The sequence below is a fragment of the Jiangella asiatica genome (assembly GCF_004349065.1).
GTDB classification, from domain to species: domain Bacteria; phylum Actinomycetota; class Actinomycetes; order Jiangellales; family Jiangellaceae; genus Jiangella; species Jiangella asiatica.
In genome coordinates, this window is sequence record NZ_SMKZ01000039.1 from 1 (window position 1) to 57,671 (window position 57,671).

43 protein-coding genes (1 of these 43 running past the window's edge) are annotated in these 57,671 nt (G+C 72.2%); 32 read left to right on the forward strand and 11 right to left on the reverse strand.

Annotation, left to right across the window (positions count from 1 at the left end; translation table 11 throughout):
• Nucleotides 1–1,172 (reverse strand): glycosyltransferase family 4 protein (locus E1269_RS22515; protein ID WP_131898746.1); only part of this gene is annotated, 1,172 nt, incomplete at its 3' end.
• A 240-nt stretch (nucleotides 1,173–1,412) separates the two neighbouring features.
• Between E1269_RS22515 and E1269_RS22520 the strand changes: the two genes are divergently transcribed.
• The 4 genes from E1269_RS22520 to mnmA all read left to right on the forward strand — a co-directional run bounded on the left by E1269_RS22520 (nucleotide 1,413) and on the right by mnmA (nucleotide 5,635).
• A complete protein-coding gene (locus tag E1269_RS22520; RefSeq protein WP_131898748.1) occupies nucleotides 1,413–2,207 on the forward strand; it encodes an electron transfer flavoprotein subunit beta/FixA family protein in 795 nt (264 codons plus the stop codon).
• 13 nt (nucleotides 2,208–2,220) lie between these two features.
• Entirely contained in the window at nucleotides 2,221–3,171 is a 951-nt protein-coding gene (locus E1269_RS22525; RefSeq protein WP_131898750.1) for an electron transfer flavoprotein subunit alpha/FixB family protein, read from the forward strand.
• A gap of 135 nt (nucleotides 3,172–3,306) precedes the next feature.
• Nucleotides 3,307–4,503 carry a cysteine desulfurase family protein gene (locus tag E1269_RS22530; RefSeq protein ID WP_131898752.1) on the forward strand — a complete coding sequence of 399 codons (1,197 nt, stop codon included), beginning with the start codon at nucleotides 3,307–3,309 and terminating at the stop codon, nucleotides 4,501–4,503.
• A gap of 4 nt (nucleotides 4,504–4,507) precedes the next feature.
• Complete coding sequence (mnmA, locus tag E1269_RS22535) at nucleotides 4,508–5,635, forward strand: tRNA 2-thiouridine(34) synthase MnmA (protein WP_131898754.1); 1,128 nt, start codon at nucleotides 4,508–4,510, stop codon at nucleotides 5,633–5,635.
• Here the strand turns inward: mnmA and E1269_RS22540 are convergent.
• Nucleotides 5,620–6,522 (reverse strand): alpha/beta fold hydrolase, encoded by a 903-nt coding sequence (locus tag E1269_RS22540; RefSeq protein WP_131898756.1) that lies wholly within the window; start codon nucleotides 6,520–6,522, stop codon nucleotides 5,620–5,622. The two genes, mnmA and E1269_RS22540, sit on opposite strands and share 16 nt — an antisense overlap.
• A gap of 35 nt (nucleotides 6,523–6,557) precedes the next feature.
• Nucleotides 6,558–7,199 carry a TetR/AcrR family transcriptional regulator gene (locus E1269_RS22545; protein WP_131898758.1) on the reverse strand — a complete coding sequence of 214 codons (642 nt, stop codon included), beginning with the start codon at nucleotides 7,197–7,199 and terminating at the stop codon, nucleotides 6,558–6,560.
• A 374-nt stretch (nucleotides 7,200–7,573) separates the two neighbouring features.
• Between E1269_RS22545 and E1269_RS22550 the strand changes: the two genes are divergently transcribed.
• Complete coding sequence (locus tag E1269_RS22550) at nucleotides 7,574–8,002, forward strand: hypothetical protein (RefSeq protein ID WP_203433985.1); 429 nt, start codon at nucleotides 7,574–7,576, stop codon at nucleotides 8,000–8,002.
• A 253-nt stretch (nucleotides 8,003–8,255) separates the two neighbouring features.
• On the opposite strand, the gene E1269_RS22555 is transcribed toward E1269_RS22550, so the two are convergent.
• Nucleotides 8,256–8,984, reverse strand: coding sequence for a VIT1/CCC1 transporter family protein (locus E1269_RS22555; RefSeq protein ID WP_131898760.1), 729 nt, complete (start codon nucleotides 8,982–8,984; stop codon nucleotides 8,256–8,258).
• A gap of 151 nt (nucleotides 8,985–9,135) precedes the next feature.
• Here E1269_RS22555 and E1269_RS22560 point away from each other — a divergent pair, with 151 nt between their 5' ends.
• The 6 genes from E1269_RS22560 (at nucleotide 9,136) to E1269_RS32455 (ending at nucleotide 14,887) form a co-directional block, all read left to right on the forward strand.
• A complete protein-coding gene (locus E1269_RS22560) occupies nucleotides 9,136–10,146 on the forward strand; it encodes a DUF6454 family protein (RefSeq protein WP_131898762.1) in 1,011 nt (336 codons plus the stop codon).
• Nucleotides 10,147–10,174: 28 nt separating this feature from the next.
• Nucleotides 10,175–11,185 carry a uroporphyrinogen decarboxylase/cobalamine-independent methonine synthase family protein gene (locus tag E1269_RS22565; protein WP_131898764.1) on the forward strand — a complete coding sequence of 337 codons (1,011 nt, stop codon included), beginning with the start codon at nucleotides 10,175–10,177 and terminating at the stop codon, nucleotides 11,183–11,185.
• A gap of 87 nt (nucleotides 11,186–11,272) precedes the next feature.
• The gene (locus E1269_RS22570; RefSeq protein WP_203433986.1) at nucleotides 11,273–11,506 is read left to right on the forward strand and encodes a DUF433 domain-containing protein; all 234 of its coding nucleotides are present in this window, start codon (nucleotides 11,273–11,275) and stop codon (nucleotides 11,504–11,506) included.
• Nucleotides 11,503–11,898, forward strand: a complete 396-nt coding sequence (locus E1269_RS22575; RefSeq protein ID WP_131898777.1) for a DUF5615 family PIN-like protein — start codon at nucleotides 11,503–11,505, stop codon at nucleotides 11,896–11,898. The genes E1269_RS22570 and E1269_RS22575 overlap by 4 nt, the downstream gene beginning before the upstream one ends.
• A 66-nt stretch (nucleotides 11,899–11,964) precedes the next feature.
• Complete coding sequence (gene ligA, locus E1269_RS22580; protein WP_239000997.1) at nucleotides 11,965–14,199, forward strand: NAD-dependent DNA ligase LigA; 2,235 nt, start codon at nucleotides 11,965–11,967, stop codon at nucleotides 14,197–14,199.
• Nucleotides 14,200–14,677: 478 nt separating this feature from the next.
• A complete protein-coding gene (locus E1269_RS32455; RefSeq protein ID WP_162606571.1) occupies nucleotides 14,678–14,887 on the forward strand; it encodes a hypothetical protein in 210 nt (69 codons plus the stop codon).
• A 4-nt stretch (nucleotides 14,888–14,891) separates the two neighbouring features.
• Here the strand turns inward: E1269_RS32455 and E1269_RS22585 are convergent, their stop codons facing one another.
• Nucleotides 14,892–17,750: an ATP-binding protein gene (locus E1269_RS22585; RefSeq protein WP_162606572.1), complete on the reverse strand. Its 2,859-nt coding sequence runs from the start codon at nucleotides 17,748–17,750 to the stop codon at nucleotides 14,892–14,894.
• A 235-nt stretch (nucleotides 17,751–17,985) separates the two neighbouring features.
• Between E1269_RS22585 and E1269_RS22590 the strand changes: the two genes are divergently transcribed.
• Together E1269_RS22590 and E1269_RS22595 are read left to right on the forward strand one after the other, a co-directional pair.
• Nucleotides 17,986–21,777, forward strand: a complete 3,792-nt coding sequence (locus E1269_RS22590; protein WP_162606573.1) for a S8 family serine peptidase — start codon at nucleotides 17,986–17,988, stop codon at nucleotides 21,775–21,777.
• A gap of 105 nt (nucleotides 21,778–21,882) precedes the next feature.
• Nucleotides 21,883–23,994 carry a RecQ family ATP-dependent DNA helicase gene (locus tag E1269_RS22595; RefSeq protein ID WP_131898785.1) on the forward strand — a complete coding sequence of 704 codons (2,112 nt, stop codon included), beginning with the start codon at nucleotides 21,883–21,885 and terminating at the stop codon, nucleotides 23,992–23,994.
• 10 nt (nucleotides 23,995–24,004) lie between these two features.
• On the opposite strand, the gene E1269_RS22600 is transcribed toward E1269_RS22595, so the two are convergent.
• The 4 genes from E1269_RS22600 to E1269_RS22615 all read right to left on the reverse strand — a co-directional run bounded on the left by E1269_RS22600 (nucleotide 24,005) and on the right by E1269_RS22615 (nucleotide 27,798).
• On the reverse strand, nucleotides 24,005–24,667 hold the full coding sequence (locus tag E1269_RS22600; RefSeq protein WP_131898787.1) for an ACT domain-containing protein: 663 nt from the start codon (nucleotides 24,665–24,667) through the stop codon (nucleotides 24,005–24,007).
• Nucleotides 24,668–24,722: 55 nt separating this feature from the next.
• Nucleotides 24,723–25,370 (reverse strand): response regulator transcription factor, encoded by a 648-nt coding sequence (locus E1269_RS22605; RefSeq protein ID WP_131898789.1) that lies wholly within the window; start codon nucleotides 25,368–25,370, stop codon nucleotides 24,723–24,725.
• Nucleotides 25,371–25,389: 19 nt separating this feature from the next.
• On the reverse strand, nucleotides 25,390–27,087 hold the full coding sequence (locus E1269_RS22610) for an ABC transporter substrate-binding protein (protein WP_131898791.1): 1,698 nt from the start codon (nucleotides 27,085–27,087) through the stop codon (nucleotides 25,390–25,392).
• A gap of 108 nt (nucleotides 27,088–27,195) precedes the next feature.
• Nucleotides 27,196–27,798, reverse strand: coding sequence for a PadR family transcriptional regulator (locus tag E1269_RS22615; RefSeq protein ID WP_162606574.1), 603 nt, complete (start codon nucleotides 27,796–27,798; stop codon nucleotides 27,196–27,198).
• A 113-nt stretch (nucleotides 27,799–27,911) separates the two neighbouring features.
• Here E1269_RS22615 and E1269_RS22620 point away from each other — a divergent pair, with 113 nt between their 5' ends.
• Entirely contained in the window at nucleotides 27,912–28,928 is a 1,017-nt protein-coding gene (locus E1269_RS22620) for a TrmB family transcriptional regulator (protein ID WP_131898795.1), read from the forward strand.
• Here the strand turns inward: E1269_RS22620 and E1269_RS22625 are convergent.
• Entirely contained in the window at nucleotides 28,897–32,715 is a 3,819-nt protein-coding gene (locus E1269_RS22625) for a S8 family peptidase (RefSeq protein WP_131898797.1), read from the reverse strand. The genes E1269_RS22620 and E1269_RS22625 overlap by 32 nt on opposite strands.
• A 371-nt stretch (nucleotides 32,716–33,086) precedes the next feature.
• Here E1269_RS22625 and E1269_RS22630 point away from each other — a divergent pair, with 371 nt between their 5' ends.
• The 6 genes from E1269_RS22630 (at nucleotide 33,087) to E1269_RS22655 (ending at nucleotide 41,816) form a co-directional block, all read left to right on the forward strand.
• Nucleotides 33,087–33,746, forward strand: coding sequence for an ABC transporter ATP-binding protein (locus E1269_RS22630; protein ID WP_420810662.1), 660 nt, complete (start codon nucleotides 33,087–33,089; stop codon nucleotides 33,744–33,746).
• Nucleotides 33,747–33,876: 130 nt separating this feature from the next.
• Nucleotides 33,877–34,065, forward strand: coding sequence for a hypothetical protein (locus tag E1269_RS22635; RefSeq protein ID WP_131898801.1), 189 nt, complete (start codon nucleotides 33,877–33,879; stop codon nucleotides 34,063–34,065).
• A 27-nt stretch (nucleotides 34,066–34,092) separates the two neighbouring features.
• Nucleotides 34,093–34,980, forward strand: coding sequence for a MauE/DoxX family redox-associated membrane protein (locus tag E1269_RS22640; RefSeq protein ID WP_131898803.1), 888 nt, complete (start codon nucleotides 34,093–34,095; stop codon nucleotides 34,978–34,980).
• Entirely contained in the window at nucleotides 34,977–36,785 is a 1,809-nt protein-coding gene (locus E1269_RS22645; protein ID WP_131898805.1) for an ABC transporter ATP-binding protein, read from the forward strand. Before E1269_RS22640 ends, E1269_RS22645 begins: the two co-directional genes overlap by 4 nt.
• Nucleotides 36,769–39,543, forward strand: coding sequence for an ABC transporter permease (locus E1269_RS22650; RefSeq protein WP_131898807.1), 2,775 nt, complete (start codon nucleotides 36,769–36,771; stop codon nucleotides 39,541–39,543). The genes E1269_RS22645 and E1269_RS22650 overlap by 17 nt, the downstream gene beginning before the upstream one ends.
• A gap of 380 nt (nucleotides 39,544–39,923) precedes the next feature.
• Entirely contained in the window at nucleotides 39,924–41,816 is a 1,893-nt protein-coding gene (locus E1269_RS22655) for a LamG-like jellyroll fold domain-containing protein (protein WP_131898809.1), read from the forward strand.
• A 180-nt stretch (nucleotides 41,817–41,996) separates the two neighbouring features.
• On the opposite strand, the gene E1269_RS22660 is transcribed toward E1269_RS22655, so the two are convergent.
• Complete coding sequence (locus tag E1269_RS22660; protein ID WP_131898811.1) at nucleotides 41,997–42,284, reverse strand: hypothetical protein; 288 nt, start codon at nucleotides 42,282–42,284, stop codon at nucleotides 41,997–41,999.
• Between the two features lie 140 nt (nucleotides 42,285–42,424).
• On the opposite strand from E1269_RS22660, the gene E1269_RS22665 reads away from it, so the two are divergent.
• The 12 genes from E1269_RS22665 to pknB form a co-directional block, all read left to right on the forward strand.
• Nucleotides 42,425–43,282 (forward strand): glycerophosphodiester phosphodiesterase, encoded by an 858-nt coding sequence (locus tag E1269_RS22665; protein WP_131898813.1) that lies wholly within the window; start codon nucleotides 42,425–42,427, stop codon nucleotides 43,280–43,282.
• A gap of 227 nt (nucleotides 43,283–43,509) precedes the next feature.
• Entirely contained in the window at nucleotides 43,510–44,535 is a 1,026-nt protein-coding gene (pstC, locus tag E1269_RS22670; protein WP_131898815.1) for a phosphate ABC transporter permease subunit PstC, read from the forward strand.
• A 9-nt stretch (nucleotides 44,536–44,544) separates the two neighbouring features.
• The gene (gene pstA, locus E1269_RS22675) at nucleotides 44,545–45,798 is read left to right on the forward strand and encodes a phosphate ABC transporter permease PstA (protein ID WP_203433987.1); all 1,254 of its coding nucleotides are present in this window, start codon (nucleotides 44,545–44,547) and stop codon (nucleotides 45,796–45,798) included.
• Nucleotides 45,795–47,630, forward strand: coding sequence for a phosphate ABC transporter substrate-binding protein PstS (pstS, locus tag E1269_RS22680; protein ID WP_131898817.1), 1,836 nt, complete (start codon nucleotides 45,795–45,797; stop codon nucleotides 47,628–47,630). Before pstA ends, pstS begins: the two co-directional genes overlap by 4 nt.
• Nucleotides 47,627–50,302 carry a hypothetical protein gene (locus tag E1269_RS32460; protein WP_162606575.1) on the forward strand — a complete coding sequence of 892 codons (2,676 nt, stop codon included), beginning with the start codon at nucleotides 47,627–47,629 and terminating at the stop codon, nucleotides 50,300–50,302. Before pstS ends, E1269_RS32460 begins: the two co-directional genes overlap by 4 nt.
• A 153-nt stretch (nucleotides 50,303–50,455) precedes the next feature.
• On the forward strand, nucleotides 50,456–51,598 hold the full coding sequence (locus tag E1269_RS22690; RefSeq protein WP_131898818.1) for a type 2 periplasmic-binding domain-containing protein: 1,143 nt from the start codon (nucleotides 50,456–50,458) through the stop codon (nucleotides 51,596–51,598).
• 112 nt (nucleotides 51,599–51,710) lie between these two features.
• Nucleotides 51,711–53,429: an Ig-like domain-containing protein gene (locus E1269_RS22695; protein WP_162606576.1), complete on the forward strand. Its 1,719-nt coding sequence runs from the start codon at nucleotides 51,711–51,713 to the stop codon at nucleotides 53,427–53,429.
• A gap of 19 nt (nucleotides 53,430–53,448) precedes the next feature.
• The gene (locus E1269_RS22700) at nucleotides 53,449–53,655 is read left to right on the forward strand and encodes a hypothetical protein (RefSeq protein ID WP_131898822.1); all 207 of its coding nucleotides are present in this window, start codon (nucleotides 53,449–53,451) and stop codon (nucleotides 53,653–53,655) included.
• 29 nt (nucleotides 53,656–53,684) lie between these two features.
• Nucleotides 53,685–54,797 carry a sortase gene (locus E1269_RS22705; RefSeq protein ID WP_203433988.1) on the forward strand — a complete coding sequence of 371 codons (1,113 nt, stop codon included), beginning with the start codon at nucleotides 53,685–53,687 and terminating at the stop codon, nucleotides 54,795–54,797.
• 26 nt (nucleotides 54,798–54,823) lie between these two features.
• On the forward strand, nucleotides 54,824–55,681 hold the full coding sequence (locus E1269_RS22710) for a phosphate ABC transporter ATP-binding protein (RefSeq protein WP_131898824.1): 858 nt from the start codon (nucleotides 54,824–54,826) through the stop codon (nucleotides 55,679–55,681).
• Nucleotides 55,678–56,391, forward strand: a complete 714-nt coding sequence (locus E1269_RS22715) for a lytic transglycosylase domain-containing protein (protein WP_203433989.1) — start codon at nucleotides 55,678–55,680, stop codon at nucleotides 56,389–56,391. Before E1269_RS22710 ends, E1269_RS22715 begins: the two co-directional genes overlap by 4 nt.
• Before the next feature lie 5 nt (nucleotides 56,392–56,396).
• Nucleotides 56,397–57,671: the 5' portion of a Stk1 family PASTA domain-containing Ser/Thr kinase gene (pknB, locus tag E1269_RS22720; protein ID WP_162606577.1), read on the forward strand. 666 nt of this gene lie beyond the right edge of the window; only the first 1,275 of its 1,941 coding nucleotides appear in the window; the start codon lies at nucleotides 56,397–56,399; its stop codon lies beyond the right edge, outside the window.

Sequence of the window (57,671 nt, forward strand, 5' to 3'; positions counted from 1 at the left end):
GCGGCGGTGTAGACCTTCTCGGTCTCGCGGGCGACGGCGGTCCACACGAACTCGCGCGAGATGCGCTGGTGGGCGGCCCGGACCAGGCGCTGTGACAGGCCGGGCTCGTCGAGGATGCGCATGGCCGCCGCCGCGAGGTCGCCGGGGTCGCGGGGCGGCACCAGCAGGCCGGTGACGTCGTGCTCGATGACTTCGCGCAGGCCGCCGCTGTCGCCGGCGATGACGGGGGTGCCTGCGGCGCACGCCTCCAGCGCGACGATGCCGAACGGCTCGTAGGAGCTGGGTACCAGGGCGATGTCGGCGGTGCCGAACAGCGACGCGAGCTCGGACTGGTCGAGGCGGCCGGCGAACTGCACGACGTGGTCGATCTGCAGGCGCTGGGCCAACCGTCGCAGGTTGACCTCCTGGCTGCCGGCGCCGGCGAGGACCAGGCGGGCGTCGTGGTGGCGCTGCCGTACCAGCGCGAGCGCCTCGATGCAGACGTCGACGCCCTTCTCCCACTCCAGGCGCCCGCCGAAGACAAGGAGGGGCGTCTTGGGCGGGATGCCGAACCGCTCGCGGGTGGCCCGGCGGGCCTCGGCGGTGGTGCGCCAGGCCGGCTGGTCGACAGCGTTGAGGATGACCGTGAGGTCCTCCGGCGGCACGTCGAAGGCGGCGGCGGCCTCGACCCGCATAGCCTCGGAGCAGACGATGGTGCGGGTCGCCTCGGCGACCAGCCAGGCCTCGATGTCGTGGCGGGCGCGCGACAGCGGCGTCGACAGCCAGCCGTCCCACAGGCCGGCCTCGGTGGCGTGCACGGTGGCCACCAGCGGTGCGTCGATGGCTCTGGCGACGTTGATGCCGGCGTGCGCGTCGACCCAGTCGTGCGCGTGCACGACGTCGGGCGCCCATGCGCGGGTGAGCCGGTGCGCGGCACGCATCATGCTGGTGTTGAGCGACAGCACCCACGGCACGAGGTCCTCACCCCGTTCGCCGGCGGGCGGATCGGGCTGTGCGCGCAGCACCGTGACGCCCTTGTCGTCGTGCTCCTCGGGCATGTCGGGATGCGACTGGGTGACGACGGCGACGTCGTGGCCATCGGCCACCAGACCCTCGGTCAGACGGTGGACGTGACGCCCCAAACCGCCGTAGATCACTGGCGGGTACTCCCACGACACCACAAGTATCCGCATCGCGTGATGATCTCACAGGAGCCCCCTTGATCGGGACCGCGTGAAGAACCGGGAACGGGGTACGTCCCGCGGTTCGGCGCTGTGACGTGTCGCACTCCCGGGCCCCCTTGGCGAGGCCGGTTACCAGTGGGTAACATCAGCGGCAACGAGGGGCGGCACCCTGGTGTCGGCTAGCCTCGCGACGGGTGCCACGCTGTCACCGTCGATCCGTGCCCCGCAGGAGGAGGTCGTGACCCGACCATGAAGATCGTCGTTCTGGTGAAGCACGTCCCGGATGCTACCGCGGACCGGACGTTCGACCCGTCGGACAACACCACTGACCGGACCGGTGTGGACGGACTGCTGTCGGAGTTGGACGAGTACGCCGTGGAGGAAGCTCTCAAAATTGTCGACGCGGGCCATGATTCCGGTGGCGTGGAGGTGATCGCCATGACGATGGGCCCGGACGGTGCCTCGGACGCGGTGAAGAAAGCGTTGCAGATGGGGGCCGATTCCGGCGTCCACGTCCTCGACGATGCACTGCACGGCTCGGACGCGCTGGCCACGGCGCGGGTGCTGGCGGCCGCGGTGGGCACGGTCGGCGAGGTCGACCTGGTGCTGACCGGGATGGCCTCCACCGACGGCAGCATGAGTGTGGTGCCGGCGATGCTGGCGGAGTACCTCGACCTGCCCCACGTCGGCTTCGTCGGCGAGCTGACGGTGTCGGAGTCGTCGGTGACCTGCCGGCGCGACGGTGACGTCGCGAGCCAGACCGTGGAGGCGGCGCTGCCGGCCATCGTGTCGGTGACCGACCAGATCAACGAGCCGCGGTACCCGTCGTTCAAGGGGATCATGGCGGCGAAGAAGAAGCCTGTCCAAACGTGGTCGCTGGCCGACCTCGGTGTCGACGCCGGCGCCGTCGGGCTCGATGCCGCCCTGTCGGTGGTGCGTGAGGTGGTCAAGCGCCCCGAGCGCAGCCAGGGTGAGGTCGTCACCGACGAAGGTGACGGCGGCGTGCGGCTCGCCGAGTTCCTGGCCGCGCGGAAGTTCGTCTGAAGGGGCGTTGACCATGGGTGAGATTCTCGTTCTCGTCGACCATGTCGACGGTGTGGTGCGCAAGACGACCACCGAACTGCTGACCATCGCGCGGCGGGCCGGCGACCCGGTCGCGGTGTTCCTCGGGTCCGGTTACGACGACGCCGCCCGTCAGGTGCTGGCGTCCTACGGCGCGACGAAGGTGTACGTGGCCGACGCGCCGGAGCTGGAGGAGTTCCTGGTGGCGCCGAAGGCCGAGGCGCTGGCCCAGGCCGCGACGGCCTGCGGTGCGGTCGCCGTCCTGGTCACGGCCAGCGCTGAGGGCAAGGAGATCGCGGCCCGGCTGGCGGTCAAGCTCGGCTCCGGGGTGATCACCGACGCCACTGATGTGGCAGCCGACCTGACCACCACCCAGTCGGTGTTCGCCGGCGGGTACACGGTCGCCGCGCAGGTGCCCTCGGGCGTCGCGGTCATCGCGGTCAAGCCCAACGCCGCCACGCCCGAGCCGTCGCCGTCGTCGCCGGCGGAGGAGAAGCTGGCGGTCACCATCTCCGACTCCGCGCGCCGTGCGCGCATCGTCGCGCGGGCCCCGCGCGCGGCCACCGGCCGGCCGGAGCTCACCGAGGCCGCCATCGTGGTGTCCGGCGGGCGCGGCACCGGCGGCGACTTCGGCCCAGTCGAGGAGCTGGCCGATGCCCTGGGCGGTGCCGTGGGCGCGTCCCGGGCGGCCGTCGACTCCGGCTGGTACCCCCACGCCTACCAGGTCGGGCAGACCGGTAAGACGGTGTCGCCGCAGCTCTACCTGGCCGCGGGCATCTCCGGGGCCATCCAGCACCGCGCCGGCATGCAAACCTCCAAGACCATCGTCGCGGTCAACAAGGACCCGGAGGCGCCCATCTTCGCCATGGCCGACTTCGGCGTCGTCGGCGACCTGCACACCATCCTGCCGCAGGTCACCGCCGAGGTGCGCAAGCGCAAAGCCTGAGCCCGCACCGTCCTTCCCGTTGATCTTGGAGTTGCTCGGCTATTGCCGGCCGGAATATCCGGTTGATTCCCGAACAGCTCCAAGATCAACGCGGATGGGGTGGGTCGTGTGGGTTCGACGTAGACTGGTGCGGTCATGTCCGAGCGCCGGGTCTACCTCGACCACGCGGCGACGACCCCCGTCCTTCCAAAAGTGATCGACGTCGTCGCCGCGACCATGGCAACCCTCGGCAACCCGTCGTCGCTGCACGCGTCCGGGCGGCGGGCCCGCAAGCTGGTCGAGGAGGCGCGCGAGTCCGTCGCCGCCAGCCTCGGTGCCCGGCCCAGCGAGGTCGTCTTCACCTCCGGCGGCACCGAGGCCGACAACCTCGCGGTCAAGGGCATCTACTGGGCCCGTCGCGCCGCCGACCCGCGCCGCACCCGCATCCTCGCCTCCGCCGTCGAGCACCACGCGGTCATGGACCCCGTCCACTGGCTCGCCGCCGAGCAGGGCGCCAAGGTCGAGTGGCTCCCCGTCGACCACAGCGGCCGCCTCGACACCGCGGCACTGCGCCGCGTCCTCGACCACGACCCGGATTCCGTCGCGCTCGTCACCGTCATGTGGGCCAACAACGAGGTCGGCACGGTGCAGCCCGTCGGTGAGGTCGTCGGCATCGCGCGCCAGCACGGCATCCCGGTGCACTCCGACGCCGTGCAGGCGGTCGGGCAGGTGCCGGTCCACTTCGGCGACTCCGGCCTGGACGCGATGACGGTGTCCGGCCACAAGGCCGGCGGGCCGGTCGGCGTCGGTGCGCTGCTGGCCAGGCGCGAGCTCGACCTCGTCCCGGTGACGCACGGCGGCGGCCAGGAGCGCGACGTACGGTCCGGCACGCTCGACGCGCCCGCGGTCGCCGGGCTTGCCGCGGCACTGCGCGCTGCCGTCGCCGACGTGTCCGGCCACGCCGCCGCACTGGCCGGGCTGCGCGACCGCCTTGTCGACGGCGTCACCCGTGAGGTCCCGGACGCCATCCGCAACGGCGACCCCGCGCACGTCCTGCCTGGCCACGCCCACTTCTCCTTCCTCGGGTGCGAGGGCGACTCCCTGCTGCTCCTGCTCGACGCGGCCGGCATCGACTGCTCGACCGGCAGCGCGTGCACCGCCGGCGTCCCGGAGCCCTCGCACGTCCTGCTCGCGATGGGTGCGGACCCGGCGCTGGCTCGCGGCTCGCTGCGGTTCACCCTCGGCGGCACCACCACGGCCGACGACGTCGACGTGCTCGTGCGGGCCATCGGCCCGGTGGTGGAGCGGGCCCGCGCCGCCGGCGTCGTCAACGTCTCCAATGGGGGGAAGTAGAACCATGCGTGTGCTCGCGGCGATGTCCGGGGGAGTGGACTCCGCGGTGGCGGCCGCTCGCCTGGTCGAGGCCGGCCACGACGTCACCGGGGTGCACCTGGCGCTGTCGTCGAACCCGCAGTCGTTCCGCAGCGGCGCCCGCGGCTGCTGCACCATCGAGGACTCCCGCGACGCCCGCCGCGCCGCCGACGTGCTCGGCATCCCGTTCTACGTCTGGGACCTCGCGGAGCGGTTCCGCGCCGACGTCGTCGAGGACTTCGTCGCCGAGTACGCCGCCGGCCGCACGCCGAACCCGTGCCTGCGCTGCAACGAGAAGATCAAGTTCGCCGCGGTGCTCGACCGAGCGCTGGCGCTGGGCTTCGACGCGGTCGGCACCGGCCACTACGCGCGCGTCGTCGACGGGCCGGGCGGCCGCGAGCTCCACCGTGCAATCGACCCCGCCAAGGACCAGTCCTACGTGCTCGGCGTGCTCACCGAGCGGCAGCTCGCGCACGCGATCTTCCCGCTCGGCGACACCGTCAAGACCGGGGTCCGCGACGAGGCGGCGCGCCGCGGCCTCGCCGTCGCGCGCAAGCCCGACAGTCACGACATCTGCTTCATCGCCGACGGCGACACCGCCGGCTTCCTGCGCGGCCAGCTCGGCGACGCCCCGGGCGAGGTCGTGGACGTCGACGGCGCCGTCGTCGGGTCGCACGAGGGCACCTACGGCTACACCATCGGGCAGCGCAAGGGGCTGCGCATCGGGCACCCGGCGCCGGACGGCAAGCCGCGCTACGTCCTCGACATATCCCCGGTCGACCGCCGCGTCACCGTCGGACCGCGGGAGGCGCTCGCCGTCGGCGCGCTGACCGGGGTGTCGCCGCGCTGGTGCGGCCCGGCCCCGGCCGGCGAGCTGCGCTGCGAGGCGCAGTTCCGGGCGCATGGAGAGCCGGTCGCCGCGACGGTGACGGTGTCCGGCGACAGCAGCGCCCTAAAGGTGAGGTTCAACCGGCCTCAGGAGGGCGTCGCGCCTGGTCAGGCCGTCGTGCTCTACGACGACACCCGGGTCGTCGGCTCGGCCACCATCGACGCCACGCGGCCGGCGGTTGCCAGCCCGGCCGGAGATCGGCTCGTCGGTCAGCGCGTGACGTAGGTGACGACGGTTGCCACCACGTCCGGATCACGCAGGATCCGCTGGTGGCCGAGGCCCTCGGTGGTGGCGAGCTCCGCCTCGGGCCAGGTGGCCGCGAGCTGCGCGCCGTCGTCGTACGGGACCTCCTTGTCGGCACGATCGTGGACGACGAGGGTGGGCGGCAGCTCGGTGCGCCGGCCCAGCCCGAGGATGTCGAAGTCGGCGACCGGCCGCCGAGCCAGCCGCCGCAGCCCGGTCATCATCACCGAGCGGGTGCGCTCGCCGAAGCCCAGCGTCCGGCTCAGCCCTGCGATCGCGCCGGTCAGGTCGGTGCTGGGGGCGATCATGGCGATCCGCCTGACCGGCACCCCGTCCAGGACGGCGACCGCCGCCGCGGCACTGCCGAAGGAATGGGCGATGACGGCGTCGGGCTTGCCGTGCTTGCCCACCGCGGCGGTGAGTGCCTCGACGAACTCGGCGCCCGTGGCGCGCTTCGGCCCGAGCAGGCCGGGTCCGGAGTCGCCGTGGCTGGGTGCGTCGACGGCGATGACCCGCCGGCCCGCGGCGGTGAGCGGCGCGACGAACGCGCCGAGCTGGCCGCGCCAGCCGCCCCATCCGTGCATGAGGTACACCGGCGGGCCGAAGCCCCAGGTCTCGACCGCGATCCGGCGGCCGTCGTCCAGCGTCACCGTCGACCGCTCGCCCGGCTCCGGCCGCTCGTCCCGTCGCCGGCCGGCGCCCTGGGGGAGCGTGCACCAGATCCGTGCCGCCCAGCGTGCGCCGACGCGAGGCGCGACCCGGTCCAGCGCCCGGAACGACGTGCGGACGAGCGTGCGGCGGGCGGCCTGCTTCCGGCTGAGCTTACTAGCACGAACGGTCGTGCGATTCTGCGGCGAGGTCGTGGCCATGGTGGTGTCCTCCGTGATGGCTGGCCTGGGTGTACTCAGGGGTGCGCCGGAATGGCGCTGATGCGGTCGGGGGCAGCTGGGGTGTCGTCGTCGGCTCGGGCGGCGTCGATGAGCGCCTCGAACGCCCGCCTCGCGCGGGTCTCGGCCAACTCGTCCTCGAGCAGCCGGTGCGCGTGGTAGTACGCGAGCATGACGCCGTCGAGGTCCGCAGCGAACTGGACCGGATCCGCGTCGGCGCGGAAGTGCCCCTCCGCGATGCCGGTGCCGAACATCCGGGCGATGGAGTCGTAGAGGTCGCGGTGGTCGCGAACCAACTGGTCGCGGACGGGACCGTCCTGCTCGTCCAGCTCCGTCGCTGCCTTGACGAACAGACAGCCTCCAGGCTGGCGGGTCTTGCCGCAGACGACCCACCGCTCGAACAGCTCACGCACCCGCGGCTCACCGCGCGGCGCGGCGACGGCCGGGCGGATGACGCTGTCGATGAAGTCGGCCCGCGCCTGCCGCAGCACCTCCACCTGCAGCAACTCCTTGGACCGGAAGTGGGCGAACAGTCCGCTCTTGGACATGCCGGTGGCCGCGGCCAGATGGCCGATGGTCAGCCCACCCAGGCCGAGCCGGTAGGCCGCCTCCACCCCGTGGCGGAGGATGGCCTGCCTCGTCTCGGCCCCCTTGGTCATGCCGGCAAAAATAGCACGACCGTTCGTGCGACCGCAAGGATGGCCGGGTCCGTGTCGAAGCACGCTCGCGTTGCAGGTTCCGATCTGGTGGTCCTAATGTGCTCCGGCATGGTTGAGATGATCTGAGGTGGGGAACGCACTTCGGTGGCAGAGATCCATATGTACGCCGACGAGACCGGCAATCTGGACTACGACTCGACGAGCGGCAAGCAGGGCGCATCAAGGTACTTCGGCTTCGGAACCGCTGTCTTCGACCGCGCGCACGGTGAAGAACTTCGGGAGGGCTGGCTCTGCGGACACGGCTGGAGAGTCGTGGGGTAAACCTCCCGCGGGGCTTTCATGCGAAGAATGACACCCCGGCGACCAAGACGGAGATGTTCGATCTCATCAAGACGCAGCAGCCACGTTTCGACTTGACGTTCCTGTTGAAGGAGCACGCCTACCCAGCAGTGCGTGCTCGAGGCGAGATGGAGTTGTACAGGATGGCCTGGTACCTCCACTTCAAGGAGATCGCCAAGCAGGTTGCAGAAGCGGAGGACACGCTCTACGCGATCGTGAGCTCCTTCGGCACGCGCGCACGAGCAACAGCAGCGCGCGATGCGGTGCGCGAGGTCTGCGGTCTAGTCAACCGCCGGATCGTGCTCTGCGTGTGGGACTGTGCGACGTCGTGGGGACTGCAGGTGGCTGACTACGGACTCTGGGCTGCGCAGCGTGTGCTCGAAGGCAAACGATGCAGCTGGTGGGACCCAAGCGTGAGGCCAACTGTGCAGTCGTTCTTCCTGCCGTGGGGCAAGGCAGAGTAAGAGACCGGCTATCCCTCCTGGGGAAGAGGCCCCCTGGGCCTCTTTTCACCGGTCTCCGATACAACGAGCGTAGCGACCTATGGGGGCAGCGTCCAGCAAGTGCACCAGCGCCGCGGCGCTCACGTGGGATCTGCGGGTTGTCCCGGTCTGCTGCTGGATGGAGCGCGATCGACCCTTCTCGTCCAGGTGCAGCGGCCGTGAGCAGCAGCGCCGCCGGCGAGCGAGGGGCGGGCGACGGTGTGGGGTGACGAGGTCAGAACACGCTTACGCCGAGGGCGGAGCCGACGCCGTAGGTGACGGCCATGGTGAGCAGCCCGACGACGACGGCGCGGGCGGCGGCGCGGGTGCGGTGGGCGCCGCCGAGCCGGGCGCCGACGTAACCGGTCAGGGCCAGCGCTACCACGACGGTGACCATGGTGACAGGCACCCGCGCCGTGGGCGGCGGCAGGACGATGGCCAGCAGCGGCAGTGCGGCACCGAGCGCGAACGACACGAACGACGACACGGCGGCCTGCCATGGGTTGGTCTGTTCGTCCGCGTCGATGCCGAGCTCGACCTCGGCGTGCGCGGCCAGCGCGTCCTCGCGGGTCAGCTGGTCGGCGACCTGGGCGGCCAGGTCGGGCGACAGGCCCTTCTCCACGTAGAAGTGGGTGAGCTCGGCGAGCTCCTGGGACGGCAGGTGCTCCAGCTCCCAGCGCTCCTTGGCCAGCGCCGCCTGCTCGGTGTCGCGCTGGGCGCTGACCGACGTGTACTCGCCGCCGGCCATGGAGAACGCGCCCGCGACCATGCCGGCCAGGCCGGTGACGAGCAGCCAGTTGCGGTCGGTCGTGGCGCCGGCGACGCCGACCACGAGGCCGGCGGTGGAGATGATGCCGTCGTTGGCGCCGAGGATGCCCGCGCGCAGCCAGTTGAGCTTGTTGGCCAGCCGCTGGTCGTGCTGCTCACCGGCGTGCGGGGTGTCGGTCTCCGGCGCGTCGCTCATGACGGCAGCGTAGTGTGCGCCGCCGACAAGAGTTGCCCGTCGGCCAGCCGTGCCTTCACCGCGACGTCGCCAGGCGGCAACCTGGTGGAGCAACGGTCGTCCAGCAGCGCCGGCGCACCAGCCGGCCACGTCCTGAGCCGAGGAGATTCCCATGCCCCTGGTGACACCGATCCGGAGTCGAGGCGCCCGGCGTGCCGCCGTCGCCGTCTCCGCCGTCGCCTTGGCCGCCGGTCCGGCCTGGCTGGCGGCCGGGCCGTCCGCGCCCGGTACGAAATCCGAGATCGCGGCCGTCTCCGACGACGGCGACACGGCGAGCCCGGTGCTGGAGGCGGTGGAGAACCTCGACCGGTCCGCCGCGTGGGCCGTCGTCGACCAGCTGCCGCTGGCGTTTGAGACCTACCACCCGCAGGGCCTGGCCCGCGTCGGCGACAAGCTGTACCTTTCCAGCGTCGAGGTCATCGAGCCGCCGGTGCGCTATCCCGAGCCCATCGACGGCTACGATCGCAGCCCCGGCCGCGGTGTGGGGCACCTGTTCGAGCTCGACCTGACCGGGCGGCTGCTGCGCCACATCACGCTCGGCGAGGGCACCATGTACCACCCGGGCGGCATCGACTTCGACGGCCGCGACCTGTGGGTCCCGGTCGCGGAGTACCGGCCGGACTCGCAGTCCCTCGTCTACAAGATCGACCCCCGCACGCTGACCGCACGCAAGGCGTTCCATGTCGACGACCACGTCGGCGGCGTCGTGCGCGACACCGACTCCGGTCTCGTGCACGGCGTGTCCTGGGGCTCGCGCACGTTCTACACCTGGACCGCCCGCGGCGTGCTTCGTGACGGTGTCGCCAACGAGAGCCACTACGTCGACTACCAGGACTGTGCCGCCGTCGGCACCGGCAGCGCCGTCTGCACCGGGCTGGTGGAGTACCGCAATCCCGACGGAGCCCGCTTCGACCTCGGCGGCATCGCCGTGGTCGACCTCGACGAAGGCACCGTCGGCCACGAGGTCCCGGTGACGCCGGTGTCGCCGAACCAGCACGTGGTCACCCGCAACCCCGTCCACCTCGAGGTCGACGGCGACGTCCTGCGCATGTGGGCCGCGCCCGACGACGGTGAGGAGCCCGGCGGGACGACGCTCATCGTGCTCGAGACCGCGGCGAGCTGAGCGTAGTCGATCCCCTAGAGTCGGCGGCGTGGCATTTCCTTGGGCACCGGCGACGGCGACGGGTGTCGGCTCACTGCCGTACGAGGACCGCGACGAGGCCGCCCGCGTGGTCGTCGGCGAGCTGCCGGACCTTCCGCACCTGCCGGAGCTGCCGGCCCGCGGCGCCGGCGCCGACCTCGTCGGCCGGGCCGCGACGCTGCTGGTCGACCTGCACGTCGACCTGCAGCCGTCCGGCTGGCGGCTGGTCGACCGGCCCGGCGGTGACGAGCGCCGGGCCCGGTCCGTGCTCGGCGCCGACCTCGACGCCCTCGAGGTCGCCGCGTACGGATACGAGGGACCGCTGAAGGTGCAGGTGACGGGGCCGCTGACGCTGGCGGCCACGGTGCAGCTGAACCGCGGCGACCGCGCCGTCGCCGACCACGGTGCCCGCCGCGACTTGGCGTCGTCGCTGGCCGAAGGGGTGCGCGCGCACGTCGCGGACGTGGCGAGGCGGGTGCCGGGCGCCACCGTCGTCCTCCAGCTCGACGAGCCGGGGCTGCCGGCCGTGCTGGCCGGATCGATCCCGACCATCAGCGGCATCGGCCGGCTGCGCTCGGTGGATGCCAGCGAGACCGAGGGGTTGCTGGCGACGGTGATCGCCGCGGCCGAGGTGCCCGTCGTCGTGCACAGCTGTGCCGCCGACGTCCCCGTGGAGCTGCTGCGCCGCGCCGGCGCCGTCGCCGCCTCCCTCGACGTGTCTCAGCTGGAGGGTGCCGTCCTCGACGAGCTCGCCGCGGCCGTGGACGCCGGGCTGGCGCTGTGGCCCGGGGTGGTTCCGGCACTGCGCCCGTCCACGCCGCCGTCGGACCGCGAGCTCGCCCAACGCATCGTCGGCCTGTGGCGGCGTCTGGACCAGGACCCGTCCGCCATGGCGCCGCGCACCGTCGTCACGCCGTCCTGCGGCCTCGCCGGCACCGACCCGGACTGGGCTCGGCGCGCGTACGCCCTGGCCCGCGCCACCGCGCACGCCTTCGCCGACGTCACCGCCGAGTCCGGCTGAAGCACTGGCATGACGCAGTGAGCGACGGAGAAGACGTCACGGTCGCTGGACCGCATGTGTGTGTGCCATCCGTGGCACACTGAAGGTGTGAACGGCTTCGATCGAATCACCATCGAGCCAGGCAAGATGGGTGGCCAGCCCTGCATCCGCGGGCATCGCCTCACCGTCGAGCACCTGCTTCGGCTGATTGGCGCGGGCTGGTCGCTGGAGCAGGTCCAAGAGGAATTCCCGTTCATCGAGGCGGCCGACCTCCAGCAAGCCATCGCCTACGCCTCGTTCTCCGTGCGTGAGTTCCACTTGCCGGTGAAACAGTCTGCATGAAGTTCCTGCTGGACGAGAACATCTCGCATCGGCTCTGCCCCTCCTTGAAAGCCGCGGGCCATGACGCCGTTCACGTCAGCGAGATCGGGCTGGCCAGCACGGACGACAGCGTCATCGTCGCTCGTGCATTGGCAGATGGCAGTGTCGTCGTGTCATGTGATCATGACTTCGTCCAGTTGCTTTATGCGTCCGGGGCAAGCATGCCGTCACTTCTGTTGACGCGCGAGGTGGACACCTTGACCTCGACGGAGCTCGCCGAGCTCATCTGTCCGCGTTGTCGCGCGAGCTCACGGAATTCCTGGATGCCGGGGCCGATCGCGACGCTCACTCCGGACCGCGTTCGAGTTCGTCCACTTCCGCTCAGACCGATCACGAGCGGAACGACACGGTGACACCACCACGGCAACGCGGGACAGGGATCCGGCACATCGTCGGTGGTGGGCAGTACCGTCTGTGCTGTGACCGAGCAAGCCGACATCAACGACGTCCCGGCGGACATCCGCGAGCGCCACGCCACGCTCTCGCAGGAGATCGAGGAGCACCGCCAGCGGTACTACTTCGCCTCGCCCACCATCAGCGACGCCCAGTTCGACGAGCTGATGCACGAGCTGGAGGGCATCGAAGAGCAGTACACGTCGCTGCGCACACCGGAGTCGCCCACCCAGCAGGTCGGCGCGCCGGTGGCGGAGCCGGGCGCGGGGGCCGAGGCGTCCTGGCCGCCGGTCGAGCACCTCGAGCGCATGCTCAGCCTCGACAACGCGTTCACCGCTGACGACATCGCCGAGTGGGCCAACCGGGTCGAGCGTGAGGTCGGCACCGGGGCGCGGTACCTGTGCGAGCCGAAGGTCGACGGCCTGGCGGTCGACATCGTCTACCGCGACGGCAAGCTGGCCACGCTCGCCACCCGCGGCGACGGCCGCACCGGCGAGGACATCACGTACAACGCCCAGTACGTCGACGCCATCCCGGACCGGCTCACCGGCACCGACGAGTACCCCGTGCCGGCGGTCGTGGAGATCCGCGGCGAGGCCGTCTTCCCGACCGAGGAGTTCGAGGCCATCAACGCCGAGCGCGGCGACCTCGGGCTGCCGCTGTTCGCCAACGCCCGCAACTCCGGCGCCGGTGTGCTGCGTCAGCGCATGGACCGCCGCAAGGACAAGCTCGACGCGGCGAAGTCCAAGGCCGACGCCGCCGGCAACGAAGGCCGCGCCCAGGCCACCTACGAGCGGGTCCTGGAGGAGTACGAGCGGGCCCGGCGCAACCTCAACCGTCTCACCTTGGTCTGCCACGGCATCGGCCGCCGCGACGGGTTCGACATCCGGTTGCAGTCGCAGGGCTACGAGGCGCTCAAGGCCTGGGGCCTGCCGGTCAGCGACCGCCCGACGGTGGTGCCCGACCTCGACGCCGTCCGCACCTACATCGACCACTACGGCGAGCACCGGCACGACATCGGGTTCGAGATCGACGGCGTCGTGGTCAAGGTCGACCAGGTCGACCTCCAGCGCCAGCTCGGCTCCACCTCCCGCGCGCCCCGCTGGGCCATCGCGTTCAAGTACCCGCCCGAAGAGGTCACCACCAAGCTCATCGACATCCGGGTCAACGTCGGGCGCACCGGCCGGGTCACTCCGTACGGCGTGATGGAGCCGGTGAAGGTGGCCGGCTCGACGGTCGAGAACGCCACCCTGCACAACGCGTCCGAGGTCAAGCGCAAGGGTGTGCTCATCGGCGACACCGTCGTGCTGCGCAAGGCCGGCGACGTCATCCCCGAGATCCTCGGCCCGGTGCTCGAGCTGCGCGATGGCACCGAGCGCGAGTTCGTCATGCCCGCCGAGTGCCCGGCCTGCGGCACGCCGCTCGCCCCGGCCAAGGAGGGCGATGTCGACATCCGCTGCCCCAACACTCGCTCCTGCCCGTCGCAGCTGCGGGAGCGGCTGTTCTACCTGGCCGGGCGGAGCGGCTTCGACATCGAGGCGATGGGCTGGGAGGCCGGCATCGCACTGGTCGAGGCGGGCGTCGTCGTCGACGAGGGCGACGTGTTCTCGCTCGACGCCGAGCGGCTGAAGCGGGTCCCGCTGTTCACCAACGCCGAGGGCGAGCTCACCGTCAACGGCCGCCGGCTGCTCGACAACCTCGAGAAGGCCAAGCAGCAGCCCCTGTGGCGGGTCCTGGTGTCGCTGTCCATCCGCCACGTCGGTCCGACCGCGGCCCGGGCGCTGGCCGGTGCGCTGGGGTCCATGGACGCCATCGTCGAGGCCAGCGAGGAGCAGCTGGCCGACACCGACGGCGTCGGGCCCACCATCGCCGCGTCGGTGACGGAGTGGTTCGCCGTCGACTGGCACCAGGAGATCGTGCGCAAGTGGCGCGAGGCCGGCGTGCGCATGCGCGACGAGACGGATACATCGATGCCGCGCACGCTGGAGGGCTTGACCGTCGTGGTCACCGGGTCGCTGCAGGACTTCTCCCGCGACGACGCCAAGGAGGCGATCCTCGCCCGCGGCGGCAAAGCGTCGGGCTCGGTGTCCAAGAAGACGTCCTTCGTGGTGGTCGGTGAGAACGCCGGCTCCAAGCACGACAAGGCCCTCGAGCTCAAGGTGCCGGTGCTCGACGAGGCCGGCTTCAAGGTGTTGCTCGACTCCGGCCCTGGCGAGGCCGCGAAGGTCGCCCAGGTCCGGAGCGCGGAGCCGGCGGAGTGAACCCCCAGTCGACCGGCCGGTGGCCGGGGTACGGTCCCGCCACATCACCAGGCGTTCCCGCCGTCCACCAGGCCTGCAACCATGGTGAAGCGCACACGATCCTCGTGATGAGCGTGTGCTGACATGCGCGAAGGGTCCGGCATGATGCCGAACCCTTCGTGTCCAGAAGACTCGTCGCCGCCCGGTGGGCGGCTGGCGAGCTGCTTGCTGGAAACCGGAGACCGGAGGCGCCAGCGGACCGCCGCGGGCTTCAGGCCCGGGGCGAGAACCGACCGGCGATGGCCGCGTGCGCCTGGACTCGCAGCCTTGCGAGGTACCAGCCGGCGCGCAGCCGATTGAGGTATCTCCGACCGTGATCACGACTCATGAGGGTCCTCTTTCGCTACTTCGAGGTTCCGACGAGCCGTCTCACGACCACTCGGGAACCAGACGACGTGCCGGTGCCCCGAGTGGGACTCCAGTGTTGAGTTGTCCTTCCATGATCGTTCCGCTCGCGGAGGTGGTCAAGCGCTTCGTCCGTATGCGTGGTATAACCGGTTTGAGCTGCTGGTTCACCGGCCCGAAAAGGCGGTCGGGAGGGTCTGGCGCAGCGGCGCGCCTGGTGGATGTGCCGGTGGCGGCGACGACGGAGCTCATGGACCCGGCCGTCGCGGCGGCGCTGGTGTCGCCGGACTCCGAGGTGGCCTGAGCCGTCACCCGGCAGCGAGCCGGGGCGCGAGCTCTGCTCGTGAGCTGCAGCCGAGCTTGCGCAGAACGCTGGAGACGTGGCTCTCGACGGTGCGCGGCGACAGGAACAGGTCGGCGGCGATCTCACGGTTGGTGCGTCCCGCCGCGGCCAGGACGGCGACCTGCCGTTCGCGGGAGGAGAGGCCGTCGCCGAGCGCCCGGCGCCCGCCCCGCCACGGGTAGGGCACCGGGACGCCGTAGCGCCGCATGGTGCGGCTGACGCGGGCGATGTCGCGGGCGGCCCGCAGCTCGCCGTAGTCGCGCAGAGCCTGCTCCAGCAGCGCGGGGCCGTCGGCTCGGCCGTGGTCACACCGCCAGGCGCCGAGCCGTTCGCTGGCCTGGGCCGCCTCGTACCGCAGGCCCGCCTCGTCGAGGATGCCGCGGGCCGACGACAGCAACGTGTGCGCCCGTGGCTCGTCACCGGCGGCCCGGGCGATGATCGCCTCGCACCCGCGCAACGCCGCCCGCGCGCGCGGCGCGTCGACCTGCCCGAGGTGCGCGGCCAGCTCCCCGACGAGCGGGGCGGCCGCGGCGACGTCGCCGAGCCTGGCCCGCGCCTCGGTCAGGCACAGCACGGCATCGGCCGCCCACACCCAGATTCCCTTGTCGCGCGCGTGCCCGACGGCGGCCGCGGCCTGCTCCGCGGCGCCGGTCGCGTCGTCGAGCTCGAGCAGCAGCTGGGCCAGTGCGGTCCGGGCGGGCAGGAGGGGCAGGATGGCGCCGACCTGCTCGCTGGCGTCGGCGACCCCGCGCAACCGCTCCAACGCCTCCGTCGTGTTGCCGGCCGAGGCGAGCATGGTGCCGTGGAGCAACTGGCCGTCCAGCGACGCCGCGCCGTACGACGACGGCTCCAGCGCCAGGTCGCTGGCTCGCTCGGCCAGCCCGGACCAGCGGCCGGCCGCGTGGTCGACCCGCGCCGCCACCAGGTCGATGATCTCGGTGACTCGCAGGTACTCGGCACGATCCGCGACCTGCCGCCCCTCGGCCAGCAGGACCTCGGCGCGCCGGACGTGGCCGACGAGCAGCGCGCCCTGCGCCCAGTTGACGCAGGCGCGCGCGTGCTCGCGCGGGTTGGCGAGCAGCGCGTCGTCCTGGCGCATCTGGTCGACGAGCCGCCAGCCGGCCGGGTCGCCCTGCTCCAGCAGCAGTGATGCCCGGGCGATCCGGGCGGCGAGCTCGACGACGGGGGATGCGCTGCGGCGCGCGGCCCGCTCGGCCTCGTCGCAGCGCTCCGCGTGCTCGCCGACGGTGCGGCCGACCACGGTGGCCGGCGCCGCCAGCACCGCCAGCGCCCGGGCGAGCAGCGCGGGCTGCTCCTCGAGGTCGGCGACGGCGCGCTCGATCTCGCCGTACCCGTCGCGGGCGAGGCCCTGCTGGCGCAGCAGCCTCCCCAGCGCGAAGCGCAGCTCGCCACGGACCGACGGCGCCAGCCCGGTGGTCGCCAGCACGCGCTCGAGGACGGGTACCGCCTCGGACTGGGCCAGCCCGTCGACGGCGGCCCGGCCCAGCTTTGCGGCCAGCCGCAGCCGGACGTCGAGCGGTACGTGGGCCGGAGCCGTCGCTTGGAGCAGGAACCGCGCGGCGGCGGCGTCGTCGCCGTGCCGTGTGGCGTGGTCGGCCGCCAGCTCGGCGTAGCGCACGAAGTCGGGCGTGCTGCCGGCGCGGTGGTAGTGGTGGGCGAGGCGGGCCAGGGGACGGGGCCCACCGCGTCCCTCGATGGTCTCGGCGATCGAGCGGTGCAGCCAGCGCCGCGTCGGCGCCGGCACCGCCTCGTAGACGATCTGCCGGGCGAGGTCGTGACGGAAGCGGCACTCCCCGTCCTGGTCGTGCAGCAACCCGGCAGCCTGCGCGGCGCCCAGCGCGGCCGCGACCCGCGCGGCGGTGACCTGCTCGGTGCCGCGGCAGACCACCTCGGCGACCAGGGCGGCGTCGACGGTGTGTCCGGCGACGGCCGCCACGGCCAGGACCTCGCGCGCCACCGGGTCGAGCCCGGCCTGCCGCTCCAGGACGACGTCGCGCAGCGCGGTCGGCACGTCGAGGTCGTCCAGGACGTCCGCCCGGCGCGGGATGTCGGTCGACGGGAATCGCTCGAGCAGAGTCCGCAGAACCTCTTCGACGACGAACGGGATGCCGCCGGACTTGTCGAACAGGACCGCGGCGATCGGCTCCGGGACGTCGGCATCCAGGATCCGGCCGGCCAGCTCGCGCACCTCGTCGGCGGCGAGCGGCGTGAGGTGGACGGTCCGCGCCGGGCCGCCCGGGGCGCGGGCGAACGCCTCGCGGATCGGGAGCGGGCCGGACTCGCTGCGCGCCGTGAGCAGGACGGAGAGGTCCGGCGGCTGGTGGGCGGCCAGGAACGTCAGGTAGTCGAAGGTGCCGAGGTCAGCCCAGTGCGCGTCTTCGATGACCAGGACGGCCGGGCCCAGGTGCGCCAGCAGTTCGGTGGCGGCGCGGAAGACCCGGTGCCGCGCCGCGCGCTGGTCGGCCAGCGCCGGCGGGGCGGGCGGCAGCTGCTCGGCGATCTCGGGCAGCAGCGGCGCCAGCGCCCCCGCGACCGCGTTGAGCCCGGCCGGGTCGAACCGGCCGGCATGGTGCCGGATCGCGTCGAGCACCGGGCCGAGGGGGAACGGCTCGCGCAGGTTCTCACAGTGGCCGACGAGGACCTGCCGGCCGTCGATGGCGCCCTCGGCGCCGACGAGCTCACCCACCAGGCGGCTCTTGCCGATGCCCGCCTCACCGACGATCACGACCCGCGACGGCGGTGACGTGGCGGCCGCGCGGACGAGGGCGAGCTCGTGGTCGCGGCCCACCAGCACCGGCGACACGCAGCTCGGCGTCTCCGCTGGGGCCGGATCGTCGAGTATGGCGCCTTCTCCCATCCGCCGGCGGCGCCGTCAGGTACCGGTCCCGGGCTCCGATGCGGCAAAAGTCAGTGTAGGTCACGGATGTGCCGGTCGGATTCGCGTCGCTACGGTGCCAGCCATTCGCGGGGGCAGGCGCCAGATCGGGCGTCATCGCGCGCCGGACCAGGCGTGCGCGGCGCGACGAAAGGGAGACCCGATGCACCGACCGGCAGAATCGACGCGACGACGAAGGTCCGGACGGCTGGCGGCTGCCATGGTGGCCGCCACCAGCGTCACCGCGACCGGCGTCGCGGTCCTCGTGCCGAGCGGCAGCGCCGCCGCGCCTGACGATGAGACCACCAGCACGTACATCGTCCAGATGACCCTGGACCCGGTCGCGACCTACGACGGCGACGTCGACGACCTGGCCGCCACCCGCGTCGGGCCGGACGAGACGATCGACCCCGAGGCGCCCGAGGTGCTCGAGTACACCGATCACCTGCAGGAACAGCACCGTGACGCCTTGGCGGACGTCGACGGCGGCGAGCCGCTGTACGACTACGTGTACGCGTTCGACGGTTTCGCCGCCGAGCTCACCGAGGCCCAGGCCGCCGACCTGGCCGCCCGGCCGGACGTGGTCGCCGTCACCGAGGACGAGAAGGTCGAGGTCGACACGTCGTCCACACCGTCGTTCCTGGGGCTGGACGAGCCGGGCGGGCTGTGGGAGCAGTTGGGCGGCGCGGCGGGCTCGCTGCGTGAGCCCGGCGCCGGCGAGGACATCGTCATCGGCGTCATCGACTCCGGCATCTGGCCGGAGAGCCGCAGCTTCTCCGACCGTGACGAGCGTGGCCGGCGCACCTACGCGGGCCGGCCGTTCGGCTTCCGCGGCGACTGCGACGCCGCGGCTGCCGCCGTCGACGACTCGTGGAAGGCGAGCCTGTGCACGCCGAAGCTGATCGCGGCCCAGCATTTCAACGCCGGCTGGGGCGGCGATGAGGCCATCGCCGAGCAGCTGCCGTGGGAGTTCCTGTCGCCGCGCGACTACAACGGGCACGGCACCCACACCGCGTCGACGGCAGGCGGCAACCACGGAGTCGCCGCCACCGGCGCCGCTGCCGCCTTCGGCACGATCAGCGGGATCGCGCCGCGTGCCAGCATCGCCGCCTACAAGGCGCTCTGGTCGACCGAGGACGCATCGACGGCGCAGGGCTATCCCTCGGACCTGGTGGCCGCGGTGGACCAGGCGGTCGCCGACGGCGTCGACGTCATCAACTACTCGGTGTCGGGCACGACCGGCAACCTCCTCGACCCGGTCGAGATCGCGTTCATGAACGCCGCCGACGCCGGGATCTTCGTCGCCGCGTCCGCCGGCAACAGCGGACCGGCTGCCGGCACCGTCGCGCACCCCAGTCCGTGGATCACCACTGTCGCCGCCGGCACGCACGACCGGGATCCGGTTGGCTCGGCGACCCTGGGTGACGGCTCGCGGTACAGCGGAGCCTCGCTCGCGGCCACGGCGGCCGGCCCCGCACCACTGGTCGACTCCGCCACCGTCGGCCTTCCCGACGCCGACCCGACGCTCGTGGCCCAGTGCTATGCCGCGGTGGACAACGGCGGCGTTCCGGTGCTCGACCCGGCCTCGGTCGCCGGCAAGATCGTGCTGTGCGACCGAGGCGTCACCCCGCGCGTCAACAAGAGCCGGGCGGTGGCCGAGGCGGGGGGCATCGGCATGATCCTCGTCAACACCGACGAGAACTCGCTCAACGCCGACTTCCACTCGGTCCCGACCGTGCACCTCGCCGAGACCGACCGAGCGGCGCTCAAGGCCTACGCCGCCACCGAGGGCGCGACAGCGACCGTGAACGTCGCGACCGTCGGCGACGACGCGCCGGCGCCGTACACCGCGGCGTTCTCCTCCCGCGGCCCGACGCAGGCCGGCGGGGGCAACCTGCTCAAGCCCGATCTCATGGCGCCGGGCCAGGACATCCTGGCGGCGGTCGCACCGCCCGGGTTCAACGGCGCCGGCTTCGGCCTCGCCAGCGGCACGTCGATGTCCGCACCGCACGTGGCCGGGCTGGCTGCTCTGCTCGCCGACCAGCACCCGGACTGGTCGCCGATGATGATCAAGTCGGCCCTGATGACCACCGGCTCCGACGTCCTCGACGGGGACGCCACCGACCCGGCGGTGATCTTCAGCCAGGGCGCCGGGCACGTCCAGCCGACCGGCGCCGCCGATCCCGGGCTGGTCTACGACAACGACGTGAACGACTGGCTGGCCTTCCTGTGCGGCACCACCCAGGGCGTGGAGGAGGCCGCCTGCGACGCGCTGGTGGAGGACGGCCATTCACTCGACCCGAGCGACCTCAACACCCCCTCGATCGCGGTCGACCGGGTGTCCAGGAGTCAGACCGTCACCCGCGAAGTCACCAACGTCGGCGACACCGCGGCCACCTACACGGCGTCGACAACCGGCCTGGACGGCATCGACGTCACCGTCAGCCCGAGCACGCTCACCCTCGCGCCGGGTGAGACCGCGTCGTTCACCGTGACCTTCGAGTACGCCGGAGCGTCGGTCAACGCCACCCTCGGCGGGTACCTGACCTGGACCGACGGCAGTCACGACGTCCGCTCGCCGATCGTGCTGCGGGCCGGCGACGAGGACTGGGAGGCCAGGTACGACGGGCCGAGCAACTTCTTCGGATTCGCCGCCGACTCCGGCCAGGAAACGCTGCTCAGCCCGGACGGCGACCGGCTGTTCGTCGCGGGCAACAGCCAGCCGCCCATCCCCGGGACGCTGCGGCCGGACTACGTGACCGCCGCGTACGACCCGGTCACCGGCGAGCAGCTGTGGGCCGTCCGCTACGACGGGCCCGCCCAGGGCTCCGACGAGCTGGCCGCGATGGCGCTCAGCCCCGACGGCGCCACCGTCTACGTCACCGGCAGCAGCGCCGGCGTCGAGACCGGCTGGGACTTCACCACCATCGCCTATGACGCCGCCACCGGCGAGCAGCTGTGGCTGGCCCGCCACGACGGCCCGGGCAGCGAGACCGACTCCGCGGCCGACCTGGTCGTGAGCCCGGACGGGGCGACGGTCTACATCACCGGCAGCAGCAACATGGCACCTCAGGAGTCCGACTTCGCCGTCGTCGCCTACGACGCCGCCACCGGCGCCGAGCTATGGGTCAGCCACTACAACGATCCGGTCGACGGCACAGACGACCCCCGGGCCATGGCGATCGGCCCGGACGGATCGACGATCGTGGTCACCGGGCAGAGCCGCAGCGCCGACGGCGGGCTCACCGACATCGGCACCGTGGCCTTCGCCGCCGACACCGGTGAGCGGCTGTGGGAGGTCCTGCACGACGGATCGGCTCACGGCATCGACGTTCCCAACGCTGTGATGGTGACCGCGGACGGTGCGGCGATCGTCGCAGGCTCCACCCGCGACACAGAGACCAAGACGGACTGGGCCGTCCTCGCCTACTCCATGGAGAGCGGCGAACAGCTGTGGTCCACCGGCTACGACGGTGCTGGCGGCACCGACGTGCCGCGGGCCGGCGCACTCAGCCCGGACGGCTCGACCGTGGTGGTCACCGGCAACGCCCAGGGCACCGACGACGGCGACTACGCCACCGTCGCCTTCGACGTCGCGACGGGAGAGCGTCTCTGGGCGGCCGGTCACGGCGGCTCGGCCGGCGCCCTGGACATCGCGTCGGACCTCGCGTTCACCGCCGACGGCGGTCAGGTGGTCGTGACCGGGCAGAGCAACGAGACCGGCACCTCCAACGACTACGTCACCATCGCCTACGACGCCGGCACCGGTGAGGACGTCTGGACCGGCCGGTACGACGGATTCGTGTCGGGCGACTCCGGGCAGGCGGTGGCGGTCGACTCCACGCCAGAGGCGGGTCACCGGGTCTTCGTCACCGGCCATAGCTCCATCCCGTTGGGCTTGGCCACCAGCAATGCCGACATGACGACGGTGGCGTACTTCGCCCGATGGGAGTGATGCCGGCGCGGGTTCGTCCACAGGGTGGGGTCGGGGCGGCGAGTCGTCCACAATAGGGCCGAGCGCGGTGGCGGGCTGTCGGCGCCGGCGGCTACGGTCGCGGACATGGACCTACGGGACGAAGCAGAGGCGCTGCTGCGGCGGCTGGTCGGCGACGACGCGGCCGAGTTCCGCGACGGGCAGTGGGACGCGGTGCGCGACCTCGTCGAGCGCCGCCGCCGGGTGCTGGTCGTGCAGCGCACCGGGTGGGGCAAGTCGGCGGTGTACTTCGTCGCCACCGGGTTGCAGCGCGCCCGCGGTGCCGGTCCCACGGTCATCGTCTCCCCGCTGCTGGCGTTGATGCGCGACCAGGTCGCCGCGGCGGGGCGCGCCGGCGTCCGCGCGGTCACCATCAACTCCGCCAACGCCGAGGAGTGGGGCGAGGTCGCCAAGTCGCTGGCCGACGACGCGGTCGACGTCCTGCTGGTCAGCCCGGAGCGGCTCAACAACCCGCGGTTCCGCGAGGAGCAGCTGCCGGCGCTGGCCGCCAGCGCCGGGCTCGTGGTGGTCGACGAAGCGCACTGCATCTCCGACTGGGGCCACGACTTCCGGCCCGACTACCGGCGCATCCGCGACCTGCTGGCGACGCTGCCGCCCGGCACTCCCGTCCTGGCGACGACGGCCACGGCCAACGCCCGGGTGGTGGCCGACGTCGCCGAGCAGCTCGGCAGTGGCGGAGCCGAGGTCACCACCATTCGCGGCTCGCTGGCCCGCGAGAGCCTCCGCCTGGGCGTCCTCACCTTGGACGACGCCGAACATCGGCTGGCGTGGCTGTCCGCCCACCTCGGCGAGCTGCCTGGCAGCGGCATCGTCTACACCCTGACCGTGTCCGCGGCCGAGGACACCGCGGCGCTGCTGCGCGAGGCCGGCCACGAGGTGCGCCCCTACACCGGCCGCACCGACCCGGCCGAGCGGGTCGAGGCCGAGCGCGCCCTGCTGGACAACGAGGTCAAGGCGCTGGTCGCCACCAGCGCGCTCGGCATGGGGTTCGACAAGCCCGACCTCGGCTTCGTCGTCCACCTCGGTGCGCCGTCGTCGCCGGTGGCCTACTACCAGCAGGTGGGCCGGGCCGGCCGGGCCACCGAGCGGGCCGACGTCCTGCTGCTCCCGGCGGCGGAGGACCAAGCCATCTGGCAGTACTTCGCCACCGTCTCGATGCCGCGGCAGGAGCAGGCCTCGGCGGTGATCCGCGCGCTCTCCGCGGCCGGCGCCGCCATGTCCACGGCGGCGCTGGAGACTGTCGTCGACGTCCGGCGCACCCGGCTGGAGCTGCTGCTGAAGGTGCTCGACGTCGACGGCGCGGTGCAGCGGGTCCGCGGCGGTTGGCAAGCCACCGGGCAGGAGTGGAACTACGACGCCGAGCGCTACCAGCGGGTGGCGGCCGCCCGCGACACCGAGGCCCGGTCCATGCTGGCCTACCAGCGCGGCGAGCAGTGCCGCATGTCCTTCCTCCAGGCCGCGCTCGACGACCCCAGCGCCGCGCCGTGCGGGCGCTGCGACGTCTGCGCCGGGCCCTGGTACACCGACGAGGTCCCGGCCCGGGCGCGGGCGGCGGCGCGCACCACCCTGGCGCGGGCCGGCGTGCTCCTGGAGCCGCGGGTGCAGTGGCCCTCCGGCATGGGCCGGCTGGGCGTGGACGTGAAGGGCAAGATCGGCCCGGCCGAGAAGCTCGAGCCCGGCCGGGTGGTGGCCCGCCTCACCGACCTCGGCTGGGGCCAGCGGCTGCGCACGCTGCTGGACGCCCCGGACGCACCGGCACCCGATGCGTTGCTGGCAGCCTGCGTCGACGTGCTGCGCGAGTGGCGCTGGGACCGCCGGCCCGACGCCGTCGTCTCCATGCCGTCGCGGCGGCACCCACAGTTGATCGGCTCGGTCGGGCGGCACCTGGCCAGCCTCGGGCGGCTGGCCGACCTGGGTGAGCTGGAGCCGGCCGGCGCGGCGCTTGCAGAGGGGAGCGAGCCGGGCGGCAACAGCGCGTTCCGGCTGGCGTCTGTCTGGGGCGGCTGGCGGGTCGGCCCGGCCGCGCGCGAGCAGCTTGCGGCGCTCGGCCCGGAGCCGGTCGTGCTGCTCGTCGACGACGTCGCGGACTCCCGGTGGACCCTCACCGTCGCCGGTCGCGAGGTGCGGCTGGCCGGTGCGGCCCAGGTGCTGCCCTTCGCGCTGGCCTCAGTCGGCTGACGGGCAGGCGTCAGCCAGTGGCGAGCCCGCCGCGGCGGATGACCTGGGCGAGCGCCACCAGGTGCACCAGCCGGGCCAGCTCGGAGTCGAGGATGCGTGGACCACCGTCGCGGCCGAACACGATCAGCTGACCGGTGTCGTCAACCGGCACGCCGACGGCCAACACGTCCTGCCAGGCCTGCGGTGCGTCGTCGCCGGTGACGATCCTGCCCGGCGCCGGCATGGGCAGCCACGGCGCCTCGTAGCCATCCTCCTCCGGGGCACCGCCGCTGGCGCGCAGCACCTTCAGCGTCGACCCGTTCTGGGGTAGCAGCAGCGCCCAGCCGGACCGGAAGATGCCCGGAACCAGGTCGACCAGAATCTCCTCGGCCCGCTCCGGCTCGTCGGTCATGGCCTCGACCGCCTCGAGGTCGCGGTGCAGGCTTGCGCCCGGGCTGTAATGCCCGATGAACTCCACGCTGACGTCCGGCACCGTCCGGCACGCCGTCACCAGCGAGTCGGGCAACCGGCCGCCGGGCAGGTCGACCAGGAAGTCGTCGACGACGAAACCGTCGAGCCGGTGCTCGACGACGTCGACGCCGACGATGTCACCCCCGGCCGCGCCGACCGCAGACGCGACCGCGCCGAGCGAACCGGGACGGTCCGGGACGACCACACGCATGAGAAACGACACCAGCACAGAGTGGCACAGAACTGTCACACCCGTATTGCGACTCGTGAGGGCCGGGTCAGTGTTCGGTGCGCAGCCAGGCGAGCACGGCGAGGACGCGGCGGTGGTCGTCGTCGGACGGGGGGAGGTCGAGCTTGGTGAGGATCGAGGAGATGTGCTTCTCGACCGCGCCCTGGGTGACGACGAGGACCCGCGCGATCGCGACATTGGTGCGGCCCTCGGCCATCAGCCCCAGGACTTCGCGCTCGCGGGCGGTGAGCGTCTCGAGCGGGTCGCGGCGACGCCGGGCGAACAGCTGCGCCACCACCTCCGGATCGAGTACGGTGCCGCCGGAGGCAACCCGCTCCAGGGCGTCGGACAGGTCGGCCAGCGCGGAGACACGGTCCTTCAGCAGGTAGCCGACGCCGCCGGCACCGTCGGCGAGCAGGTCGCCAGCGTAGGACTCCTCGACGTACTGCGAGAGCACGAGGACCCCGGTCCCGGGCACCGCGGAGCGCGCGGCCAGGGCTGCGCGCAGACCCTCGTCCGTGAACGTGGGCGGCATCCGGACGTCGACGATCGCCACGTCGGGGCGGTGCTCGGCGACCGACCGCACCAGCGCGTCGCCGTCGCCGACCGCGTCCACGACCTCCGCACCCGCCTCACCCAGCAGGCGGACCAGGCCTTCTCTCAGCAGCAGGGAATCCTCAGCCAATACGACGCGCACGCGCATAGCTTGCCAGGTCTCACTCCTCCGGCCGGACCCAGAGGGCCGCATGCGCCACCGAGCCGTACGGTGCCCAGCCGCGCGCGCCGCCGACCAGCGAACCCACCAGACGCTGGTGCCGGTCGAACCGGATCGGAACGACCGCGGCGTCGGCGACGGCTCGGGCGCCGATGGCGGCCCATTGCTCGGCCCGCTCCGCGGGGTCGAGCTCGGCGGCGGCCGCCTCGGCAGCGGCGGTGACCGCGGCGACGTCGTAGCGGGACAGGTTGGCCGGCCCGCCGGCAGGGGTCAGCAGGTCGGTGACGACGGTGGAGCCGTCGGCCCAGGCCGGCGCCCAGCTGCCGAGCATGAGCGCGTGCGGGCTGGCCGGGTCGCGGATCGCCGGGTAGTACTCCGCGGGCCCCAAGGGAACCGGCTCCAGCGCGATGCCGGCGGCCCGGAGTACGGTCGTCAGCACCTCGGCGACCTCCCGGTTGGCCGGCGTGTCCTCGTAGGCGAAGGTCAGCGCGGGCATCGGTGCGCCGGCGGCGGCGATCAGGTCCCGTGCCCGGTCGGGGTCGCCGGAGGCGGGCTCTGATGACGGCGGCGGGTCGTCGTTGCCGGCGAGTAGTGGCGTCAGCAGGCTGTCGGCCAGTGTTCCGGTCGGGTCGCCGCCGAGAGCATCGTGGAGCGCGGACCGGTCGACGGCGGCGGCGATCGCCTGGCGGTGCTCGAGCACCGGCACCAGCTCGGTGTTGATGGCGAGGTAGCGCACACCTGGTGCGGGTCCGCCGACGGTACGGCCGGCGAGGTCGTCGTCGGCGGCGATGCGCTCGGCGGTGCGTGTATCCAGCTCGGCGGCGGCGACCGCGGTGCGGTCGTCGCCCTCGTCGGTCAGCAACCGCGCCTCGACGACGTCGGGCTCGAGTCCGAGAGCGACCTCGACGCGGTCGGGATGGGCCGGGCGCAGGGGATCGGCGTCGCGATCCCAGTGCTCATTGCGCGCGAGCGTCAGGCCGGTGCCGGGGGTGTAGGTCTCGATCCGATAGGGCCCGGACGAGACCGGCGCGGTGTCATAGGCGTCTCCGGCCGGTGTACCCACCGGGACCGGTGCGAACGCGAGCGAGCTGACCGCGTGGTTGAAGTCTCCGGCCGGCTCGGCCAGTCGGAACGTGATGGTGCGGTCGTCGGCCGAGCAGCTCACTGCCCGGTCGAACGCGGCGACGTCGCCGGGGTCGGCAGCGTACGGCCCAGAGTAGACGGGCACGCCGTCCACGGTCGCGACGTCGAGCATCCGGACCGCCCGCGACATCCCGCTCTGCATGACGAACTGCGGGTCGAACGCCCTGGACACCCCGAACTTGACGGCGGCGCAGCCGATCGGCGATCCGTCTTCGAACACGGCACCCTCGCGCAGGGTGAAGGACCACTCGGTGGCATGGTTCCGGGCGGTCCCGGTGTCGGTGGCGAGATCGGCGGCCAGCTCCACGGCGGCTGGTTCCTCGGGCGAGGTGTAGGCGGTCAGCGTGCGGTGCAGGTACGCCGCGGCGAACGCGACGTCCTCCGGCAGGTACATCCGCTGCGGGTCCAGATGGGAGAACGCGGGCTCGCTGCTCAGGTAGTGCAGGGTGCCGCCGGAGACCGGCGGCTGGGCCTCGGTGGTAGCCGTGCACGCGGTCAAGACGACGCAGGCGAGCCCGGCGGCCAGGCCGCCGCCCCGGCGGGAACAATCTCTCAACACGTCACGTCCACCCCTGCACGTCGCGGCGAGCGACCCGGCTCAGCCTGCGCGGTGCAGGTGACCGCCTGGAGGACGGCAGGCGAACGGCGGGTTGCGTGGGCGCAACTAGGACGCGTGCCGGGTGGCGTCGCCGGTCTCCGCCGTGTCGGACGCCGCCGTGTCGGACTCGCCGGTCGCCGAGAACGGGAACGTGGAATCGCCGGCGCGGGCTTCGACGGTGTCGACCAGCTTCAGATCGGCCTGGGTGTGCAGGACGGCCGCCTCGATGGTCAACGCGGCCAGGGCGTCGTGGTGGTGCGTGCGCCGGCTCGCCCGCAGCGTCTGCAGCTCAGCCAGCCGCGCTTCGCGCTGGATGCGGCAGACTTCGCGCACGGCGTCCGGCCCGCGGCGCCCGGCGGCGAGGATCTTGAGGATGAAGTCGTCGCGGTAGCCGGAGGTGCGCGTGGTCGGCGCGGAGAGCCACTCGTCGAGGTCGCTCTGCCCGGCTGAGGTGATCAGGTAGACCGTGCGGTCCGGTCGCGACTCCTGCGGCACCGTGTGCGAACTGACCATGCCGTCGCGATGCAGACGATCGAGGATCTGGTAGACGTGCCCGATGTTCAGCCCGCCCCACTGCGGCCCGACGGCTTTCTCGAAGTTCGCCTTGAGCTCGTACCCGTAGCTGGGACCGTCGGCCAGCAGGGCGAGAACAGCATGCTGAAGCGGCACTCTCACACTGTACGGGCGAACCGGAGATAATCACGACATTCGCGCGGCGTGATCCCTGGTCGAGCCACCTGTCACGGCGGCGTCTGCGGGCCCTGGACCAAGGGAGGTATCCGATGTTGGAGGAGCTCGGGCTGTCGCCGACGGCCGCCGCGGTCTACGGCTTCCTCGTCACGACGCCGTCCGTGAGCGGCTCCGACGTCACGCGTGCGCTGGAACTCGACGACGAGGCCGTAGCCGCCGCCCTGGCGGAACTGGCCGGGAGCGCGCTGGTCAGCCCGGCCGACATCGGCCAGGAACGCCGGTGGACCGCGGTCCCGCCGCTGCTGACCGGCCAGCGGCTCCTGGTCGACCGCGCCCGGCGGCTCTTCGCGGCCCAGCAGGAGTTGCTGGCGCTGGCCGAGGTGCACGAGCGGAGCGCCCGCGCCGGCGGGTCGGAGCACCTGGTCGAGGTGCTCCTCGGCGAGCAGGCGCTCCGTGCCCAGGTCAGGCGGCTGCAGGAAAGTGCGTCCGAGGAGATCCTGGCCCTGGTGAAGCCGCCGTTCGTGGCCGTGCCGCCGGCCGAGGCGGCCGCAGGTGTCACACCGCGACACAGCCGGGTGGTGTACGACCGCGCCGTCTTCGACGACGTGCCTGACCTGCCAGCGGTGCTCGAACGCACCGGCCGGCCCGGCGACCACTACCGCGTGCACCGTCGTGTGCCCATGCGCCTGCAGGTTTACGACCGCCGGGTGGCCACGCTGCCGCTGATGCGCCACGACGCGCAGCCGGCGGCCCTGGTGGTGCATGCCAGCGGCCTGCTGGCGGTCGTCATCGAGCTGTTCGAGGCGGTCTGGGACCAGGCAGCACCCCTGCCGGCCGGCCAGGAACCCGTCGACGGCGACGTTCTCGCGACCGGCGGCGCGCTCGGGTTCGAGGACCGCCGGCTGCTCGGCCTGCTGCTCTGCGGCCTCACCGACGCCGCGATCGCCCACCAGCTCGGCCGCAGCACGCGTTGGGTGCAGCGAAGGGTTCGGGTCATGTCCGACGCCGCCGGCGTGCGAACCCGGCTGCAGCTGGGGTGGGAGGCGCGTCGGCGCTGGTGGCTGGACGGTACCGGGGTCACGGCTGGGCAACCCGCCAGGCCCGAGTGATCGTCTGGTCGACGGAGTTCCCGTCGCCGTCGGTGGCCAGGACCCGGACGGTGGTGAACTCGGCGCCCTCACGCGGCGGACGTACCAGGAACGTCGCGTCGCCATCCCGCCCGGCTGGCCGAGTGCCCAGCTCGGTCCAGGTGGCCCCGTCGTCGTGGCTGACCCAGGCCTGGACGGTGAAGTCACCGATCTCGGTGTGCTCGGGCTGGTAGCCGGCGGTCACGGTGAGCCGGTAGGGCGTGCCGGCCCGGACCGCGTTGGTGCCGTCCAGCGGCACGTCGTAGTCGAGTGCGATGGCCGGCAGCGGCTCGTCCGGCCGGTCGAAGGCCGCTGCGACGTCCCAGACGGTCCTGGTCGCGGTGGAAATCGGCCGCCTGGACTGCTGCGTCTCGACCTCCAGCTGGTACCGGCCCGGCACCGGGTCGACGTAGCACCCGGAGTTGAACTGGCTCTCGCACAGTGGTTCGCCGTCGCGGCGGTACCGGACGTCCACCGCGCCGAAGGACTGCTGCAACGTGAACCACGGCGAGGTGACGAACGGGAACCCGGACATCGACAGATAGCTGGTGCCGCTGAGCCGGTGTGCGCTCAACGCGTCGATCCGGGGCGCGAGCGGCGCGGCCAGGTGCTGCTCCGTGACGTGCTCGCCCGCCTCGTAGACGGTCCGCCTGTCGGCCTCCACGCCGTAGTAGTGCTCCGCTGAGAACGTGGTGGTGCGCCACCAGTGACCGGGCGTGATGTACTCGGTCCGGGTGTGCGGCGCCTCGAACGCCGTGGAGCGGGCGGAATGACCGAGCGGGCACCCGGTCGCGCCCAGGCCGACGCGCGACTCGCGGTAGACCGTGCCCGGTGCGTCGGCGGCGTACTCGGCCGTGATCGTGGCCAGGTCGTCATGGTCGAACGTGTAGGCCGGCTCCGACGGCAGCCGTCCCGTGTCCGTCACACACAGGTCGTACACGTACGGGCTGACGATCTCGCCGCCGGTCCTGATGGTGGTCGCGCCGCCGGCGATCGCCGCCGCCAGCTGGTCGCCTTCGGCCGCGGTGATGACCGCCGCCGGCACCTCGACTCGGTCTCGGATCCAGCGCTGCGGCGGGCCAGGGTCGGCAACGGCGTACAGGATTCCCGCCACTCCGGCGTCTGCCGCGGCGGCCAGGAACTCCCCCATCGCGACGCTGTCCCGCGGCGTCGCCTCATGCACCAGCGCCAGCCGGCCGGCCGCCGCGGCGAGCTGCGCCGGCGACCCGGAACCGGCGTCGACCAGCTGGTAGCTGCCCGGCGAGTCGAAGGCGGGCACACACATGATGTGACCCGCGACGTTGCAGCCGCTGACGTCGCTCGTACCGGAACGGAGATACTGCGGATCCAGTGCCGGTGAACCGGAGCCGGGAACGGTCATCGTCAGGTCCTCGGCGGCCAGCCTGGTGCCGACCGTGAGCGAGAACTCGCCGATGGTCGCCTCGCCGGTGGGGATGACGTAAACCGTCGGCACCCTGGAGAACGTCTCCTGAACGCGCAGATCCTCGTACCCGGGCTCGCCCAGCACCCGGCGCCAGGTCGCGTCCATCCCCGGCTGGACCGGCTCGGCATCGGACCGCGGTCCCTCGATCGTGACCGGAATGCCGTCCCGGGCATCGATGAGGAGGTCGGTGTCCCGGTCGAGCAGCAACTCGGGATCGCCGCCGAGGGTCTCCGACACCAGCGCCCACGGCTCGCCCGCGGTCCAGTCGGAGATGTTGCTGAGCACCGCGTAGCGCCCCTCCGGCAGCAGGGTGTTGTATCCGAACCCGGCGAAGTAGGCGCGTCCCTCGTCGTACCAGCCCAGGTGCGCCGTCGCGGTGTCGAGGTTGATCAGGGTCAGCCAGGAGCAGCACGTCGTGTGCGCCGGCGCGCCGGTGCGGTCGATGCCGCTGACCGTGAGCTGATGCCGCTGCGGGCTCCTCGTCCAGCTGAGCGTGGTGCTGGCCAGGAGGTCGCCGCCGGCGCGGGCCTCCAGCCGGCCGAAGTAGGAGGCGAGCTCGAAGGCGGTGGTGTCGACCGTCACCTCGACGGCAGCGGTGCCGCCGGCCGGGATCTGCACGCTCGACGGCGTGACGGTGACGGCCCCGTCGGGTGGGGTGAGCGGGGTGACGTCGCGGCTGGTCGGGTCGGTCCGGATCAGGCCGGCGAGGGCGAGGTCGACGGGTAGCGGCGCGCCGCTCGTGTTGCGCAGCGTGACGATGCCCGTGGTCGCGGTGTGCGGCGGCTCGATCGCGCCGAGGTTCAGCGTGCCGGTCGCCACGAGGGGTCCGGCAGTGGCGCGGGTGACGTCGAGCATGCCGGCGCCCTGTGCGGTGACCGGTGCTTCCGCGTGCGGGTTCGCGGTGCTGACCAGGGCGTCCTTCAGCTGTCCTGCCGTCCAGTCCGGGTGCTGCTCAGCCACCAACGCGGCGGCGCCCACGACGTGCGGGGTGGCCATGGAGGTGCCGGACAGGCTGGTGTAGTGGTCGTCGACGGGCGCGCCGATGACCCCGTCGGTCGCGCGCGCGGCGACGATGGCCTCACCGGGGGCGGTGATCTCGGGTTTGACCGCGTAGTCGCTCAGCCGCGGCCCCACACTCGAGGAGTCCGACAGCTCGTGCGGGGCGGTCTTGGCGGTGTTGCCGACCGCGAGCGCACTGTCCGCTGTCGCCGGCGTGCCCACCTGCATGGTGCCGCCGGTCCGGCCGCTGTTCCCGGCGGCGACGACGAACAGCGCGCCGGTGGCCGCGGTCAGCTCGTTCACCGCCCGGGACATCGGGTCCGCGCCGTCGGTCGGGGCGCCGTTGAGGCTCAGGTTGACGACGTCAGCGTCCTGCTCGACGGCTGCCCACTCCATCCCGGCGATGATCGCCGACGTCGGGCAGGTGCCATCGGCGGCGCAGACCTTGCCGATGGCCAGGTCCGCGCCGGGGGCGACTCCGATGTAGGTGTCGCCGGCGCCGGCAGCGATGGACGCGACATGCGTACCGTGCCCGTTGAGATCGTTGGTCGGCTCGCCGGTGACGAAGCTCCGGCTGGCCGTGATGCGGCCGGCGAAGTCCGGGTGGTCCGCGTCGATGCCGGTGTCCAGGACCGCGATGGTGGTACCGGTGCCGTCGTAGCCGCTCTCCCAGGCCGTCGGCGCGCCGATCGCCGGGACGCTGACGTCGAGCGCGGTCCGGACCTTCGCGTCGAGCCACAACGTGACCGGCGCCGCGGTGTCGCCGGTCCGGGTGGCGGTGCCGGTGGCGGCCTCGAGGTTCCCTGTCAAGTCGGCCCAGACCTCCTCGACGCGGTCCTTGTCGATCGTGAGAGCCGTGGCGCCGATGCTGTCCAGGGGCTGGACGACCGCCGCGCCGTCGACGGCGAGAGCGGAGGTGGCCGGTCCGGACCGGGAGCCGGCCGGGGCGGTGGCGATGACCGGCAGCGCGTCGACGCCCGCGTCGTCGTAGCCGTACTCGGCCAGCGCGGTCAAGTTGAACAGCTCCCGGTCCAACCATCCGGTTCCGATGAGCCGCACGGCCTCTCCGGTGAGCGCGTAGAGGTCGTCGTCGACCTGCTGGAACACGACGTCGTCCGGTCGGCCGGCATCGTGGATCACCTCGCCGTGCGGCGTGCCGTCCGGGAGGCTCCGCAGGCGGACCACGTCGCCGGTGAGCAGCGTGAAGTCGAGGGCCGGGCCAGCGTCGGCGGTTGGCACGGCTGCCGGCGGCGCCGCGCCGGTGGGAGAGACGACGCCGAGAGCGGCGGTGCTGGCGGCGGTGCTGGCGGCGAGTCCAGCGGCCATCAGGCGGCGTCGACGTCCGGTGCGGGTCGAGGATCGTGGCGACACGTCGTCCTCCAAGGTTGCCAGGGGATAGCTGGAGTCTGGGCAGCACGCCACCGCGGGCGGAAGGGCGGCGCGGGTCGCAAACGCGACGATTCGCTTTTGCGACATCGCCGTGCAACGCCCGGAAGGCGGGAGAGACCGAAAGATGAGAAACTGCACCCGCTCGTTTGTTCCGGCGAGCCGAAGGTCATGATGATCACATGAGACGCCGCAGTCACGGCGATGCTGTGGACGGACGGTCGGGGGGCCACGACCGGTTCGCGGGTGCACCCGTTTCGCTACGCAACGTGTCGCGCCTGCACCGGCAGGGCGCCGCGAAGGTGCCGGCGCTGGTCGATGTCACCCTGGACATCGAGGCCGGCGAGTCGGTGGCGGTGATCGGGCCGTCCGGGTCGGGCAAGTCCACGCTGCTGCACGTCATCGGCGCGATGGACCGGCCGGACACGGGCAGTGTGGTGGTCGGCGGGACCAGGGTCGAGCAGTTGTCCCGGCGTGCCGCCGCGGTGTTCCGGCGTGGTGTCGGCTTCGTCTTCCAGCACTATCACCTGCTCCCGCAGCTGAGCGCGCTCGACAACGTCGTCGTGCCGTTGATGCCCGTGCAGGTCGACTTCGACCGCGTGCGGCGGGCCCGCGAGACCCTCGACGCCGTCGGGCTCGGCGCGCGGCACGAGGCCCGCGTGGCCGATCTGTCCGGCGGGGAGCAGCAGCGGGTGGCCATCGCCCGCGCACTCGTCGTGCGGCCGCGGCTGCTGCTGGCCGACGAGCCGACCGGTGCCCTCGACTCGCGCACCGGTGACGAGGTGCTCGACCTGCTGGCGGAGGTCCAGGCCGACCAGGGCATGACGATGATCCTGGCGACGCATGAGGCTGCCGTCGCGGCGCAGTGCTCCCGCGTGGTGAGCCTGCGCGACGGCGGCGTCGTCGGCGACCACCCGCTCTGGGACCCGCGGCCCGACGAGACCCTGCGCCGCGCGACCGGTCTCGGCTGATACGAGGTGAGCGGCGCGCCGCTCGCAGGCGAACAGTCCGTGACAGTCGGTGCGGGCCCGGTGATTCTTACCTAGGCGCAAGGTAGAAAGGGGACATAGCGCCAGAAGTTCGACTCTCGGGGAGCATCGCATGACCAGGACCCTCAGCGCGGCCGTGAAGTCCGTGTTCGCACCTACCATCGCCCTGCGGGACTGCCCGCCCGACTGCCGGTACGAGTACATGTGCGACGCCAACGGCCGGTACTACCGGCGCCAGTGCTGCTTCCGCCCGGACTGCGTGTACGTCTGTGAGTCCTGGACCCTGATCGGCAGTTGCTGACCGGCGGCGTGGCGAGACGGTGACGACGTGATCGGTTTCGTTGCCGAGGTGGCGCGCTGGGCGCTGGTTCTCGTGTTCGCGGTGGCCGTGATCGGCAAGGTGGCCCGGCCGGGCGGTGTGGCGGGCCTCGCCACGACCCTGCGGGTCGGCTTGCGTCTGCCCCAGGCCCGCGCCGGGGCGTGGGCGCTGGTGGCTGCCGAGGCGGTCGTGGTGGTCCTGCTGGCCGTACCAGCGACGGCGTCCGCCGGCCTGCTGGGGGCGGGCGCACTGGCAGCGGCGCTGACGGCCGGCGCCGCCGTGCTGGCGCGGCGGACGCAGGCGCTGCCGTGCCGCTGCTTCGGCTCGGCGTCGTCGACGGTGACCTGGGCCAGTGTGGTCCGCAACGCGGTCCTGACCGGGCTCGCACTCGGCGCGCTGGCGGTGCCCGAGATCGGCGACTCCGGACGGACGCCGGCCGCGCTGGCGACCGCCGCGGTCGTCCTGCTCGTCCTGCGCTGGCTGGCCCTTCGACCCCCGGCCAACGCGCCCGCCGGTGGCGAACCGGTGACGCTGCCGCCGAGTGGGCCGGACATCGGCGCCCCCGCACCGCGTGCCGCCGGCGGTGTCCGGCTCGTGGCGTTCGCCTCCGCGAGCTGCCGTGGCTGCCGGCTGGCGCTGCCCCGCCTGGTGGCGTACGCGACGGTGCTCGGCGGCCGGGGCACGGCGGTCGTGACCGTCGTCGGCGACCCCGCCGAGGCGGCGGACATCGTCGCGGCCGTGTCGGACGTCGCGAGCGTCGTGAGCGGGGCGCGTGCCGACGACCTGGCCGCCGTCTACGGCGTGGTGCTCTTCCCGACGTACGTCCTCGTGTCCGGCGACGGGCTCGTCGAGGCGGTCACGCACTCCGTCGACGAGCTGCCGCGTCCGGTGCGGTGACGAGTACGACCGCGGCCGCGGTCCGGGCGCTGGCCCTGATGTGGCGGGCGGCGCCTGGCTGGTCGGCCGGCTTCGCGGTGTTGTCGCTGGTGGCGGGCGTGGTGGTGCCGGTCAACGCGTGGTTGCTCGCCCGGGTGCTCGACGCCGTGACGACGCGGGGCGATGGCGTGGCCGCGATGCTCCTGCTGGGCGCCGTGACGGCGGGCGGCGCGGTCGTCGGGCCGGCGACCAGGTACGCCGAGGGCGAGCTGGCCCGACGGGTGGGGCTGCGAGCCAAGTCCACCCTGATGCGCGCCGTCACCGGCGTGACCGGCCTGGAACTGTTGGAGCGGCCCGCCTTCCTCGACCGGCTGCGGCTGGCCGAGCAGGCCGGGGCGGGCGCGCCCCAGGTGCTCGCGCACGCGCTGTTCGCCGCTGTACAAGCGATCGTCACGGCCGCCGGGCTGGCGCTCGTGCTCGCCGCGGTGGGCCCTTGGCTGGTCCTGGTGACGGCGGCCGGCTGCGTCCCCGCCGTCGTCGCTGCCGTAGCCGAGAGCCGCGACCGGGCCCGGATGATGTGGCAGACCACTCCGGGCACCCGGCGCGAGATGTTCTACGCGACTCTGCTGACCGACGCCCGGGCGGCCACCGAGATCCGGGTCTTCGGCCTGGGCGGCCTGCTGAACGACCGGATGACGGCCGAGCTGCGGCAGCTCGCCCGGGCACAGCGCGCCGTGGACCGGCGCACCGCGGTGGTCCAGGCCGGGCTCGCGGTGTCCGGTGCCGGGCTGTCCGCGGCCGCCATGCTCTGGGGCGCCGGACAGGCAGCGGCCGGCCGGATCACCGTCGGGGAACTGAGCATGCTGGTCGTCGGCGTCGCCGGGCTGCAGGTGGCCGCGGCCGGTGTCGTCCGGGCCTTCGGCGACGGCCACCACGGCGCGCTGATCTTCGCCCACCTGGACGCGGTACTGGCGAGCACCGCCGCGGAGAGTGTCCGGTCCCTGCGGCGGTCACTGCCGGCCGCCTCCCGGTCCGCCGGCGTCGAGCTGCGTGACGTGACCTTCCGCTACGCTGCCGGCCATGCGCCGGTCCTGCGTGGCGTCTCCTTCGCGATCCCGCCCGGTGCCATGGTCGCGCTGGTGGGAACCAACGGGGCCGGCAAGTCCACCGTCGTCAAGCTGCTGTGCCGGCTCTACGAGGCCACCAGCGGCACCATCCTCTGGAACGGCGACGACATCGTCGGACTGGACGCTCGGGCCGTGCGCCGGCGCATCGGCGTGCTGTTCCAGGACTTCGTGCGCTACGACCTTCCGGTGGCCGACAACATCGGCTTCGGCGACCTCGACCGGCTGGACGACGAGCCGGCGATCCGGCGGGCGGCGCGCCTGGCCGGCGTCGACGCCGTCGCGGAACGGCTGCCGCAGGGCTACGGCACCATGCTCAGCCGCGCGTTCGGCGGCACCGACGACGCCGACGGAGTGCAGCTGTCGGGCGGGCAGTGGCAGCGCGTCGCGCTGGCCAGGTCGCTGATGCGCACCGAGGCCGAGCTGATGATCCTCGACGAGCCCAGCTCGGGGCTGGACGCCGACGCGGAGGCCGCGCTGTACCAGCACCTGCGGACGGCCCGGGGCGGCCGGTCGTGCCTGCTGGTCACGCACCGGCTCGGCGCGGTCCGGCACGCCGACGCCATCGTCGTGCTCGCCGGCGGACGGGTGGCCGAGCAGGGCACACACGACCAGCTGCTCGCCGCCGGCGGCGAGTACGCGCGGCTCTACCAGATGCAGGCGGGCGGGTACGGGAGGCGTGCCGATGTGGCCGCCGGCTGACCCTCGGCAGCCCCGGCGGGCGCGCACGCGCGCCGGCATGGGCCGGCTGGTGCGGGCCGAGCTGCGCGCGCACTGGGGCCGTGCCCTGGCGCTCGGCCTCGGCGTTGTCGCGGCGACCACGGCCTTCACCGTGCTCACCGGCGCCTCTGAGGTGGAGCGGCTGGAGCTGCGCGGAGAGGTCGTGGCGGCCCAGGACGACTATCACATCCTGGTACGCCCGCCCGGCAGTCGCAGCGAGCTCGAGGCCGTGGCGGGCCTCGTACGGCCGTACCAGCTGTCCGGGCAGTTCGGCGGCATCGCGCTGGACGACTACGACGCGATCCGCGAGCTCTCCGGTGTCGAGGTCGCCGCTCCGGTGGCCATGGTCGGCTACGTCATGACCGCGACCCAGGTGGCCGTCGAGGCCGGCCCGCGCGACGAGACCGGCCGCGAGCTACTCGTGGCCGACGTCGTACACACCACCGACCGCGGCCTGACGGCCATCGAGCAGCCGGCGGCGTCGTATTCCTACGTCACCCCGAACCCGATCACGTTCGTCGGGCCCGCGGGCGACGACGCGGCGCCGTACGGCCTGGTCGAGACGGCGCCGGACGGGTCTACGACGCTGGTGTGCCCGGCGTGGCAGGACCTCGCGTCGGCCCCCGACGTGCCGGCGACCGCCGCCCGCGAGCGCAGCCGCACCTGCGAGTCCACTCAGCCCGGTCACGACGCCGCCGCTCGCCAGTGGCAGGCACCGGACCAGCGCACTGTCGTGGTCGAATGGTCGTTCCCGATGCTCGTGGCCGCCGTCGACCCGGCCCAGGAGGCGGCACTGAACCAGGGGAGCGGCCAGCCCGCGTCACTGCTCGCGCTGGGCGACGCGCCACCGGCGAGCGGCACCGGCAGCCGGCCGGTCCCCGTCGTCGTCGCCGCAGAGCCCCAGGTGGACGCGCAGGCCGAGGTCACGGTGCGGGAGCTGCCCGGCGAGGCGGCCGACCGGCTGGCCTCCGGCCTCACCCTGGAGCAGGTGGGCGAGCTCCTGACCACGCCTGGCGCCGTCGTCGCCACCGAGACCGTCACCGCCCAGCAGGCCTACGAGGTGCTGGTCGAGCAGGCGCGCACCAGCGGCACCAACATCGTCGTCGACAGCTTCTGGACGACCCTGCCCACGACCTACGACGTGGGTGCCGACGGCGTGCTGGCGCCGCGGCCGGTGGAGAACCCGTGGGACGTCTGGCGCTCGCCGCTGCGGGCCGGCGGCTACGTCCCCGCACCGCCGCTCGTCGCCGACACCGGCTTCCGCGAGGTGCGCCCGCATCCAGGCACCGCCTCGGGCCAGAGCCAGCTGCCGCAGATGCAGATCGTCGGCGTGTTCGACGACGTCGAGGCCGCCGAGTTCGACGGGGCACACGGACTGCCGCCGGCCGACGCGCGCAGCAGCGAACTGCTGGGCGGGGTGCCGCTGCTGCCGTCCGGGAGTCCCGCGGCCTATCACCTGGGCCCGCCCACGGCATTTATCCGACTGTCCGACCTCGAAACGTTCACCCGCTCCGGCATCGAGCTGGCCGAGCCCGACGCGCCGATCAGCGCGGTCCGGGTCCGGGTCGCGGGCGTCAGCGGGGTGAGCGCGGTCGAGCGGGAGCGGGTGCGCCTGGTCGCCGACCAGATCCGCGCCGCCACCGGCCTCGACGTCGACGTCGTCCTCGGCAGCTCCGCGACCGAACAGACCGTGGCACTCCCGGAGGGCGCGTTCGGCCGGCCCGAGCTGGCGTTGGTCGAGACCTGGCTGCGCCAGGGGGTCGTCGCGGCGGTCATGCGGGCCGTCGACCACAAGAGCGTCGCGCTGTTCGTGCTGGTCCTGGCGGTCAGTGCGCTGTTCGTCGCGAACGTCTCCGCCGCGTCGGCCCGCTCCCGGCGTGGTGAACTGGCGGTACTGAGCCGCGTCGGCTGGAGCCGCCGCCACATCCTGCGGTTGCTGCTGACCGAAGTCATGCTGGTGGGCGGCGCCGCCGGGGTGACCGGCGCCCTGGTGTCGGTCGCGGTCGGCCGGATCAGCGGCCTGGACGTGACGGCGGACCGCGCTGCGGTGGCGATCCCGGCGGCGGTCCTGGTCGCGCTCGGCGCTGCCGCCTTTCCGGCCTGGCGCGCGTCCCGGCCGGCCACCGCCGCCGTCCTGCAACCCGGCGGGGTCCGGGTGCGCCGGATGGCGGCACGGGCTCCGACGGTACGCGGCCTGTGGTCGCTCGCCGTCGCCAACGTGGTCCGCTCGCCCGGCCGCACGGGCCTCGGCGTGGTCGCGGTGGCACTGGGCTGTGCAGCACTCACCGTCCTGCTCGGCATTACGGTGGCCTTCCACGGCGCCGTCGTCGGCTCGGTGCTCGGCGACGCCGTCTCGCTGCGCGCCCGGGAGATCGACTACGTGGCCGCGCTGGTCACCGTCGCCCTGTCGAGCGTGGCCGTCGCGGACGTTGTCTTCCTGAACGTCCGCGACCGGCGGGCGGAGATCGCGGTGCTCCAGGCCGTCGGCTGGGGTGACGGGCGGGTCCGGCGGCTGGTGCTGACCGAGGCAGCGCTGATCGGGCTGGCCGGCGCGGTCCTCGGCACCGTCGCCGGCCTCGTGCTCGCGGCCGGCTTGGCCGGCGAGTTCCAGCCCGAGCTGGTGGTCGTGGCCGTCACGACGGTGGCGGGCGGGACCGCGGTGCCGGTGCTGGCCAGCCTGGTCCCGGCCGCCGCGCTGCGCAGGATGACCGTCGCGACCACCCTGACCCGCGACGCTTGACCCGTTGCGATCGGTCGGAGGTGCAGCCTCCGCGAGGCGGCGGATCCGGCTCCTGTGGTGGGTCGGCCGATTCACCGTCGGTGATCGGGCCGACGGATCCGGGTGGTCTCAGGTAGCGGTGGCCGGTCGGACTCGTCCAGACGGTGGCGCCGGAGGGGGAGGCGCCCGACGTCCCAGCCGCCCGTGGTGCTCGATCGGTGCGCGGCCATCGCCACCCGCCGGCGGCTGCCAGGTGCCGAGCGACCTGGGCGGGGATGAAGCCGTACCCGCGACCGGCAGGGAGTTCGTCCTGCGGATCGCAGGCCGTCACGCGCTCTCCGCCGGGCGGCCATGTCCGGTTGATCCGATGTGCCGGATCAGAACTCTCACCGGAGGTCCGCATGCCCGAACGTCCCACGGCCGGTGGTGTCGCCCGCCGTCGTCTCCTCCAGGGTGCGCTGGCCGCACCGGCGGCGATCGCAGTCCCCGGCCTCGCCGCCGGCGTCGCTGCCAACCCCGTCGCGCACGCCGCGCCCGTCGTCCCGCCCTTCCCTGGCGCCTACGACCCGCAGAGCCCGCGCTTCTCGATCGCGGTTCTGCCGGACACTCAGTATCTGTTCGACGAGGACCGCTCCGACCCCGAGCCGCTCGCGGCGACGTTCCGCTACCTGGGCGAGCAGCGGGGCGTAGCCAACGTCGCGTTCATGACGCACCTCGGCGACGTCACCGAGCACGGCACCCAGGACGAGATCGACCTGGCCGACCGGACGTTCGAGGCGCTGGACGGGCTGGTGCCGTTCAGCGTGCTCGCCGGCAACCACGACGTGCCGGGCGCCACCGACGACCAGCGTGGCGACTCGCCGTATCTGGGCGCGTTCGGGCCGTCCCGGTTCGCCGGGAGCGAGACGTTCGGCGGTGCGTCGCCGGACGGCTACAACAGCTTCCACGTCGTGCCGGCGGCCGGCCGGGAATGGCTGGTGCTGGCGCTGGACTGGCGGATCTCCGACGCCGGGCTGGCCTGGGCTCAGGGCGTGTTCGACGCCCACCCGGAGCTGCCCGCCGTCGTGACGACGCACGACCTGGCGGCGGCCGGCGACGACGGCGTCTCCGCGCTGTCCGGCAACGGGCAGCGGCTCTGGGACAGGCTGCTGCGCCGCAACGACCAGGTGTTCCTCGCGCTCGGCGGGCACTACTGGCCGCCCGGGCGCACTGTGCTGACCAACGACGCCGGCAACGACGTGCACGTGCACATCACCAACTACCAGGACCGCTACTACGGCGGCGCCGGGATGATCCGGCTCTACCAGTTCGACCTGGTCCGCGGCACGATCGACGTCGAGACGTTCGCGCCGTGGTTCCTCACCCGCCAGGCGGGGGAGCGGCCACCGCTGGGCGCGGATGTCATCGAGCTGACCGGCGACGTCGACCGGTTCAGCCTGCCGGTGGACTTCGCGGCCCGGTTCGAGGGGTTCGCGCCCGTGCCGAAGCCGCCCTCGCGCCCGCCGACGCGGGTGATCGGCCGCGACACCGTCGCCTACTGGCGCTTCGACACGCTCGGCCTGCGCGGACGGGTGACCGAGGGCGGTGTCGTCGCCGACGGCGCGGTCGCCCAGGACCTCACCCGCAACGGCAACGACCTGGTGGCCCGCCGTCTGCACTCCACCGTGCCCGAGCTGCTGACCCGTTCGCTGGACCACCATGACGGCGCGCCCGCTCACGCCAGCCTGCGGTTCGACGGCGGCCAGTCGCCCGACCGCGGCGCCGTGCTGGAGGCGGTCGCCGCGGCCCCGATCAACGCGGAGAAGTTCCTCGGCGGCTACACCATCGAGGTGTTCGTCAAGCTGCCCGAGCCGTTCGTCGGCAACCACGCCTGGATGGGCATCTTCAGCTGGCAGGGCCGGGCCGGCGACGCCGGGAAGACCGCCGGCTACTCGCCGCTCGAGCCGACCTGCAGCCTCAACGTCTCACCGGAGCGCTTCCTCCAGTACGTGCTCTACCCGCACGTGCAGGACGCGTCGCCGACGTCGTGGAGCCACGCGCTGCCGGTCGGTCGATGGTTCCACGTGGCGGTGGTCAACGACGGCGAGCGGACGGTGGTGTGGGTGGAGGGTTCGCCGATCGCGCGCAACCCCAGCCAGCCGGCGCACGGCATCGCCACGCTCGGCCGGCCGTTCACGCTCGGCGCCACCGGCTGGAACCTCGGCTTCGGGCAGGGGTTCTACGGCTTCCTCGGCGACGTGCGGATCAGCGGCCGAGCCCTCGAGCCCAGCGAGTTCATGACGCCGTTGGTGTGATCCGGGCGTTGGGCGGCGGCGCCACCGGATCAGTCGAAGAGTTCCTCGACGGTGTTGACGGTGGCGGCGCGGCGTGCCCAGGCGTCGAGCTGGTCAAGGTCGGTGGAGTCGGTGATGCGGGCTCTTGCGCGGTCGGGCACCTGCACGCCACGGGCGGTGAGGACGGCCGAGGTAGGCCGGTCAGCTCCACCGATTGTTGCGGTCGCGGCCCAGCTGTGCCTCGACGACGATCGCTAGGACGGGTGTGTCGCCGTTAGCGGTCAGTACGATGACGGCGTCGGCGCGGAATTCGGTGGGCACGAGGTCGTTGAGATCGGTCGGTGCGAGGGCGGCCCGCCGGTGGGTGGGCACGTCGATGTCGAGCGGATCGACCAACAGCTGCGCGACCAGGGCAGGCTCTTGGCGGAACAGCTCGATCAACACCTCGTGGAGGTTGGACGGCACAAGCGGGACGTCAACCGGGCGCACCGACAAGACGGACAGAGACGCCAGGCCCTTGTGAATAGCGCCACTCTATTCTGTGACAATTCAGTACAAAGACACCTGATCGCCATTGTGGGTCGGGAGGCTCTGACCTATCAGAGCTCCTCGGCCCGAAAGGCACTGACATGCCAAGTTCCCTGCTCAAGCGCGCTCTCGTCACGTCCGCGGTCGTGGCCGTGGGCACCGCCGTCGTCGTCACGCCGGCCCAGGCGGGCGGCTACCACGAGCCGGACAACATCGCTCACCACGGCGCGTCCGGTGCGGCGCCGGAGAACACCCTCGCCGCCGTCGACCTCGCTCTCGACCAGGATGCGGACGTCGTCGAGGTCGAGGTTCAGCGCACCTCCGACGGCGAGCTCGTCGTGATCCAGGACCTCGGTCTGGCTCGCACGACGAACGTCGAAGAGGTGTTCCCCGACCGCTCGCCGTGGCTCGTCAGGGACTTCACCTTGGCTGAGATCCGGCAGCTCGACGCGGGTTCGTGGTTCGGGCCGGAGTTCGCGGGCGAGCCGGTCCCGACCCTCGACGAAGTGATCGACGAGGTGGGTTACCACCACGGGCTCGTCATCGACCTCGCGAACCCCCAACTCTACCCGGGGATCGAGGCCGACCTCGCGGACCAGCTCAGGTCGAACTACCGGTACCTGATCCGTGCCCTCGCCTACGAGACCTTGGCCGTTCACTCGGTCAACGCGACCTCGGCGCAGACGTTCCACGATGCACTGCCGTACGTGCCGGTCGGCGTGGTGTACAACTCACGTCCGTCCGACGCTCAGCTCGTCGCGGTCAGCGAGTGGGCTGACAGCGTCAGCGCGCAGTACCTGTCGACCGACCAGGCTCTGATCGACCGGGCCCACGAGCTGGACCTCGGCATCAGCGTGCACACCGTCAACACCGCGGACCACATGGCCGACTATGCCGCATTCGACGTCGACGGCATCGTGACCGCATTCCCGGCGCTGCTGGACGACGTCCTCGACTGAGCTGGCGAAACGATGCCGCGTGGGCCGTTGCCCCGAGTTGGGGCGACGGCTCACGTTTCGGACTGATCGCCGCGATGGTTCACCGAGCGTTCACTGCCTGCCCCGTTGGGCGGATCGCTACATCGTGGCAATGTGGACATGATGCATCAAGGCGATTCAAGTAATGACAATCTACTCGGCGAGGATGCGGCAGTGCAGGGTGCGCGAGCGACGGAGGCCAGTGGCTGATGTCCACCACGACCACGACGCGTGTCGAGCCCGAGGGCCAGGTCGCCGAGGACGCGCCACGCACGTTGAAGGCGGCCATCGGTCCGACCGACCGCGTGTTCCGGGGAATCTCCAGGGGTGGCGGCTTCGCCGTTCTCGCGGTCATGTCGCTGATCGGCGTGTTCCTCACCTTCCGTGCGCTGCAGGCTCTGCGGGAGGCCGGCTGGTCGTTCGTGACCACCGAGGCGTGGGAACCCGACGGCGGCGAGTTCGGCATCGCGGCGGTGCTGGTCGGTACGATCCTGATCGCCCTGGTGGCTATCGCCATCGCCGTCCCGCTGGCCGTAGGCACTGCCCTCTACATCTCCGAGTACGCGCCAGCCAGGATCAAGCGGACCCTGATCAGCATGGTCGACCTGATGGCGGCCGTGCCGAGTGTCGTCTACGGCTTGTGGGGCGCGTTCTTCCTGCAGTGGAACATCCTCGGACTCTCGCGGTGGATCTCCACGTGGTTCGGCTGGATCCCATTCCTCTCCGTCGAGGGCACCGACCCGCGCGACCCGCTGGCCACGGAGACCGTGTACACCGCGTCCACGCTGATCGCCGGCATCGTCGTCGCGATGATGGTCACGCCCATCACCTGCTCGGTGATGCGTGAGGTGTTCTCGCAGGCACCGGCTGGCGAACGCGAAGGCGCGTATGCGCTCGGCGCGACCAAGTGGGGGATGATCCGCTCGGTCGTGCTGCCCTACGGCAAGGGCGGCATGATCGGCGGCACGATGCTCGGCCTAGGCCGGGCACTCGGCGAGACCATCGGCGTCTACCTGGTCATCTCGCCGGTGTTCGTGATCCAGCCACGCATCCTCGAGAGCGGCACCAGTTCGGTGTCGTCGTTGATCGCCCTGCGCTATGGCGAGTCGTCGCAGTTCGAACTGTCCGCGCTGATGGCTGCTGGCCTCGCCCTGTTCCTGATGACGCTGGTGGTCAACTTCGCCGCCTCGTCGATCATCGCCCGATCGCGTTCCGGCGCCGTGAGCGACGCATAGGAGACGACGATGACTGCCGTGGACCTCCGCACGCCGGGTGTCAGCACCGACGAACCGACCACCGGCGGCACGACGCTGCCGCCGCCGGTTCCGCCGGGGAGCCCGGAGGAGCCCCGTCGCAGCCTGGTGATGCTCCGGACATCGGACATCTTCGCCCTCGTCGGCGCGGCGGCCGCCGCGCTGGCGATCACCTTCCTGCTCTTCACCCAGTTGCTGCCGTTCGATGGCGCCATCGGATTCGTCGTCATCGTGTACATGCTGTTCCTCGCCATCTACGCGCTCCTCGTCTCGCTGGACGAGAACGGCCCCGCCGTTCGGGACAAGGTGGCGGCGGTGGCGATTCACGGGCTCGCGCTGCTGATGGGCGGCGGCCTGGTCTTCGTGGTGCTCTACGCCATCGGCCGCGGGCTCGAGGCACTGCCCTACCTGAACTTCTACGTCGAGGACCTGCGCGTCACCGGGCCGCTCGATCCTCTTGACCTGGGCGGCATCATCCACGGCATCGCGGGCACGCTGATCATGATCTCGATCGCGCTGGCCATCACCATCCCGCTGGGCATCGTCTGCGCGGTGTTCCTCAACGAGATTCCCGGGCGGTTCAGCCGGCTGGTCCGCACCGTTTCCGAGGCGATGACAGCGTTGCCGTCCATCATCGCCGGGCTCTTCATCTACGCCACCTGGATCATGGCGCTCGGGTTCGACCAGTCCGGCCTGGCGGCGGGCCTCGCCATCACCGTCATGATGTTGCCCATCGTCATCCGGGCCTCCGACGTGGTCCTGCGGCTGGTGCCCGGCACGCTGAAGGAGGCGTCGTACGCGGTCGGCGCCGGGCAGTGGCGCACGGTCTGGCACGTCACCTTGCCGACCGCGCGCTCGGGGCTCATGACGTCGATCATCCTGGGCACCGCGCGTGGCATCGGTGAGACGTCGCCGGTGCTGCTGACCGCCGGCTACACGGCGGCGATCAATCTCGACCCGCTGAGCGGCCCGATGGTATCGCTGCCGCTGCTTGTCTTCGAGCTGGTCAAGAACCCACAGCCGGACATGATCGCTCGCGGTTTCGGCACCGCGGCGGTGCTCATGGTGCTGGTGCTGCTGCTCTTCGCGCTGGGCCGGGCGATCGGTGGCCGCGGGCCGGGCCAGCTCACCCGTCGTCAACAGCACCGCCGAGTCCTGGCGTCACGCCGCGACGCGGAACGGTTCCGATCCCGCGAGGCCGCGCGGCCACGGTTCGCGACGAACGAGGAAGGAAACACCCGATGACCCCGACATCTCCGCGCTGGACAGTACTGCGTTGGGTCGGCGGCCTCCTGGCTATCGCGCTGATCGCACAGGCCGTGATCACCGGCGCCGCGCGGGAGGCATCGGCGGCGAGCTTCGTCCGGGTCTCGGGTTCCGGGTCCACCTGGAGTTCCAACGCCGTCGACGCCTGGCGAGCCAACGTCGAACAACAGGGCATGCGTATCAACTTCTCGGCGAACGGCTCGTCCCAGGGCCGCACCCAGTTCAAGGAGGGCACGGTCGACTTCGCCGTGTCGGAGATCCCGTACGGTCTGCGCGACGGCAACGTGGTCGACGAGCCCCCGAGCCGTGGCTACGCGTACATGCCGATCGTGGCTGGTGGCACGGCGTTCATGTACAACCTGTCGATCGGCGGCCAGCGGGTGACCAACCTCCGGCTGTCAGGAGACGTCATCGCGAACATCTTCACCGGCCAGATCACGCACTGGAACGACCCGGCCATCGCCGCCGACAACCCGCAGCTGACGCTCCCGGCCATCCGGATCGTTCCCGTGGTCCGCTCCGACGGTTCCGGTACGTCGGCGCAGTTCACGGCGTGGATGCTCGACCAGCACCCGAACATCTGGGGCGCCTTCTGCGACCAGGCGGGCATGGACCCGTGCACGCAGACCTCCAGCTACCCGACCCTGCCCGGCTTGGGTTTCATCGGCCAGGCCACGTCCAACGGCGTGGCCGGCTACGTGGCACGCGCGGAGGGTGCCATCACCTATGTGGAGTACTCCTACGCGCTGCAGTCGGGCTTCCCGGTGGCGAAGGTGCGCAACGCCTCGGACTACTACATCGAACCGACGGATTATGCCGTCGCGGTGGGCCTGCTCGGAGCTCAGATCAACAACAATCCCGCCTCGGCTGACTACCTGACGCAGAACCTCGACAACGTCTACCGCAACCAGGACCCACGGGCGTATCCGCTGTCTTCCTACTCCTACATGATCCTGCCCACGGAGCTCGAGAGCGGGTTCTCCGAAGACAAGGGCCACACGCTGGGTTCGTTCGCCTACTACTTCCTGTGCGAGGGCCAACAACTGGCCGGGCCCCTGGGCTACTCACCGTTGCCGATCAACCTGGTCCAGGCCGGCTTCGACCAGGTGCGCAAGATTCCCGGCGTCCAGGCGCAGAACATCGACATCGCCGGGTGCAACAACCCTACGTTCTGGCCGGACGGCACCAACACGCTGGTCATCAATGCGCCGCAGCCGCCGGCCTGCGACGCGGTCGGCCCGACCCAATGCAGCACCGGCACCGGTGGTGACGACGACCCGACGCCGCCGAACCCGCCCGGCGGCGGTGGCGGTGACGAAGGCGGCGGCGGAACCGACGGCGGCGGAACCGACGGCGGCGACGGTGGTGGTGGGACCGACGGCGGTGGTGGGACCGACGGCGGAACGGCCAGCGGCACGGATGGCGGCGGAACCGCGAGCGGCACGGACACCGGAACCGATACCGGCACCGCCAGCGGCACCGACGCCGGAACCGACACAGGAACCGACACAGGCACGGCGTCCGGAACCGACACCGGGACCGACACCGGCACGGACGCGGGAACCGACACCGGAGCACCGATCATCGACCCGGAGACCGGCGAGATCGTCGGCGGCGACGGGACGGGCACGGACGGCGGCAGCCAGAACGTGGCGGCCGTACCGGTCTCGCTCCAGGCATCGTCGGGCTGGAGCTTCCAGCATTCCCTGATGGTGCTGGCCGGTGCACTGCTACTCGGCGTGGTGATCTGCCCGCCTGTCATATCCCGGGTCCTCGGGAACCGTCACGAATCCTCTGGGAGGACGTCATGATCATCTCGCCCGCCCTGCGGATCAGAGCGGTGTCGGCCGCGCTGGCGCTCATCGCCGGCGTGGGTCTACTGGCCTACGAACCGGCCGCCCAGCCGGCCGGCGCCGCCGAGAGTGACCTGACCGCCTCGGCGGTGACGCTGAGTTGGTCGGACGGCGTCACCGGCGCCGACAACTCGACGGTGGTCGAGGAGCGCGATCCGGACCACTACCTGTACGACGACTTCGACGGCCTGGAGGTCACCGTCTCGCAGACCGAGGACATCCGGTCGCAAGGGCTGGATGTCACCTGGTCGGGCTGGGACCCGACACCGGGCTCCTCGTCGTTCTACGCCGGCAACTTCCTGCAGATGATGCAGTGCTGGGGCGACGAGGAGACCGGCCCCCTGCCGGAGAACTGCGTGTGGGGCGCGTTCGGACTGTCGGTCGGTGGACTCGAGTCGACGGTTGGTGACCGCAGGGTGCACAGCGACGACCCACTGCGTGCGGAGGCGCCGGCGCACTACGACGACCCCGATCTCGCGGATCCGTCCGTGCCGTTCCGACCTGTCGACGAGGAGTTGATCTATTACAACGACCTCGGCACCGTCTTCGACCGGTGGACCACCAACGAGGTGCGGGCCGCCCGGACGAACGACGCCGGTGGCGGTGAGGCCATCTTCGCCGTCCACGACGCGTTCGACGCGCCCCATCTCGGATGCGGAAGCCCGGTGGAAGGCACGGACGGATCTGTCGACGGACGGGACTGCTGGCTGGTCATCGTGCCCCACGGCGTCCATCAGCTCGACGGGACTCCGGTCGTGGCGGGGACGCAGCCTCTGAACTGGGCCAACGGGGCGCCGCTGACCCCGACCCTGTGGAGCCAGCGGATGCAGGTCCGTCTCGATTTCGCGCCGGTGGACGGGACCTGCCCAGTGGGTGCCGCGCAGCGGGCGACCGTGGGGTCGGAGCTGATGGCCGAGGCCATCTCGTCATGGCAACCGGGGCTGTGCGCCGACGACGGTGCGTCTTACTCGTACATTCCGACATCGGACGCCGAAGGTCGTCGGCAGGTGGCGCTGGACAGCCCGGTGGCGCCCGGGATGGCGTTCACGTACGCGCCGGTCGTGACGGGTGAGACGGGCCCGCCGGTGCTGCACGCGCCGGTGGCCGCGTCCGGTGTGGCCATCGCGTTCAACATCGAACAGCGCGACGGCACCGTCGTCCGCGATCTCAGGCTCACCCCGCGGCTGGTGGCGAAGCTGCTCACCCAGAGCTACCGGGTCGACGTGCCCGGCGGGTACGAAGCGTTCGACGGGCTCCCCGAGGCCGAACGGCCCGTATGGGCGATGGACAATCCTTCGGACATCAGTCGCGATCCCGAATTCCAGGAGCTCAACCCCGATGCGCCGGCCAAGTCGCTTGGGTTTCCAGGCGGCAACGTGCTGTGGGTGCCGGGTCCGAACCCGGCCGACGCGCTGCGCGAACTGTGGCGCTGGGTGCTGTCCGACGACGAGGCGGTCGCGTGGCTCTCCGGTGAGCCGGACGAGCACGGCATGGTGGTCAACCCGTACATCCAGGAACTCGGACTCGACGAGTCGGCAGCTCCGGACACCGTCCCGCGTGATGTGCAGACGTGTTATCGCGACAACGAGACCGTCCCGGAACCCGGGTACTGCTCGCTGGACCTGCTTCCGTACGCGACCCGGTTCGCGGATGCCGCGGCACAGGCCAGGGCCGGGCGGAGCGGGTCCAAGACGGGCTGGGATCCCACTGCCTCCAACCCCACGGGTGGTACGGGTTGGTGGGCGGAGACCGAGCGGCAGCAGCCGGGTCAACGGTGGCAGCTGGCCGTCACCGACACCGCGTCGGCCGAGCGGTACGGCCTCCCGGTGGCTAGCCTGCGCAACGCCGCCGGCGAGTTCGTCGCGCCGACCGATGCCGGCCTGACCGCGGGTGTCGAGGCCATGGTGTCAACCGAGGTGGACGGCGTGATGCAGATCGATCCCGAGACCGACGATCCCGAAGCCTATCCGCTCGCCATGGTGACGTATGCGGCCGTCCGCGAGGAGCAGGACGAGGAGGCGCTGGCCGACTACTCGGCCTTCCTCACCTATGCGGCCGGTCCGGGCCAGACGCCGGGGCTGGCGGCGGGCCAGCTGCCGCTCGGCTATGTCCCGCTGAGCGAGGAGCTGCGCGCGCAGACGCTGGCCGTCGCCGAGGACCTGGTGACAGAGGGCGAGCGGAACGAACCACCCCGTCTGATCCCGCCCGGAGCGGGTGAGGACGAGGACCCGGGTGACGAGGGTTCGACGGGTGGAGGCGACGAGGGCGGCGCGGACGACGGCGGCGACGACGGTGGTGACGAGTCCGGCGGCGGACCGGACGGAACGGCGGCCGAGGACGGCCTGCCTGGGGGTGGCTCCGAGGCACCGAACCCCGCCGCCATCTCGCCGGGCGGCGATGAGGCGGCCGACGATGACGCCGCTCTCCCGCCCGCTGACGGAGCGGCGGGCAGCGGCACCGACGACGGCGTGCCGCCCGCGGTCGAGGACGCCGGCAATCCGGTCGCCCAGAGCACGCCCGGGGAACCGGTCGGCCCAATGCAGTACGCCCTGCTCGTCGTCCTGATCGTCGGCCTGCTGGGGGCGACGGCCGGTCCTGCCCTGCTGAAGCTGGGGCCCCGCCACGCATAGTCAGCGCCCGTCACCGTGCGTTTACTGAATGACGACAAGAAGACAGATGGATCTTTACTCCATATCTATAGATTGTCTCAATGTAGTCGTGAAGACTGAAGTCACCTCCAAACAGGAGGGTCCAAACTTCCCGAGTCCTGAAAGGGGACACACATGAAGGTCAATGCCTTCGGGAAGACCGCAGCTTTCGGGCTGGGAGCCGGTGTGCTGGCGCTCGGCGCGCTCAGCATGCCGGCTCAGGCCGACCCGCCGCCGGCCGGCAGCCTGCCGGGTGCCGGTTCGGACACGACGATGGACGTGATGCAGGGCATCGCGGTCGAGTCCGGCGGCCTGATGGAGTCGTGGCACGCCACCGTCGGCGGCGTCGTGCACGACGACATCACGGTCAAGGGCAACACGGTGACCCGGCCGAACGGCTCCAGCGAGGGCCGCGACGCCCTGCGCCGATCCCTGGGCGAGAACGTGACCACGTCGTGGGCGACGAACCCGGTGCCGGTGGGTTCGGACACCTTCGACTGGGCCCGCTCGTCCAGCCCGCCGCCGGACGCCCAGATCAGCCCGGCCGGTGACCTGGCGTACGTGGCGTTCGCGCTGGACGCGGTGACCTACGCCACCGGTCCGAACAGCCCGCTGCCGCAGAGCTTCACGCTGGCGCAGCTGCAGACGATGTACCGCGATGGTGGCTCGGTCACCGTGGGCGGTGTCACCTACACGCCGGACGAGAACATCACCCTGCTCATCCCGCAGTCCGGTTCGGGTACCCGTGCGTTCTGGGCCAGCACCATGGAGATCGACGCGATCAACCCGCCGGCGTGGGTGCACGACACCCTCGACGGTCAGCCGGTGCAGGAGCACGACGGCACGGTGCTCGAGACCAACCTCGACGCCATCGCGCCGTTCTCCATCGCCCAGTACATCGCGCAGTCCAACGGCGTGGCCCCGGACCGGCGGCACAACGCCGAGCTCATGTCCATCGACGGCGTCGACCCCACCGTCGCGCACCCGGTCTCCGGTGACCAGATCCTGAACGAGAACTTCCCGGTCACCCGCCAGGTCTACAACATCGTCGCCTCGGCCGACGTCGGCGCTGCGACCACGGACGTCAGCAACCCCGTCATCGGTGACGGCGCCGACGTCCTCGTCGAAGTGGCCTTCGAGGGCAACACGTCGGAGGTGTGCACCTCGCTGACCGACACCCCGGACGGCACGGTCAGCACGATCGAGCTGTACGGGTTCGCCCAGATCGACAACTGCGGCGACACCTCGCTGCGGGCCTACCCCAACGTCGTCGGCTGACCATCCCCGTCAGATGACGTCACCACCGCGTGGCCGGGCGCGTTCACAGCGCGCCCGGCCATCCGGCCGTACCCGATCCGCCATACACCCCGACCCCTCGAAGGAGCTTTCGATGACGAGCAGGATGGCCACCCGGCTCAGTGCCTGGTGGGCGATAGCTGCGGCACTGGTGCTGGTGACGGCCATCGTCATCACCGGCGCGACAGTGTCGGCGCAGGCGCAGCAGGACCCGCTGCCGACCATGACCGCCACTCCGGAAACCGACACGAGGCCTAGCACCAGCATCGGCAGTTGGGCGACGCTCATTCCGGACGGGCAGTGTCCGGCGGAGTCGCCGAACATGTCGGCATGGGTGATCCGGGATCCGGCCGACCGCACCATTGCCGGAAACGGCGGCTTAGGGGGCCAATTCGCGAGAAGTATCAATGGAAGCCCCTTCAACACGCTGGGCTGGACGCCGTCGACAGTGCCGACCGCTATCGGCGCCTACGAGATCCTCGCGTTCTGCTATTCGGGATTCTCGCCGTCGGACACGAACGCGATCCCGTCCTTCTCGGCCTGGCTGACGTTCAACGCCACGCATTGGTGGATCACTCCGGAGCCGCGGACCGCCGAGACGACGGCGATCGAGATCGAGGTCGCGGCCGACGGCGAGCCGGTCACCTCCGTCCCGGCCGGCGCCGACGTCGAGATCACGGCGACCATGGAGCCGGCGGAGGCCGAGGGCTCGGTCGAGTTCTTCGACGCGAACCCCGACAACCAGGATGAGCCGCTGTCGCTGGGCGACGCCGACGTCGAGGACGGCACCGCCACGCTCACCTGGAGCGACCTGGCGGCCGGAGATTACGTCCTGACGGCGGCGTTCACACCGGACGACCCGGACGCGTTCGAGCCGTCCGCCACGACGGGCGTCGGTGTTCCGCTGACGGTGGTGGCACCCGAGGCGGAGTCCACGACGACCACCTTGACGGTGGCACCGGACAGCCCGGTGGACCCGGGCACCGAGGTCACGCTGACAGCTGAGATCGATCCGTCCGCGGCCGTCGGTGACGTGCAGTTCCGCGTCGGTACCGACGCGATCGGGGAGCCCATCCCGGTCGAGGAGGGTGTCGCGGTGCTGACCACGACCGAGCTGCGCGAGGGCCAGCTCTCCCTGACCGCGTCATTCACCCCCGACGACCCCGAGGCGTTCACCTCGTCCACGTCGACGCCGGTGATCTACACCGTAGGCGAGGCGGGTCCGCACGTGGTCGCTGTGGACGCCGACGGCAACGAGCTGGGTGAGAACCCGGAGCTGCAGGACGGGCAGGTCGTGACCCTGACCGCACCCGGCTTCCAGGCCGAGGAAGAGGTCACCATCGCCCTCGACCCCACCAGCGAGGCGCCCCAGGAGCTCGGCACGGTGGCCGCTGACGACGAAGGGGCGGCCACGACCGAGTTCACCGCCAGCAACCTCGAACCGGGTCAGCACCAGCTGGACTTCGTCGGCGCCGACCAGACGCTCACCTGGGAGTTCCAGATGGCAGGCGAGGACGGCGAGGAGGACGGCACCGAGGACGGGACCGACGATGGCACCGAGGACGGGACCGAGGACGGCGGCGACGAGACCGGCGCGGTCGACGGGTCCGCCGACGGAACCGCCGACGGTACGGCGAGCGGCGGCGCAGTCGGCGGTGCGAGCAACCCGTCCGGGAGCCTCGCGCAGACCGGTGTGTTCCTCATCGGCCCGGCCATCCTGCTCGGTCTGGCCGCCGTGAGCGCCGGCTACGGCTTCGTCCGCCGCAGCAAGCGCGACGAGCTGCTGACCTTCGACGACCAGTCGACGACCTGATCGGGCCGGGACGGCGGAGATGAAGACCACGTCACTGAGGCGGGCCGCGGCCCTCGGGCTGGCCACCGCCGCGCTGCTGGCTGGCGGCCTGGGCTGTCCCGCCCAGGCCGAACCGCTCTCGGTGACCGACACCCCGGACGGCACGGTGAGCACGATCGAGCTGTTCGGCTTCGCCCAGATCGACGACTGCGGCGATACCTCGCTGCGGGCCTACCCCAACGGCTGACCGTGACCGGCACGTCGAAAGAGCTGTGAATGACCACACTGCTGCCGCCAGGCACCACCGACCGGACCGAGCCGGCCGACCCCGGATCGGTCCGCGGCGGCGCGCCGGAGCGCGAGCGCGTGCCGCCGGTCGCCGCGCCGCCGCCCTCCGTCCCCGGTGACCCGCCCGGGGGCGGAGAGAGCGGCGGGCGCGGTGGCACGCCGTCGCCGGCGAAGGGAGGCCAGCGCAAGCGCACCCGCATACCCGCCGCCAGTACCTACGTGCCGGCGGTGGCGCTGCAGATCCTGGCCGTCGTGCTGCTGGGCTTCATCGTGCACGTCGTGCTGCTGTCGCAGCTCCAGCACACCCGCGACCAGCAGACGGCGTACGCGGACTTCCGGGCCGACCTCGCCAACGCGGTGGCGCCGGTGGGCCAGCTTGCGCCCCCGGAGCTGCCCGAGCCGGGCCCCGTCGGGGAGGAGCAGGACGAGGAGGAGCCGGACCGGCTGATGGCTCTCGGCACCCCAGTGGCGGTGCTGGAGATCCCCGCGCTCGGCCTCTCCGAGGTGGTCTTCGAGGGCACCACGTCCGACGTGATGCGTTCCGGGCCCGGACACCGGCGCGACACCGTGCTGCCCGGCCAGGAGGGCACCAGCGTGATCATGGGCCGGCAGACCACCTACGGCGGGCCGTTCGGCCGCATCCACACGCTGCAGCCCGGCGACCAGATCACCGTCGTCACCGGGCAGGGCGAGCACCTGTACCGGGTGATCGGCGTCCGCCGCGAAGGCGACCCGCTGCTGCCGCCGGCCGAGGACGGCGAGGGCCGGCTGACACTGGTGACCGCCGACGGGCGGCCGTTGATGCCGTCGGGCGTGCTCCGGGTCGACGCCGAGCTGGTCTCCGATCCGCATCCGGCGCCGCCCCGAGTGCTCGGCTCGGCCAGCCTGTCCGAGGCCGAGCAGACCATGGCCGCCGACGACGGGGCCTGGTACCCGCTGGTGCTGCTCGGCGAGGCGCTGGTGCTGGCGGTGGCCGGGGTCGTCTGGACGCGCCTGCGGCTGGGCCGATGGCAGGCCTGGGTGGTCGGCATCCCGGTCCTGGCCGCGATAGGCCTGACCACCGCCGACCAGATAGCCCGGCTGCTCCCCAACCTGCTGTGACACACCACGAGTGAGGGACACGATCCATGAGCGCTGTGACCGACCACACCACCACCCTCCCGGCCGCGGGCCCGTCGACGAACGGCGCGTCGGCGAGCGACCGGTCGACCCTGGCCGGACTGGACGCGCGGTCGATCTCGGCCTGGTTCGGCACGCACAAGGTGCTCGACCGGGTGTCGCTGACCATGCACGCGGGTGAGGTGACGGCGCTGATCGGCCCGTCCGGGTGCGGCAAGTCCACGTTCCTGCGGATCCTCAACCGCATGCACGAGCTGATCCCCTCGGCGTCGCTGGCCGGTGAGGTACTGCTGGACGGGCAGGACATCTACGCGGCGAACCGCCGCCTGACCGACGCCCGCCGCCAGATCGGGATGGTGTTCCAGAAGCCGAATCCGTTCCCGGCGATGTCGATCTACGACAACGTCGTGGCCGGGCTCAAGCTGACCGGCCTGCGGGCGTCGCGCCGGGAGAAGGACGACCTGGTGGAGTCCTGCCTGACCAAGGCGGGGCTGTGGAAGGAGGTCCGCGACCGCATCCGCCAGCCCGGCGGCGCCTTGTCCGGTGGGCAGCAGCAGCGCCTGTGCATCGCCCGGTCGCTCGCCATCAAGCCGCGGGTGCTGCTCATGGACGAGCCGTGCTCCGCGCTGGACCCCACGTCGACGCGGCGCATCGAGGAGACCATCGCCGAGCTGGTGTCCGAGGTGACCATCGTCATCGTCACGCACAACATGCAGCAGGCCGCCCGCGTCTCCGACCGGTGCGCGTTCTTCCTCGCCTCGCACAGCACACCGGGTGTCATCGTCGAGCACGGTCCCACGTCGGTCATGTTCGAGAACCCGCAGGACGAGCGGACCAGCGACTACGTGCACGGGCGGTTCGGGTGAGCGGGCGCGCCCCGACCGCGCTCGCGATGCTGGCGGTGCTCGCCGTCGCCGGCGCGGTGGCCGTCATGTCCCGCGCCGTGCCCGGGCCGCAGCCAGCGGCGCCGCTGCCGCCGGCCCCGGTCGGGGATCGCCCGGACGACCCGACGACGGTCTCGCCGGTGTGGGCCGACGCCGTGGCCGAGCGCACCGGCATCCCCGGCCGCGCCCTCGTCGCCTACGCCGCCGCCACCCTGCGGCTGGACGCCGAGCAGCCCGGCTGCCGGCTGGGCTGGCCGACGCTGGCCGCCATCGGCGCCGTCGAGTCCGCGCACGGCACGTACGGCGGCACCCACGTCGAGCCCGACGGGCGCACCGCCGAGCCGATCACCGGGATTCCACTCGACGGCAGCGAAGGCGTCGCGGCCATCGAGGACAGTGACGACGGCGAGCTGGACGGCGACGACGCCTGGGACCGCGCCGTCGGCCCGATGCAGTTCATCCCGTCGACCTGGCGGCAGTGGTCCGCCGACGGCAACGGCGACGGTCGCGCCGACGTGCACAACCTCGACGACGTGGCGCTGGCCGCGGGCCGGTACCTGTGTGCCAGCGGCGGCGACCTCAGCGATGGCACGAACTGGCGGCAGGCGGTGCTCTCGTACAACCGCTCTGCCGAGTACGCGACCACGGTCCTCGACACCGCGAACGACTACGCGCGGGCCAGCAAGGGGTGACACGCGTGACCGTCGACGACCTCGCCCGCCGGCCGGCCGTACCGCGCGGCACCGTCCTCGGCGGCCGGTACGAGCTGGGCGAGCAGCTGGGCGCGGGTGGGTTCGCGACGGTGTACGCCGGCCGCGACACGCGGCTGGGCCGGCCGGTCGCGATCAAGGTGCTGCGCCCGGACCTGGCCGCCGACGCCGGCGCACAGGCCGAGTTCCAGGTCGAGGCGGCGGCAGCGGCGATGCTCACCCACCCCGGCATCGTCGTCGTCCACGACGTGGGCGCTGACGACGTCGTGGGCGAGGCGGGCGCGGCGCCCCTCGCGTGGATCGCGATGGAGCGGGTGCGCGGCCGGACGCTGCGCGAGGTGATGGCCGACGGTCCGGCCGACCTGCGCACCGCCCTCCACGTGACCGGTGAGGTGCTGGCCGCGCTCGAGCATGCCCATCGGCACGGGATCGTGCACCGCGACATCAGCCCCGGCAACGTGATGATCACCGACGACGGCACGGTGAAGGTCCTCGACTTCGGCCTGGCCGTGGCGCCGGCGACCGCCCCGGACGATGCTCGCGCCGACGTCGTGCGCGGCAGCGTCGCCTACGTGTCGCCGGAACAGGCCCAGGGCTTGCCCGCCGATCACCGCAGCGACCTGTACTCCACCGGTTGCCTGCTGTTCGCGCTGGTCACTGGCGCGCCCCCCTACCTGGCGGCGACGGTGGGCGAGGTGGCGACGATGCACGTGACCGCGCCGGTGCCGGCGGCCTCGCAGCGCCGTCCGGAGGTCCCCGCCGCTGTCGATGCTCTGCTCGCGTCGGCGCTGGCCAAGGAGCCATCGGCGCGGCCCGCGTCGGCCGCGGCGATGCGTGCCGAGGTTCGCCAGGTCGCGGACGGCCTCGGCGCCGATGACGGCCGGACGACGGTGATCCCGCGGGTCTCGACGACGACGGCGTTCGTGCCGGTCCCCGAGGCGCGCCGGGTGGCCGAGCGCCGCCGGTACGAGCCGCCGCGCATCGTGCCCGCGCAGCCGCTGGTGGAGCCGTGGGCGCCGCCGCCGTCCGGTGCGGAGCGCTCGGGGGCATGGTCGGTGACGCTGGTCCTGACCGCGCTGGCCGGGGTCGTGGCCCTGGTGCTCTGGCTGCTGGCCGGCCGGGGGGAGGAACCGTTGGCGACGGTGACCGTTCCGGACGTGACCGGCCAGACCGCCCAGGCGGCCCGGCAGACGCTCGACGCGGCCGGGATGCGCGACGGCAGCATCCGCACCGAGCCACACGACTCGGTCCCGGCCGGCCAG

Bases quoted from the DNA above. Each gene is read 5' to 3' on its own strand.
- E1269_RS22520 (WP_131898748.1), top strand. From the start codon at position 1,413: ATGAAGATCGTCGTTCTGGTGAAGCACGTCCCGGATGCTACCGCGGAC.
- E1269_RS22525 (WP_131898750.1), top strand. From the start codon at position 2,221: ATGGGTGAGATTCTCGTTCTCGTCGACCATGTCGACGGTGTGGTGCGC.
- E1269_RS22530 (WP_131898752.1), top strand. From the start codon at position 3,307: ATGTCCGAGCGCCGGGTCTACCTCGACCACGCGGCGACGACCCCCGTC.
- mnmA (WP_131898754.1), top strand. From the start codon at position 4,508: ATGCGTGTGCTCGCGGCGATGTCCGGGGGAGTGGACTCCGCGGTGGCG.
- E1269_RS22540 (WP_131898756.1), bottom strand. From the start codon at position 6,522: ATGGCCACGACCTCGCCGCAGAATCGCACGACCGTTCGTGCTAGTAAG.
- E1269_RS22545 (WP_131898758.1), bottom strand. From the start codon at position 7,199: ATGACCAAGGGGGCCGAGACGAGGCAGGCCATCCTCCGCCACGGGGTG.
- E1269_RS22550 (WP_203433985.1), top strand. From the start codon at position 7,574: ATGTTCGATCTCATCAAGACGCAGCAGCCACGTTTCGACTTGACGTTC.
- E1269_RS22555 (WP_131898760.1), bottom strand. From the start codon at position 8,984: ATGAGCGACGCGCCGGAGACCGACACCCCGCACGCCGGTGAGCAGCAC.
- E1269_RS22560 (WP_131898762.1), top strand. From the start codon at position 9,136: ATGCCCCTGGTGACACCGATCCGGAGTCGAGGCGCCCGGCGTGCCGCC.
- E1269_RS22575 (WP_131898777.1), top strand. From the start codon at position 11,503: ATGAAGTTCCTGCTGGACGAGAACATCTCGCATCGGCTCTGCCCCTCC.
- E1269_RS32455 (WP_162606571.1), top strand. From the start codon at position 14,678: ATGATCGTTCCGCTCGCGGAGGTGGTCAAGCGCTTCGTCCGTATGCGT.
- E1269_RS22590 (WP_162606573.1), top strand. From the start codon at position 17,986: ATGCACCGACCGGCAGAATCGACGCGACGACGAAGGTCCGGACGGCTG.
- E1269_RS22595 (WP_131898785.1), top strand. From the start codon at position 21,883: ATGGACCTACGGGACGAAGCAGAGGCGCTGCTGCGGCGGCTGGTCGGC.
- E1269_RS22620 (WP_131898795.1), top strand. From the start codon at position 27,912: ATGTTGGAGGAGCTCGGGCTGTCGCCGACGGCCGCCGCGGTCTACGGC.
- E1269_RS22625 (WP_131898797.1), bottom strand. From the start codon at position 32,715: ATGGCCGCTGGACTCGCCGCCAGCACCGCCGCCAGCACCGCCGCTCTC.
- E1269_RS22635 (WP_131898801.1), top strand. From the start codon at position 33,877: ATGACCAGGACCCTCAGCGCGGCCGTGAAGTCCGTGTTCGCACCTACC.
- E1269_RS22650 (WP_131898807.1), top strand. From the start codon at position 36,769: ATGTGGCCGCCGGCTGACCCTCGGCAGCCCCGGCGGGCGCGCACGCGC.
- E1269_RS22655 (WP_131898809.1), top strand. From the start codon at position 39,924: ATGCCCGAACGTCCCACGGCCGGTGGTGTCGCCCGCCGTCGTCTCCTC.
- E1269_RS22665 (WP_131898813.1), top strand. From the start codon at position 42,425: ATGCCAAGTTCCCTGCTCAAGCGCGCTCTCGTCACGTCCGCGGTCGTG.
- pstC (WP_131898815.1), top strand. From the start codon at position 43,510: ATGTCCACCACGACCACGACGCGTGTCGAGCCCGAGGGCCAGGTCGCC.
- pstA (WP_203433987.1), top strand. From the start codon at position 44,545: ATGACTGCCGTGGACCTCCGCACGCCGGGTGTCAGCACCGACGAACCG.
- pstS (WP_131898817.1), top strand. From the start codon at position 45,795: ATGACCCCGACATCTCCGCGCTGGACAGTACTGCGTTGGGTCGGCGGC.
- E1269_RS32460 (WP_162606575.1), top strand. From the start codon at position 47,627: ATGATCATCTCGCCCGCCCTGCGGATCAGAGCGGTGTCGGCCGCGCTG.
- E1269_RS22690 (WP_131898818.1), top strand. From the start codon at position 50,456: ATGAAGGTCAATGCCTTCGGGAAGACCGCAGCTTTCGGGCTGGGAGCC.
- E1269_RS22695 (WP_162606576.1), top strand. From the start codon at position 51,711: ATGACGAGCAGGATGGCCACCCGGCTCAGTGCCTGGTGGGCGATAGCT.
- E1269_RS22700 (WP_131898822.1), top strand. From the start codon at position 53,449: ATGAAGACCACGTCACTGAGGCGGGCCGCGGCCCTCGGGCTGGCCACC.
- E1269_RS22705 (WP_203433988.1), top strand. From the start codon at position 53,685: ATGACCACACTGCTGCCGCCAGGCACCACCGACCGGACCGAGCCGGCC.
- E1269_RS22710 (WP_131898824.1), top strand. From the start codon at position 54,824: ATGAGCGCTGTGACCGACCACACCACCACCCTCCCGGCCGCGGGCCCG.